The sequence below is a fragment of the Bradyrhizobium betae genome (genome assembly GCF_008932115.1).
GTDB classification, from domain to species: Bacteria; Pseudomonadota; Alphaproteobacteria; order Rhizobiales; family Xanthobacteraceae; genus Bradyrhizobium; species Bradyrhizobium betae.
In genome coordinates, this window is record NZ_CP044543.1 from 1 (window position 1) to 57,671 (window position 57,671).

Below are 57,671 nucleotides of genomic sequence, written 5' to 3' on the forward strand. Positions count from 1 at the left end.
CCTTGCGCATGACGAGATTCAGCATGTTGGCTGGCGTCTCGTCGAAGCTCTGGATCACTGAGGTCTCGGATGACAGCGTGATCCACGGACCTGCGCTGGCGTAGGTCGCATCCAACCACTCGGGCGACACATGCTGTAGTAGCGCCCGAGGCTGTCGCGGCCGTCGTTCTCACCCATCTTGTAGCTGGCATAGAAGACGCCTGACGGCTTGAGGGCGCGATAAATCCGCGCAGGATTCCCGCGAGCTCGTCGCGCGGCACGTGCAGCACAGGCGCTGGCCCAGACGCCATCATAGGCCTGCTCCGCGTCCAGCTGGTCGAACCGCATCGCTTCGACCGGATGACCGAGCCGCCGCGACGCGATCTCCGCCATTTCGGGCGAGCCATCGGTCGCACGCACCGAAAATCCTTCCGCCAGCATCACCGCCGAATGATTGCCGGCGCCGCAGCCGAGTTCGAGGATCGCGCGCCCGGCGGCAGCAGGGCGAGAAACACGCAGCCGCGTCGAGGGCGCCTTCGCCCAGTCGGCGTAGGACTGGGCGTTGCTCCGATAGAATTGCAAGGTCGCTTCGTCCACCGCAGTACCTCGTGTCATGGAAACAGCGCGATCTGCTCCAGCCCGCCGTCTCGGGCAGCCCGAACATCAGGTTCATGTTTTGGATCGCCTGCCCGGCCGAACCCTTCACCAGATTGTCGAGCGTGGAAATCACGATCGCCCGGTTCTTGATCCGGTCAGCGACGACGCCGATCTGCACGTAGTTGGAGCCGCGCACATTCTGGGTCTGCGGCAGCACGCCCTTCCTAGCGACATGCACGAAGGGCTCGTTGACATAAGCCTGCTCAAGCGCGGTTCGCAGATCGTCCGGCGTCGCGCCGTTGAGCTTGACGTAGGACGTGCACAGTTCGCCGCGCGCCATCGGAATCAGATGCGGCGTGAAGTTGATCGTCACCGCGGAACCGGCGGCGACGCCGATCTCCTGCTCGATCTCGGGCGCGTGCCGGTGGGTGCCAACCGAATAGGGCGACAGCCCTCGCCCGCCTCGCTGAACAGCGTGTTCTGTTTCAGCCGCGACCGGCGCCGGTGACGCCCGATTTCGCGTCGATGATGATGTCGTCGACGTCGATCAGTTTGGCTTTCGCAAGCGGCACCAGCGCGAGCAGCGCCGCCGTGGGATAGCAACCGGGACAGGCGACCAGCCGCGCCGAAATGATCTTCTCGCGATAGAACTCGGTCAGGCCATAGACCGCTTCGCCCTGCAGTTCGAGCGCCCGGTGCTCATGGCCGTACCATTGCGCATAGGTGTTCTTGTCCCGCAGCCTGAAATCGGCGGACATGTCGAGGACCTTGATTTTGGGATTTGCCTTGAGGACCGCGGCGATGATTTCCTGCGTGGTCCCGTGCGGGAGCCCGCAGAACACCGCATCGAGCTTGCTCCAGTCGACCTTTTCCCATTCCACGAGTTTGGGCAGGTCCAGCATGAAGAAATGCGGAAACACCTCGCCCATCGACTTGCCGGCGTGGGGTGTTGGCGGGTGGAGTGCGATGATCTCGGCATCGGATGCCGCGCCAACAGGCGCACCGCATCGGCGCCGGTGTAACCGGAGGCGCCGAGAATGCCGATCTTCTTCGAGCTCATCACGCGTACCTTTCAGGCGTCATTGATCGTCTTGCCGGGTCGATAGTTGCAGCGTCGCCTCGTCAAACGGATTGGCCACGCGAGCAACGCTTATCGGCTACTTGTCGGCAAGGCCCAGCATCAGCCGCATGTTCTGCACGGCGGCACCCGAGGCGCCCTTGCCGAGATTGTCGAGCCGGGCGACCAGCACGGCCTGATGGTGCTTGTCGTTGGCAAAGACGTAGAGCTCGAGCATGTTGGTCTCGTTGAGCGCCTCCGGCTCGATCCGGCCGCCCTTCGACGCTTCGTTCTGGAGCGGCATCGCCGAGACGTATTTCGAGCCGGCGTAGCGTTTGGCCAGCGCAGCCTGAAGATCGCACCATCAGGCTTGCCCGGCAGCGTGTCGAGCTGAAGCGGGATCGAGACCAGCATGCCCTGCCGGTAGTTGCCGACCGACGGGATGAAGATCGGCCGTCGCGTAAGGTTCGAATAGAGCTGCATCTCCGGCAGATGCTTGTGCTCGAAGCCGAGGCCGTAGAGCTCGAAGGACGGCGCGCTGCATCTTCAAGCTTGCGATCATCGACTTGCCGCCGCCGGAATAGCCGCTCACCGCGTTGACGGTGACGGGATATTCGGGGGGGCAGCAGACCCGCATCGACGATCGGCCGCAGCAATGCGATCGCGCCGGTCGGGTAGCAGCCGGGATTGGAACCTTTTTCGCAGCCTTGATCTTGCCGGCCTGGTCCGGGGCCAGTTCGGGAAAGCCGTAGGCCCAGTCGGGCGCGACCCGGTAAGCGGTCGAGGCGTCCCAGCACCTTCGGGCCAGAGGTGCCATGCTGTCGATCAGCGCGACCGTTTCCCTGCGGCGTCATCCGGCAGGCAGAGGATGACGAGATCCACCTCCTCCATCAGCGCTTTCTTGGCCGCGGGATCCTTGCGCTTGTCGTCGGGAATCGTCCTCACCGCGACGTCACCCAGCAGCTTCAGCCGCTCGTTGATGCCGAGCCCGGTGGTGCCGGAGCCGCCATCGACGAAGACGGTTGCGGGCTTTTTGGCCGCGCCGGTGCCCGGGGCTTTGGTGGTCTCAGCAACGCTCATGGCGCGCTCCTTTCGAGCTTGTTGGTTTCGTCCTCGAAGGCCTCCGGCCTCACATCCTGCATCAATTGCGCTATTTCCCTGGCGTCGGCAGCGGGCTGTGCGCCGAGCGCGTTGGCAATTGCCGTGTAGTCGGCATCCGACTTGTGCTGGTTGAGCTTGAAGCTGCCTTCGACCTCTTCAACCGTCATGAGCAGACCCACGATCCCTTCTTCAGCGTCTCGAGCCGGCCGGCCGTCATCTTGCCCGACGTCCACGGCTTCTTCGGCAGCAGCCAGTTCTCGAACTTGTCGCTGAGCGTGTCGATCTGAAGCACCAGCTCCTCGTCAGACAACAGGCGCACCGGTCCGGTCAGATGCACCGACTGATACAGCCAGGTCGGCACCTGATCCGGCGAGACGTACCAGTCCGGCGACACATAGGCATCGGGCCGTTGATCGCGAGGAGCCAGGACGTCGCTCCGTCAGCCAGCTTTAGCAGCGGATTGTGACGGGCGACATGAAAGGCGGCTTGCGGCGTGCCGTCATCGGCATAGGTCAGGTAGAACGGCAGCGGCGAGGCGATGGGCTTGTGGCCGTCAAAGGCGCACATGGTGCCGAAGCCGCGCTCCGCGGCGAATTTCAGGCTCGCGGCGCGGTCCGGCTTGAAAAAGGGTGGCGTGTACATTGTGGTCTCCTGCTGGGCTCCTTGGGGGGCCGCCGGATCAGATCGCGCTGACAGGAGAGAGAATGCCGCGGAATCGGATCCAGCGGCAAAGACGATGATCTCAAACGCGATCGACCGCCCAAACCGCTAAAGAGCGGCGGCGGCGACGGGCGAACAGGATGGTCGCGGCGTTGATCATGGCGCGCGGCTATAAGGCCAGTCTCGGTTCCCGTCAAGGTTCAAGGCGTCAGACCAACCGCCAGATCCACTCCATGACCTTCGCGATCACGTCGCCGAACAGCAGCAGCGCCGCGGACCAGATCAGGGCCGAGATGAAGTTGGCGGCCTGGAACCGCCAATAGGGCATCTCGAAAATACCCGCGGCCAGCGGCACCGAGGCACGCAACGGGCCGAAGAAGCGGCCGATGAAGATGCTGGGCACGCCCCAGTTGCGCACGAAGGCCTCGCCCTCGGCAGGATTTCCGGATAGCGCGAGAGCGGCCACATCTGCGCAACCTTCTCCTTGTAGCGATAGCCGAACCAGTAGGAGACCCAGTCGCCGAGCGCAGCGCCAAGCCCGCCGGCAATCCAGACGGGATAGAAGCTGATGCCGCTGACGCCGATCAGCGCGCCGATGGCGACCAGAGCCCCCAGGCCGGGATCAGCAGCGAGATGAACGCCAGTGACTCCCCGAACGCCAGCAGGAACACGACCGGAGCCGCCCAAGCCTGGTGTGTACGCACGAAGTCGGCCAGCGCGTGCGCAAACTGCTCCATTCCAGATCGCCTTCCCGCCCCGTCACGGTCCCGTCAGATAAAAAGACTGGTAAGCCAAGGGCTTGTGTGACATCAAGTCACAAAGTCCGGCTCTGACCGGACCAAGGTGTCAAATTGCCGGGAATTGCCGGGCCTCCGGCGTAAAATCGCCGGCATTGCTCCCCAACCAGACCCGCCCGGCCGACCTGCGGTGACCTTTCCGGGCCAGCCGTGCCATAGTCGGCCCAACCGATTCGCCGCCTGGGCGGCCCTCAAAGCACATCAGAATACATGTCCAAGCAATTGAAGCCTAAAGCAAAAGACGATTTCTTCGGCGGCGACGAGCCGAAGGCCAAGGCACCTGCCAAGAGCGCTTCACGCGCGGGCGGCGCGGAAGCCGACTACACTGCGGCCGACATCGAAGTGCTCGAAGGCCTGGAACCGGTGCGGCGCCGGCCCGGCATGTATATCGGCGGCACCGACGAGAAGGCGCTGCATCACCTCTTCGCCGAAGTCATCGACAACTCGATGGACGAGGCGCTGGCGGGGCATGCGACCTTCATCGGGGTCGATCTGAGCGCGGACGGCTTCTTGACCGTCATCGACAACGGTCGCGGCATCCCGATCGACCCGCATCCGAAGTTCCCCAAGAAGTCGGCGCTCGAAGTCATCATGTGCACGCTGCATTCGGGCGGCAAGTTCGACAGCAAGGTCTACGAGACCTCCGGCGGCCTGCACGGCGTCGGCATCTCCGTGGTGAACGCCCTCTCCTCGCTGCTCGAGGTCGAGGTCGCGCGCAGCCAGAAGCTGTACCGGATGACGTTCGAGCGCGGCCACCCCAAGGGCAAGCTCGAGGATCTCGGCAAGGTCAACAACCGCCGCGGCACGCGCGTGCGCTTCAAGCCGGACACCGAGATCTTCGGCGCCAAGGCGCGTTCAAGCCGCAGCGCCTGTTCAAGATGACGCGCTCGAAGGCGTATCTGTTCGGCGGCGTCGAGATCCGCTGGAACTGCGCGCCCGAGCTGCTCAAGGGCGTCGACGACGTGCCGGCGGAAGCGACCTTCCACTTCCCGGGCGGCCTCAAGGATTATCTCGCCGCCGCGATCCATGCCGACACGCTGGTGCATCCCGACATCTTCTCCGGCAAGTCGGGGCGCAACGGCGCACATGGCGCCTGCGAATGGGCTGTGGCCTGGACCGCGGATGCCGACGGGTTTCTGTCCTCCTACACCAACACCGTGCCGACGCCCGATGGCGGCACGCATGAATCGGGCCTGCGCAGCGCGCTGTTGCGCGGCCTGAAGGATCACGCCGAGCGCGTCGGCCAGGGCAAGCGTGCCTCGTCCATCACGTCCGAAGACGTGATGGTCGGTGCCGCCGTGATGCTCTCGGTGTTCGTGCGCGAGCCTGAATTCCAGGGCCAGACCAAGGATCGTCTCGCCACCGCCGAAGCACAGCGCATCGTCGAACAGGCGATGAAGGATCCGTTCGACCATTGGCTGTCGGGCAATCCGAACATGGCCAACAGGCTGCTCGACTTCGTGATCGACCGCGCCGAGGACCGGCTGCGCCGTCGCCAGGAAAAGGAGACCGCGCGCAAGACCGCCGGCAAGAAGCTGCGCCTGCCCGGCAAGCTCGCCGATTGCACCGATGCCGGCACCGAAGGCTCCGAGCTCTTCATCGTCGAGGGTGACTCGGCCGGCGGCAGCGCCAAGCAGGCGCGCGACCGCAAGACGCAAGCGGTGCTGCCGCTGCGCGGCAAGATCCTCAACGTCGCCTCCGCCGGCAAGGACAAGCTTACGGCGAACGCCCAGCTGTCCGACCTCGTGCAGGCCATCGGCTGCGGCCAGCTCGCGCAATATCGCGAAGAGGATTTGCGCTATCAGCGCATCATCATCATGACCGACGCCGACGTCGACGGCGCCCACATCGCCTCGCTGCTGATCACCTTCTTCTACCGGCAGATGCCGCGGCTGATCGACGAGGGCCACCTCTTCCTCGCGGTGCCGCCGCTCTACAAGCTGACCGCCGGCACGAAATCGGTTTACGCGCGGGACGACAAGCACAAGGAAGAGCTGATCAAGAGCGCGTTCAACGCCAACGCCAAGGTCGAGGTGAACCGGTTCAAAGGCCTCGGCGAGATGATGCCGGCGCAGCTCAAGGAAACCACCATGGATCCGGCCAAGCGGACCATGCTGAAGGTGGTCCTGCTCGCCGACGACCGCGATACCACCGCGGATTCAGTGGAGCGGTTGATGGGCACCAAGGCCGAGGCCCGCTTCGCCTTCATCACGGACAAGGCTGAATTCGCCAACGAGGAGCTGCTCGACGTCTGACGTCGCGCGATCCTGTCAAAAGCCCCGGTCCAAGTCCGGGGCTTTTTCATTTGTGAGACGATACTTCCCCTCGAATCACGCCACAGGCGGCGACTCGGCCAACGACTCACCGGCACCAAGGCTGAGGCAGAATTGCCTCTGTTTCGGACAAGGCCGGATTCCCTAACGAAAACCTACCGACTCCCGAACTTCCGTCACTCGCATAAAACTCTGTAATTACAGTACTTTTCAAGACTCTGGCGCCACTGGCCCTAACCCCGACCGGCCTGCGTTTCCAGCGACTGTGCCTGTCCGGCAACAGCATTTCGACGGGAAACGTCTATAGTTCAGGCATCAGATGACACGAACTTCAGTGCGCTCGCGCTGCTACAGACCAAGGTTGGGGATTTTATCATGAAGAAGATTTTGCTGGCTCTGACCGCGGTTGCGGCAATGACCGGTTCGGCCTCGGCGGCCGACCTTGCTGCTCGCCCCTACGTGAAGGCCCCGATGGTGGCTCCGGTTGCCAACTGGACCGGCTTCTACATCTTCGGTGGCGCCGGCGGCGGCCTCTCGAATGCCGACCAGTCGGTCGTGTCCACGGTCGGCGCGGTTCCGCTGACGATCTCCCAGCGCCAGGGTGGCTCGGGCTGGTTCGGCACCGTCGGTCTCGGCTACGACTGGCAGTTCAACAGCACCTGGGTCGCCGGCGTGTTCGCTGACGGTCAGTTCGGCAGCATCCGCGCCACCGTGCAGGATCCGCTCAACCAGATCACCGGCAGCCAGAAGCTGGAAGACTCCTGGGCCGCTGGTGTGCGCCTCGGCTGGCTGGTCGCTCCGAACGTTCTCTCCTACGTCAACGGCGGTTACTCGGGCGCCCACTTCGGCAGCACGAGCTTCACGAACCTCGCTGGCGTTCCGGCCGGTGTCCATCTCGACGGCTACAACCGCAACGGTTGGTTCGTCGGCGGCGGCGTCGAGAACAGCCTGAACATCTTCGGCATCCAGTCGCCCGGCTGGTTCATGAAGACCGAATATCGTTCGGCCTTCTACAATGCCAAGACCTCGACCGAACTGGCGGACGTCACTAACGTTCCGCTGGCCAACAGCATCCGCGCCAACAGCTGGAACCAGACGATCTCGACCTCGCTGGTCTACCGCTTCAACTGGACCGGTCCGGTCGTCGCCAAGTACTGAGCTGACCAAGACTGATCCGAACGCAAGTTCAGACGTCAAAGCCCCGGCATCGTCCGGGGCTTTTTCGTTGTGAGGCGTCATCTCCTGACGGACGCCCTCACCTGCTGGACGCCCGCACACTGGGCGCCGCGGCGCGATTGATGATGGCAACTCATCGCAAGTGCAGGCGCATTGTGCCGGCCGCGCCATTGTATCCCAACCGAAGCTACGGCTACTGTGCCCTCCAAGTGATCGCAGGCCCATGGCGATCGTTCATGCCGTGGGAAGCGACAGAAGCAACCGGTGGGGAGGATCGCATGCGCAGATTTCTGCTTGTAGCAGGCCTGTTTGCCCTCGCCGTCGGGCTGCTCTGGATCGGACAGGGCACGGGCACGGTTCCCTGGCCGCGATCGAGCTTCATGGTCGAACAGCTGCAATGGGCCGGCTATGGCGCAGCCATGGCGGGCTTCGGGCTGGTCCTGATCTGGCAAAGCAACCAATAGAAGAAACCAGGAAATGAAAGCATGACATCCAACCGGTTCGATCTCCGCGGCAAAGTCGCAATCGTCACAGGGGGCAATGGCGGCATCGGGCTTGGCCTGGCGCACGGGCTCGCCGACGCCGGCGCCGATATCGCCGTGGTCGGACGGAATGAAGCCAAGTCGGCTGCTGCGGTTGCCGACCTCAAGCAGCGCGGCGTGAAGGCGATCGCCGTCACCACCGACGTCACTGACAAGGCGGCTATCGCCGCGATGGTCGAGCGCGTCGTCCGGGATCTCGGCCGCATCGACATCCTCATCAACAATGCCGGCATGAGCATCCGCAAGCCGCCACACGAGCTCGAGCTCGACGAGTGGAACACGGTAATCAACACCAACCTCACCAGCGCTTTCCTGTGCTCGAAGCTGGCCTATCCGGCGCTGAAGGCGTCGGGCAACGGCAAGGTCATCAACATCGGCTCGATGATGTCGATCTTCGGTGCGAGCTTCGCCACCGCCTATGCGGCGAGCAAGGGCGGCATCGTGCAGTACACGCGCGCCTGCGCCAATGCCTGGGCGCCCGACAACATCCAGGTCAACGCCATCCTGCCGGGCTGGATCGACACCGACCTCACCCGCGGCGCGCGCAAGCAGGTCTCGGGCCTGCACGAGCGCGTGCTGGCACGCACGCCCGCCGGGCGCTGGGGCGACATCGACGACTTCGCGGGCATCGCCGTCTTCCTCGCCTCGCCCGCCTCGAACTTCGTCACGGGCACCGCGATCCCCGTCGACGGTGGCTTCTCCGTGATGGCGTGAGCTGATCTCCTACGCAGGAACCTGCCCACAAAAAAAGAAGCCCCGGGCGAAGCCGGGGCTTTTGAATTTGGGTATTGATCGTTTCTTGTCGCTTGCTTGGTCGTTTCTTGACGCACTCAGTAACGGGCGATGACCGGTCCATCGAACTTGTAGCTCGCGCGGACGACGGCCCACTGGATGTCGCGCGGCTTGGCATCGAAGGTGTAGTTCCCCGAAGTGCCACCGAGCTGATAGGTCTGACCGCCGAAGGCCGCGTAATTGTATTCGAGGCCGACGATCCAGTTGCGGGTGATGCCGTATTCCCAGCCCGCACCGACGGTCCAGCCGTTGGCCCAGTGGGTCTGACCGCCGGAGCCTGTCGCCGGTCCGACCGTGTCGGTGACGTTGAGACGGTTGTTCACGCCGGCATAGCCGCCCTTGACGTAGAACAGGTTGTTCTGAACGGCGAAGCCGGCGCGGCCGACAACGGTCGCGAGCACGTTGGCGCGCCAGGTGAAGACGTCGTCAGCGGCACCGATGGTGGTGTTCACCGCAGTGCCCTTGTTGTCGAGGCCGGAGATCGTGCCTTCCATGCCGAACACGTAGTTGTTGGCCTGCCAGTTGTAGCCGATCTGGGCACCGCCCATGATGCCCGAACTGCGCTGGCGGAAGCTGTCGCCGGGCCCGAGGTCGCCAAACGGTGCACCGATCCCGTTGTTGATGGCCTGCTCGTTGGTCCAGGCGCCACCGATGTGGCCGCCGACATAGAAACCGGTCCAGTTGAACAGCGGCTCGGCATAAGCCGGCGCCTTCGTGTAGCGCGCACCGAGATCGGCGGCGGAGGCAGCACCGGTCGAAACCAGCGCGGTCGTGAAGGCGAAGGCGGCAATCAACTTGTTACGCATGGTACACCCCGTGTCCTTTGATGGGCGCACGCTCACACGCAGATCTTACTCAAATTTGAATCAAGAAAGTTAAGACGTCCGATTGACCTCGGGCCGACCTTGAATCCGTTTGCGCTGTTGCACGCGCGCAACGCATTGCGCGCAATTTAACGCGACATTATCCCTACCGAATTCCTGCGCTATGGTGACGACATTGCCTTCGACCGCACATGCTCGGGCCGCACGCCGAGCGCAAGCAGCCGCGCCGGAATGCCCTGGAGCCATGGCAGCGCGGTGACGAGGCGCACGACCAGCGGCACCTTCAGAGGCCGCTCGCCGCCCTGCAAGGCGCCGCTGATGATGTGGTCTTGCACGACCACCTGCATGGCTTGCGTCATCTTCACCGGGAATTCGCGCCGGCGGCGCACGGCATCGAGCTCGTTCTCGGACGGGCAACCATGCTGAAGCTTGCCGGCGAGCAGGTTGGCGGTCGCGACCGCATCCTGCACGGCGAGATTGACACCGACACCGCCGACCGGCGACATCGCATGCGCGGCATCGCCGATGAGAAGCAGACCCGGCCGCGTCCAGCGCGCCAGACGGTTGATCGCGACGGTGAGCAGCTTGACGTCGTCGAAGCTCTTCACATCGGCAATGCCGCTTCCGAGCACCGGCGCCATGCGCACGATGTCGTCCAGCAGCGCCTGCAATCCCCTCGCCTTCACCGCATCGTATTGTCCCTTGGCAATGACATAGGCGCATTGCCAGTAGTCGCCGCGGTCGAAGGTGATCATCATCTTGCCGGGCTCGACGCGCGCGAACAGGTTCTCGGTCTCGTCCGCCTTGCGGCCGACGCGGAACCACAGCACATCCATCGGCGCGCCGATCTCCTCCACGCTGAGCCCCGCGCGCTCGCGCACGGTCGAATGCCGGCCGTCGCAGGCGATGGTGAGATCGGCCTCGATCTCGATCGGCCCCTCCGGCGTCTTCGCACGCACGCCGGCGATGGCGTCGCCATGGCGGATCAGGTCGACGGCTTCCGCGTTCATCATCACCTCGAGCGACGCAAAGCGGTTTCCGGCTTCGCGCATGAAATTCAGAAAATCCCATTGCGGCATGAAGGCGATGAAGGGGTATTTGGTGTGGAGCCGGCCGAGATCGGCGATGCGCACATGCGTGCCGCCGAACAGGCCGTCCATCTTCTGCAGACGCTGGTGCGGCAGCTTCAGGAAGGCGTCGATCAGGCCGAGCTCGTCCATGACCTGAAGCGTCGAGGGATGCACGGTGTCGCCGCGGAAGTCGCGGAAGAAATCCGCGTGCTTCTCCAGCACCACGACCTCGATGCCGGCGCGCCCCAGGAGATAGCCGAGCATCATGCCCGCAGGGCCGCCGCCAACGATGCAACACCGGACCTTCACGGAACGCGCCTGGGGTGGCTGTGACGCGGCTGGTTCCAAGATCGGATCCTCGTTTACGACTTTAGTCATCTTCGCAGTGCAGCAACATTGAATTGGTTTGCTGCAACGGTGAATGGCCGTTAGCGTTGCAGAGACGTCGATCGATTTCAGGAAGTTGCAGTGCGGACGATTCTCATAGTGCTCGGCATCTGGCTGCTGATCAACGTGCTATTCGTCGTGATCATGCTGCCGCCGCGCAAGCCGCGGAAGCCGGATCAGCACGGCACCGGTACGCTCGCGCAGGTGCGGATCGACCAGAACGGCTATCCGTTCGAGGAGCAGGAGAAGTTCCTGCTTCGCCACGTCGTCATCTCGATCGCCATGGGGACGTTCTTCTCGCTGGCACCGCCCTTGATGGAAGCAATTGACTCCATCAAGCGCTTCATCAGGAAGCGCCGCGGCTGACAGCGTTCCCCGCAGGAACCACCCTCCTCGCCGAGGCCTCAACAGATCCGCAAAACCATCCTCGCAGCGCTTAGTTGTTGCTGCGGTTCGCGGTGCGGAAACTCTTGATCTCCGACACGCTGCCGTCGCGATAGGTCAGCTCCACCGAGACGGACTGCGTCGCCGGGGCAAGCTTCATGTAGAGCGGCATGCCGGCGCCGATCGCGCTGGGATCGCGCATGTCGCAGTTCGGCATCTTCAGCACCTGGTTCGGCACGGCGGTGTCGATGCCGATGCGCACCTCGCGGATGGCGCAGCGATACGAGACCAGATGCGTGTAGTAGACCAGCAGCCCGTTGAACTCGCGGAATGACAGCCAGCTCGTCGCGGTCATGTCGAGGATCTTGCGCTGGTCGCGGATCAGCGCGGCCTCCGGATCGAACTTGATCGGAAACGGCCCCTGCATGTCGCCGGACTGGTCGACATAGCGAACCTCGATGGTGCCGGCCTGCGCGTCGGGCGGCAATTCGATCGACGGGTTCGGCATCCGCTTGCGCGTGCGCGGATCGAGCGTGTCGATGAAGCCGGTTTCGCGGAAATCGGCAGCGCCGGCCATGCGCCAGGAAATGCCGAGCGTCGGGTCGGCGAAAGAGAACACCACGCTCCAACCGCCATTGTGCCGCGAGAAGCTCGCGATCGGCGCATTGGTGGTTTCCTCCTTCGGCAGGCGCGGCACGGACACCGGCGGCAGCGCCGCGACCTTCTGTGGCGGAGGATCGGCCGGACGCGCGGTGGCATCCTTGGCAATGCCGCTGAGGAAGACGTCGTCGACCATCTGGTCGAAATAGACCGGCACCTGCCTGTGCTTGACGGTGCCGGCCATCTCGCTCACGAGACGGCGGGTGCGCTGTGCCACCTGCACGAGGTTCTCGCCGGGCTCGAGCAGCTCCCTGGCAAAGGTGCGCGTGAACACCGAATTGGGATTGGCGTCGTCATTGGAGAGACGATCAAGAGCGGTCTGGCGGGGACCGGCCGAGAACACCGAGAACACGCCCTCCGGCAGTTGCGTCATCGGCGCAAGCCCGCCGGCACCTGCGACTGCACGCGTCCCGCTGCGCTCGAACGGATTGTTGCGGCAGGCATCGAACACCAGGATCGAGGTCCGCGCCTTCTTGTTCTGCAGGCGCTCGATGATGCGGTCGGCGAGGATCGAGGCGTCGCGCACCAGCTCTTCCTGCCCTTCCGTCGCCGCCGGCACGTCGGTCGGCAGCAGATAGTTCTGCCCCGCGATCTCGAAGCCGTGGCCGGCGTAGAAGAAGAACGCGGTGTCGCCAGGCTCGACCGTCCGGTCGAAGGCGAGCAGTGTCTCGGAGAATTGCTGCCGGCTCTGGTTCTCGGCGACCATCACCGAGAAGCCGAGCTGCTTGAGCGTATCGCCCATGGTGCGGGCGTCGTTGACGGCCTTGAGCAGTTTCGGGACGTTCCTGTAGTCGTTGTTGCCGACGACGAGCGCGACGCGCTTCTCGGCATGGGCCGGAAGCGCGATCGCGCTCAGGCTCGCCGCAAGGCCGAGTGCTGCCAGAATTCTGAAAGGCCGACGCGTCATCGCAAAATTCCCATTGCTGGACGGCGTCCTGCCGGTTCCCTCGAACAGAGGTTCATTGGAACCGTCCGCCGTTGATGTGATAGTCGGCCCAGCCATATCGACGGTTCAACGACAATCGCCTCCGGTTCCATCATATCGCCTATGGCAGATTCCGCTGGAATCTGCTTTTTCTTGAACAACTTTTCTTAGACAATTTTTCTTGGGCAATTGCACTGGAAGCGGGGGCTGCCGTGTATCGCTGGTGTACCGACGAAGTCGAACCGCATGACCGCTTCGACTATTGGCGCGAGGTCCGCTCCAAAGGCCTGTTCGGGGTCACAGCCGAGCTCGAACGCGAACGGCGCGGCGACTTCTACGGCGAATTCTCGCTGCGCCAGCTCGGCGGCGCCGGCTTCGTCGAGCTGAAGGCCTCGCACTATACGGTCGAGCGCAGCACCTCCGACATTGCCTACGCGCCCGGCGACAGCATCTGCGTCTACCAGCAGCTCGGCACCGGCGGCTGGTTCGGCGGCATGCGCACTGGCGATTTCGCGATCGCCAATGGCAGCTTCGCCACCAGCCATACCGACCAGCCCTATCGCACTGCGCCGCTCGGTGCAGGCGGCTTCCACCTGCGGATCCTGAAAATCCCCGCGAGCGCCCTCTCGACGCAGGACAAGCGCATGCGCGAGCTTGTGCCCCGGCGGTTCGACGATCCGGGCCTGACGCCCCTGCTCGATGCTTGCTTCGCCGACCTCGGCGAGGCCGCCGCGGGCGACGACGGCGCCACCGCTACGACCTCACTCGTCCAGGACTCCCTCGTTCAGGCGCTCGGCCACCTGGCGCTGATCGGACGCGGCATCGTGCGACCCGGCAGCCGGCTCGGCCAGGCGGCGCTGCGAACCGCGCGTCACTCGCAAGCACGGCGGCTGATCGCGCGCCACCTGCAAGACCCCGATCTGGCACCGGCGATGGTGGCCGCCCTGCTCGGCGTGTCCGTGCGTCACCTGCATATGTTGTTCGAATCCGCGGCAAAGAGCTTCTCGCAGACCGTGACCGACGAGCGCCTGAAACAGAGCCGCCGCCTGATGCGCGAGGCGCCGAACCGGCTGATCGCCGACATCGCGACCTCCTGCGGATTCGAGAGCCTGGCGACCTACTATCGGGTCTTCAACGCCGCCTACGGGATGGCCCCCGGCGATTTCCGCGCCCAGGGGGCGGAACGTCATTAGCCGCCTGCCTGGGGCTTCCGGATAGTCAAAGGCCGAGGGGAAAATCCCAGTCGCGCCCGCTATTTGGGCGAAAAGCTCAGGTTTTTTAGGGTCTTCCCGCGCCCGCTCCATTGACTTTGGCCGATTCCCGCCTATGTTCCGGAGCGACGCGGCTCAGATCGAAGACCGATTCTTGAGCCTTGCGCTTGGTTCGCGTGAGTCAGCACCCCCAGCTTCTTTGAGAAGCGCGCCGTTTCGGGGTGGAACGCGACAGCCTTATTACCCTCGATTCCGAACGGCGGTTTCGACCAGAGGCTCAATGTCCTTTTCAAATCTCGGACTATCCGAAAAAGTCCTCGCCGCAGTGGCGGCCACAGGTTACACCACCCCCACCCCCATCCAGGAACAGGCGATCCCCCACGTCCTCGCACGCAAGGACGTGCTTGGCATCGCCCAGACCGGCACCGGCAAGACCGCGGCCTTCGTGCTGCCGATGCTCACCATTCTCGAAAAGGGCCGAGCCCGGGCGCGCATGCCGCGCACGCTGATCCTCGAGCCGACCCGCGAGCTCGCAGCGCAGGTGAAGGAAAACTTCGACCGCTACGGGGCCGGCCAGAAGCTCAACGTCGCCCTCCTGATCGGCGGCGTCTCGTTCGGCGACCAGGATGCCAAGCTGACGCGCGGCGTCGACGTCCTGATCGCAACCCCCGGCCGCCTGCTTGACCATACCGAGCGCGGCGGTCTGCTGCTCACCGGCGTCGAGCTGCTCGTCATCGACGAAGCCGACCGCATGCTGGACATGGGCTTCATTCCCGACATCGAGCGCGTCTGCAAGCTCGTCCCGTTCACGCGGCAGACCCTGTTCTTCACGGCGACCATGCCGCCGGAGATCCGGCGCATCACCGAGACCTTCCTGCACAATCCGCAGAAGGTCGAAGTGTCCAAGCCCGCCACCACCGCCGTGACCGTCACGCAGTGTCAGGTCCCCGCCGGGCGCGAGGCGCATGAAAAGCGCGAGCTGCTGCGACGCCTGCTGCGCGAGGCCAAGGATCTCCAGAACGCGATCATCTTCTGCAATCGCAAGCGTGAAGTCGCCGTCGTACACAAATCGCTGCAGAAGCACGGTTTCAGCGTCGGCGCCCTGCACGGCGACATGGATCAGTCGGCCCGCACGGCGGCGCTCGAACAGTTCCGCAAGGGCGAGCTGCCGCTGCTGGTGGCCTCTGACGTCGCCGCCCGCGGCCTCGACATCCCCGAGGTCAGCCACGTCTTCAATTTCGACGTTCCCCACCATCCCGACGATTACGTCCATCGCGTCGGCCGTACCGGCCGCGCCGGCCGCACCGGCACCGCGATCTCGCTCGTGACACCGCTCGACCAGAAGTCGATGGTCGCGATCGAGAAGCTGATCGGCCAGACCATTCCGCGCGCCGAGGGCGATTACGAAGTGAGCGCCGACAGCGCCGAGCAGAGCGAGCGTCCGCGCGAGCAGCGTGGCCGCGAACGTTCGCGCGGCGGACGCGGCAAGCCGCAACGCGGCCGCGGCGACCGTGAACGCAGCCACGAGCCGCGCGAGGCGCGTGGCGAGGCAAGACACGCTTCTGAGCCGAGGCCTGCGGCAGAAGCGCGGCCCGCCCCCGAGGCGAGGCCTGCACGCGAAGCAAGGCCTCCGCGTGAAGCCCGGGCGCCGTCCGAGCCGCGTCACAACTCGCGCCCGCAAGCCAATACGGCGCATGTGCCCTCGATCGGGCGTCCCGAGCCGCGCCGCCAGCGCGACGCCGACAGCGAGCCGGGCGATCATTCGCATCTTCCGGCGTTCCTGCTCCGGCCGGTGCGCTCCCCCGCCGGCGCCTGAACGACGATACACCGGGAGTCGCGGTTGAACACGATCGCCGCGACACTGTCTGATGCATTGAAGTCCGTATATTTACTGGCCGTTCACAAACACCCGTTAGCCTACGAACATAATTTAAGCATTGCAGCGACCGGCCGCGCACCGATCGCCGTGGGGAATGTTCCGTGGTCAAGGTGCTCGACGAACACGAACGCACGCTGGCGTTTGCCGAAGTGGCGCTCGGTCAGATCCGGTCGCTTCGGCAAACCGCGATCCCTCGCAATTACGAGATCTGGTACGTCTACGCCACCGGCTATAACGCTCCGCTCAACAAGATCATCAACGAGACGCTGGCGCGCCACGGCAAGCTGACCGAAGGCGATCTCGAGCAGATCTACGAGACCTATCTTTCCCACATCAAGACCACCGACCGCATCGACAAGGTGGGTGCGCGCGTCATCGGCGAGATCGACGACGTGATGAAGGTCTTGAGCGAAGCGCTCGGGATGACCGGCTCCTACGATGCCAGCCTGTCGGGCGCGACCGAAAAACTCTCATCGGCCAAGAGCCGCGAACAGATCACCTCGATCGTCGAGACGCTGCTGCGTTCGACCACGGAGATGCGCGAGACCAACAAGGCGCTCGAAGACCGGCTCACGCTGTCGAAGAACGAGATCAGCAATCTCCAGCAGAGCCTCGAAGCGATCCGCGCCGAGAGCCTGACCGATCCGCTCACGGGGCTCGGCAACCGCAAATATTTCGATCGCATGATCGGCATGGCCGTGCAGAGCGCGCTTGCCTCGGGCGAACCGCTGTCACTGCTGCTGTTCGACATCGACCACTTCAAGTCGTTCAACGATTCCTACGGCCATCTCACCGGCGACCAGGTGCTGCGGCTCGTCGGCCTGTCGCTGAAGCAGACCATCAAGGGCCAGGACATCACCGCGCGCTACGGCGGCGAGGAATTCGCGGTGGTGCTTCCCAACACCGCGTTGCGCCAGGCCCTGACGGTGGCCGATCACATCCGCCGCGCGGTGATGGCGAAGGAATTGAAGAAGAAGTCGACCGGCGAGATCCTCGGTCGCGTCACCATCTCCGTCGGCGTCTCGATGCTCAAGCAGGGCGACGACACCGACGCGCTGATCGAGCGCGCGGATGCCTGCCTCTACGCCGCCAAGCGCAACGGCCGCAACCGCGTGATCTGCGAAGCCGATCCGGAATTCGCCGTCGAGACCCACAGCCGGGTGGCGTGACGCCGACGCGGCGCGCGCTTGACATTCCAACCTCATGAACGACATCGTCCTCGCCGTCTCACCGCGAGCATCCAGAGGCCTCGTCGTCGTGCCCAACCCTCATGACTTTCACACCCCGCAACCGTCCTACACCAGGGACGAGCTGCTGAGATCGAGCGAGGGCGGCTATTTCGGCCCAGGCAATGCGCAATTGCCGGCACCGCCCATGCTGATGATGGACCGCATCACCGAGATCAGCGTGGACGGCGGCGAATTCGGCAAGGGCCACATTGTCGGCGAGCTCGATATCACGCCTTGCCACTGGTTCTTCGATTGCCACTTTCGCGGTGACCCGATCATGCCGGGAAGCCTCGGCCTCGATGCGATGTGGCAGATGATCGGCTACTGGCTCGGCTGGTCGGGCTCACCTGGCAAAGGCCGCGCCATCGGCGTCGGCGAAGTGGAGGCCACGGGATTCATCACGCCGGATACAGCATGCGTGCGCTATGAGGTCGCCATGCGCATGGTCCGGCGCGGCAAGCTGGTGCTCGGAATTGCCGATGGCCGCGTGCTTGCGGACGGCGTCTGTGTCTTCACAGCCAAGGATATGCGGGTCGGCCTGACGAAGGCCGTGGAGTGAAGTCTCGTAGGGTGATCACGCACCCTACCGCACCGCTCTCTTGGTCACTCTCTTGGCCTGACGCTTCTTGGCCGCAGGCTCCTTCGCCGCGGCCTTTTTCGCCGGCTTGCTCGCCGCTTTCTTCTTCGGCCGCTTCACCTTAGCGCGCTGGGCGGCGGCGAGCGCAGCCCTCGCCCATCTGACGAGATCCTCGGAATCGTCGAACAGGCGCGCCGGCAACTCCCAATAGGAATTGACCGTCACGGTCTTGGCCCGGGTCGAATACTGGAACGGTTTTGAGCCTTCCGCTTCAAAGTCCGGAATGGTCACCTCGTCGGCGCGGAAGAACAGGCCGGCGCGCAGGGCGAGCGCGAAGTTGATGCCGTCGGCGGAGATGCCGTAGCCGGAAAACATCTTGCGGATGGTGACGGGGCCGAAATCGGCAAACAGGTCGATCAGGAATTCACGGTCCATGGGCACCCTCGTGCCCCGGACGCAGCGCAGCGTGCCATAAGCGCGTCGACGCGCGGCTTCAACACGCTATGGCGCTGCTGAGCGGGGCCCAGCCTTTTGCACCGATGACTATAGCCTGGGTCGCGGCTCTGCGCAGCACCGCAAGGGCGCTGCAGCGCGTCCGGGGCACGAGAGTATTGAGAAGGCGCTACCCGTCGATCTTGGCCGGTCGCAGCTCGACCGACTCGCCGCAGCCGCAGGCGGAGACCTGGTTGGGGTTGTTGAAGACGAACTGGGCCTGCATCTTGTCGGCCTTGTAGTCCATCTCGGTGCCGAGCAGGAACAGCACGGCCTTTGGGTCGACCAGGATCTTGACGCCCTTGTCCTCGACGACCTCGTCGGTCGGGCGGACATCATGGGCGTATTCGACCGTGTAGGACTGGCCGGCACAGCCGCCGTTCTTGACGCCGACGCGCAGGCCCACGATCTCGGAGTCCGCGCGGCTCGTCAGCTCGCTGATGCGCTGGGCGGCGGCGTCCGTCAGCCGCATCACCTGCGGGCGCGGGCGCCGCGGCTTGGGAGTGGATGCTGGTGTCGAGCCTGACGATATCTGGGTCATGTCAATGATGTGGTCCGTTGCGGCGCGAATTCAATGCCGGGGATTCAGAGCAAGCGTTACGCGTCACCACATGTTGAGCACGAGACGGGCCTCGTCGCTCATGCGTTCCGGGGTCCAGGCCGGCTCCCAGACGACTTTGACGTCGACCACGCCGACGCCGGGAACGCTGGCAACCGCGTTCTCGACCATGGTCGGCAGTTCGCCGGCGGCCGGACAGTTCGGCGTCGTCAGCGTCATCTGAACGTCGACCGAGCGGTCGTCCTTGATCTCGACCTTGTAGATCAGGCCGAGCTCGTAGATGTCGGCCGGGATTTCCGGATCGAACACGGTCTTCAGGCCGGCGATGATCTCGGTGGTGAGACGCTCGGTTTCCTCCGGCGGCAGCGCCGAATGGGTCTCCATCGGATTGGCTTTGATGTCGGCCGTGTCACTCATGCGAACAAATCCCGCGCTTTCAGCAGCGCCTGTGCCAGATGATCGACTTCTTCCCGCGTATTATACATGCCGAACGAGGCCCGGCAGGTGGCCGTGACGTTGAACCGCTCTAAAAGCGGCATCACGCAGTGGGTGCCGGCGCGCACCGCGATGCCCTGGCGGTCGATCACGGTGGCGACGTCGTGGGCGTGGGCGCCCTTGAGCTCGAAGGAGATCACCGGGCCCTTGCCCCGCGCGGTACCGATCAGCCGCAGCGAGTTGATCTCGCGCAGCTTCTCCTGGGCGTAGGTGACCAGATCGTGCTCGTGCGCGGCGATGCTCTCCTTGCCGATCGAGTTGACATAGTCGATGGCCGCGCCAAGGCCCACCGCCTCGACGATCGCGGGCGTTCCGGCCTCGAATTTGTGTGGGGGATCGCCATAGGTGACGATGTCGCGCGAGACCTCGCGGATCATCTCGCCGCCGCCATTGAAGGGGCGCATCGCGACGAGGTGGTCGTACTTGGCCCAGAGCACGCCGATGCCGGTCGGGCCATAGACCTTGTGACCGGTGAAGACGTAGAAATCGCAGCCGATGTCCTGGACGTCGACGGGCAGATGCACCGCGGCCTGGCTGCCGTCGACCAGCACGGGGATGCCGCGGGCGTGGGCGATCTTCACGACGTCTTTGACCGGAACGATGGTGCCGAGCGCGTTCGACATCTGCGTGATCGCGACCAGCTTGGTCTTCGACGTCAGCAGCTTCTCGAACTCGTCGATGAGGAAATTGCCCTCGTCGTCGACCGGCGCCCATTTGATCACCGCACCCTGGCGTTCCCTGAGGAAATGCCATGGCACGATGTTGGAATGGTGCTCCATGATCGAGATGACGATCTCGTCGCCCTCTTTGATATTCGGCCCGCCCCAGGACGATGCGACCAGATTGATCGCCTCCGTCGCGTTGCGGGTGAAGATCACTTCCTCGGTCCGCGGTGCATTGATGAACTGCGCGACCTTGGTGCGGCCGCCCTCATAGGCTTCCGTCGCGGCATTGGCGAGGTAGTGCAGGCCGCGATGCACGTTGGCATATTCGCTGGTATAGGCCTGCGTCATGCGGTCGAGCACCGCGAGAGGCTTCTGCGCAGACGCCGCGTTGTCGAGATAAACGAGCGGCTTGCCGTAGACCTGCATGGCGAGCGCCGGAAAATCCTGGCGCACGCGCGCAACGTCATAAGCGCCGTTCTTGACTGCCGGATGCGTGCTCATTGGCGGCGCTCCAGCCAGCGCTCGGCAATGCCGATCACGTGCTCGCGCAGATCATCGTCGGCGATCTGCTCGATGGCCTCACCGACGAAGGCCTGGATCAGCAGCGCCTGGGCCTGCTTCTCGGGCAGGCCGCGCGCCTTCAGGTAGAACAGCAGGCTGTCGTCGAGCGCGCCGGCGGTGGCGCCGTGGCCGCAGGAGACGTCGTCCGCGAAGATCTCGAGCTCGGGCTTGTTGTCGGCCTCGGCTTCGTCCGAGAGCAGCAGCGCGCGAATCATCATCTTGCCGTCGGTCTTCTGCGCGTCGGGACGGACGATGATGCGGCCCTGGAACACCGAATGAGCACGATCGTCCAGCACGGCGCGGAAGACCTCGCGGCTGACGCAATTCGGCACGGCGTGGTCAACGACCAACGTGGTGTCGCCATGTTCGGTCTTCTGCAAGAGGTTCGCACCGTTGACCAGGAGCTCACTGCCCTCGCCCGCCAGCGTGATGAAGCCCTGCAGGCGGCTGACGGCTGCACCGGTCGTCATATTGAAGAAGTTCAGCTTGGTGTTCGCACCGACCGTGACGAACTGCGAGGTGATGTTCACGGCATCGGGCGCATCGTCCATCAGGCGAAGATGCGCGACGTCGGCGTTGTCTCCGATCGTCACGATGACGGCGTCGTTGACCTGGTAGGCGCTCGCACCCGCCGCGACGAAGCTCTCGATGATCGTCGCACGGGCGCCGTTCCCGACCTTCACCTGCGAACGGGTGAAAGCCGACGCGGAAGCGGCGGTCGCGATCTGCATGATCTGGATCGGCGCGGACAGCTGCGCGCCGTCCGCGATCGACAAAACGACGCCGTCGGTCGCCATCGCGGCATTCAGCGCGATCACGGCATCGGTAGTCGCGGTCTTCAGCAGGCCGGAATCCTGCTCCAGCGTCTCCCGCAACGTCTTAAAGCCCGCCTCGGCGGCGAGCGCCCTGGCGTCGGAGAGATCGGCCGCGAAGACGCCGTCGACCAGCACGAGCTTGCGGGCACCGGCAATCGCATGCGCCTTCACCGCGTCCGCGGCGCGCTTCAGCGCGGCCGCATCGGGCGCGGCTGCCAGCGGCAGCACCTCGCCGACCAGCGCGCGCAGATCGGTGTATTTCCACTCCTCGATCCGCCGATGCGGCAGGCCGAGACGCTCATAGATCTCGAACGCCTCGCGGCGGACCGCGATCACGGACGGCGAACCCGGCAGCCGGCCTTCGGCGCTGGCGAAGAGATCGCTCAGCGCGCGGTCCTGTCCGGTCTTTGCCACAGCAACGTTCATCGCAAAATTCCTTACGCGGCGTCCTCGAACTGGGCGTAGCCGGTCGCTTCCAGCTCGAGCGCCAGTTCCTTGCCGCCGCTCTTCACGACACGGCCCTTCGACATCACGTGCACGATGTCGGGGACGATGTAGTTCAGGAGCCGCTGATAGTGGGTGATGACGACCATCGCGCGCTTGGGCGAATGCAGCGCGTTGACGCCGTCGGCCGCGATGCGCAGCGCGTCGATATCGAGGCCGGAATCCATCTCGTCGAGGATGCACAGGCTCGGCTCGAACAGCGCCATCTGCAGCACCTCGTTGCGCTTCTTCTCACCGCCGGAAAAGCCGACATTGACGCCGCGCTTGAGCATGTCCTGCGGGATGTTCAGCGACTTCGAGACCTCGCGGACTTTCTTCAGGAAGTCCGGCGTCGAATATTCACTCTCGCCGCGCGCCTTGCGCTGCGCGTTCAGTGCGGTGCGCAGGAACGTCATGGTGGCAACGCCGGGAATCTCGACCGGATACTGGAACGCTAGGAACACGCCCTTGGCCGCGCGCTCTTCCGGTTTCATCTCCAGCAGGTCTTCGCCCTTGAACAGGATCTGGCCGCCGGTGACCTCATAGCCCGGCTTGCCGGCGATGACGTGGGAGAGCGTCGACTTGCCGGAGCCGTTCGGCCCCATGATGGCGTGGATTTCGCCCTCGTTCACGGTCAGCGTCAGCCCGTGGAGAATCTCGCGCTCCTCGACACGAACCTGCAGGTCTTTCACTTCAAGCAAAGCCATCTTGGTATCCAGTTTATTCAATTGATGCATGGAGCGCCGCAGCGCACCGCGAGGGTCGGAGCTAACCGACCGACCCTTCGAGCGAGATCGAGATCAGCTTCTGCGCTTCCACCGCGAATTCCATCGGCAGTTGCTGCAGCACGTCCTTGACGAAGCCGTTGACGACGAGGCCGACGGCCTCTTCCTGGCTGAGCCCGCGCTGGATGCAATAGAACAGCACGTCCTCGGAGATCTTCGAGGTCGTCGCCTCATGCTCGAACGTCGCCGAGGAGTTCTTGGCCTCGATGTAGGGCACGGTGTGCGCGCCGCATTTGTCGCCGATCAGCAGCGAGTCGCAGGCGGTGAAGTTGCGCGCGCCGGTCGCCTTGCGATGGGCAGTGACGAGGCCGCGATAGGTGTTCTGCGACTTGCCGGCGGCGATGCCCTTGGAGATGATCCGGCTCGACGTGTTCTTGCCGAGATGAATCATCTTGGTACCGGAATCGACCTGCTGATAGCCGTTCGAGATCGCGATCGAATAGAACTCGCCGCGCGAATTGTCGCCGCGCAGGATGCAGCTCGGGTACTTCCAGGTGATCGCCGACCCCGTCTCGACTTGGGTCCAGGAGATCTTGGAATTGTTGCCGCGACAGTCGCCACGCTTGGTGACGAAATTGTAGATGCCGCCCTTGCCTTCCGAATTGCCGGGATACCAGTTCTGCACCGTCGAATATTTGATCTCGGCATCGTCGTGGGCGACGAGCTCGACCACGGCGGCGTGCAGCTGGTTCTCGTCGCGCTGCGGCGCGGTGCAGCCTTCGAGATAGGAGACGTAGGAGCCCTTGTCGGCGATGATCAGAGTGCGCTCGAACTGGCCGGTGTTGCGCTCGTTGATGCGGAAATAGGTCGACAGCTCCATCGGGCAGCGCACGCCCGGCGGCACGTAGACGAACGAGCCGTCGGAAAACACCGCCGAGTTCAGCGTCGCGTAGAAATTGTCCGAGGTCGGAACAACGGAGCCCAGATACTTCTGCACCAGCTCGGGATGCTCGCGGATCGCCTCCGAGATCGGCATGAAGATCACGCCGGCCTTCTTCAGCTCGGCCTTGAAAGTGGTCGCAACCGAGACCGAATCGAACACCGCGTCGACCGCGATCTTGCGGCGGGCCGGATCTTGCTCACCGGGCTTGGGCTCGACGCCTTCGAGCATCGCGACTTCCCGCAAGGGGATGCCGAGCTTCTCGTAGGTCTTCAGGATCTCCGGATCGATCTCGTCGAGCGAGGTGATCGTCTTCTTCGGCTTCGGCGCCGAATAGTAGTAGAGGTCCTGGAAGTCGATCTTGGGATAGTCGACGCGGGCCCAGGTCGGCTCGGTCATGGTCAGCCAGCGCCGATACGCCTCGAGCCGCCACTGGAGCATCCAGGCGGGTTCGTTCTTCTTCTCGGAGATGAACTTGACGGTTTCTTCCGACAGCCCCTTGGGGGCCTTGTCGGACTCGATCAGGGTCTCAAACCCATAACGATACTGATCGACGTCGATGCGCTTCACGCGATCGACCGTCTCTTGCACGGCTGGCATTCTATCCTCCGCTCGCGGTTTCAAGGACCGCGGTGGATCAAACTCTGACGAGTATTACGATGTCTTTTGGCAGAAAGCACGTGCTTAGAACCGTTCAAGCCGTGTTTCATCGCTTAGGCTCTAAGTAGGGTATTACCGAGCTTTCGCCAAGCCTCTAACGTCCTGTTGATGTCATCGGGGTCCGTGGACCAGCCCAGACTGAGACGCACCGCTCCCTGGGCCACGGCGGCATCATACCCCATCGCCGACAGCACGCGGGACGGCTGCACCTTGCCCGAGGAACAGGCTGAACCGGAGGACACGGCCACGCCTTCGAGGTCGAAACCGATCACCGCGGTCTCGGCCTTGAGGCCCGGTGCTGTAAAGAGAACGGTATTTGGCAACCGCCCAACATCTTCTGCGAAGACCGTCGCGCCCGCAACCTCGTGCAGGCCATTCTCCAAGCGATTTCTGAGGATTGCTATCCGCTCCGCATCCTCCGGCAGAGCCTGAAGCGCGGCCTTCACGGCCGCCCCGAAGCCGGCGATGCCCGCCACATTCTCGGTTCCCGCACGGCGGTTCTGCTCCTGCCCGCCGCCCCGCAGCACCGGTTCGAGCTCGGCAACTCCCTCGGCCACGACCAGCGCGCCGACGCCCTTGGGGCCGCCGATCTTGTGCGCAGAAAAGGTCGCAAGGTCTGCTCCCACTGCATTGATATCGAACGGAATTTTCCCCAGCGCCTGGATCGCATCGACATGCAGAAGGCCACCGGCCTCGCGAACGATCTGGCTGGCCTCCCTGACCGGCTGGATCGCCCCCGTCTCGTTGTTGGCCGCCATGATCGAAACCAGTGCCGGCGGACCGTCTCCGAGCCGCGCCCTGAGATGGTCGGGGTCGATCACGCCGGAGCGTGTGACCCGGATCTGGCCGATCCTGTCGGCCGGGAACCGGCCGCCCGCCAGCACCGAGGCATGCTCGATGGCCGAGACCAGCAGCCGCTCGACGGGACCGCCGGATCGCCCCCGCAAGCCGGGCGACAGCGCCAGCGCATTAGCCTCCGTTCCGGCGGAGGTGAAGACAACGTTGCGCGGCAACGCCCCCACCGCCGCGGCAAGCGTGGCGCGGGCGTCCTCGACCAGCCGCCGCGCCTCCCGCCCCTCGGCATGGACCGAGGAGGGATTGCCGATCAGGTCGTACGCGGCGAGCATCGCAGCCCGTGCCTCGACGCGAAGCGGCGTGGTCGCATTCCAGTCGAGATAAACGCGCCTTGACATGAAAGTAATATATTACCTTAGAGGCGAGAGCTGCTTCGCCTATTTCGATGCCCGACATGGGCTGCTGCTGGCCACTTGGCAACCGTGATTCCGGTCCGCGCCGCGCCATGACATGCCGGTGACACGCTAACATCTTGACCCCATTGCGGGATGTTCAAGATGCTTGCTTTTTGACCCACGCCTCATGTTAGAACGCGCGCGTCAGTTCACCGCGCGCCGCTCGCGCATCATCCGAGGGCGCCGCTCCACCCTTCCATTCGCGGCTTGGTCGGCACAGCAGCCGATGAAGTCCGTGCAATCGGTTGGTTGTTGAGGACCGCCTTCAAGGGATCAAGAGATCATCCATGCCTGAAGTTATTTTCACTGGCCCCGCTGGCCGCCTCGAAGGCCGCTATCACCCGGCCAAGCAGAAGAACGCGCCGATCGCGATGGTCCTGCATCCGCATCCGCAATTTCACGGCACGATGAATCATCAGATCATCTACCAGTGCTACTACGCGTTCGCGCATCGCGGCTTCTCGGTGCTGCGCTTCAACTTCCGCGGCGTTGGCCGCAGCCAGGGCTCGTTCGACCACGGCACCGGCGAATTGTCGGATGCGGCGGCCGCGCTCGACTGGGCGCAGACCATCAATCCCGAAGCGCGCGCCTGCTGGGTCGCCGGCTTCTCCTTCGGCGCCTGGATCGGCATGCAGCTCCTGATGCGCCGCCCCGAGGTCGAAGGCTTCATCTCGATCGCGCCGCCGGCCAATCTCTATGACTTCTCGTTCCTTGCGCCCTGCCCGTCCTCGGGCCTGATCGTGCATGGCGAGAAGGACGCGGTGGTGCCGCCCAAGGACGTCAACACGCTGGTCGAGAAGCTGAAGACGCAGAAGGGCATCGTGATCGACCAGCAGATCATCCCCGGCGCCAACCACTTCTTCGACGCCAAGCTCGAGCCGCTGATGGAAACCATCACGGCGTATCTCGACATGCGTCTGGCGAACGTGCGCTGAGACACTTGTAGCCCGGACGGTGTCCGCTCCATCCGGGCATCTGCTCAAGCCGCGAGCTTGAGCAGATGCGCGTCGTGGCGCACGAGAAACGCGCGGAGCAACTCAGGATAATTCGAGTCGACCGCCGCGCGCACGCTTGGGCGTTTTGCTAGCTCTGCTCGCCACGCTCTAACCTTCGGCACATCATTGAAGATGCCGTGCTTGGTCAACTCATCGAACAGATCGAAATAGCGGAACACCGGCGCGAACACGGCATCGACCAGGCTGAACGCCTCGCCCGCAAAGTACGGTCCCTCGCCAAGCGCAGCTTCGACACGCGCGAATTTCGCCGCGAGCGCGTGCCGCTTGCTCTCGAATGTCGCCGGATCCGTCGTGGTCTCCAGGCCCCAGAGGTCGCCGAGGATCGCCGAACCGAACTCCATCCAGGCGCGGTGCTCGGCACGCTTCAACGCATCGACCGGATGCAGCTTCGCACAGGCTTGCGTCTCCTCGATGTACTCGCAGATCACGTTGCTCTCGAACAGCGCGACCTCGCCCTTGTCGGTCGTCACCACCAGCAGCGGCACCTTACCGAGCGGCGAAAGCTTCAGGAACCAGTCGGGCTTGTTGGCGAGATCGATGTCGATCCGCTCGAACGGGACGCCCTTCCTCTTTCAGCGCGATCACGGCGCGCTGCACATAGGGGCAAAGCTTGTGGCTGATGAGCTTCAGGGAGGCGGTCATGGCAATGATCCCGGCGGTTTGATGCAATCGCACACAGGATAGATGCATTTGCATGTACTCGTCAAGATCAATGCAGTTGCATTTAATTGCCATGCCTCACGGCCGTGCGATCACCCCGCCGGTCATCGGCATCGGCACGCCCGTGGTGGCGGGATAGGACAGCGGCAGGCCTTTCAGGCCGCGCGCGGCGAGGAAGCCGAAGGCCTGGGCCTCGATCGCGTCGGAGGCCCAGCCGAGCGTCTCGGCGGCCTCGACCGTGGCTGAGCCCACCCGCTCGCGCAGCATCCGCAGCATGGTGAGGTTGCGGGCACCGCCGCCGCAGACGATCCAGCTTCGCGGCCGGCGCGGCAGCAGCGGAATGATGCGGGCGATGGCCGCCGCGGTGAAGGCGGTCAGCGTCGCGGCGCCATCGGCCGGTGCCACGTCCCCGAGCTTCAAGGCGGCGAAGTCGTTACGGTCGAGCGATTTCGGCGGCGGGCTCGCGAAGAACGGCAGCCCCAGCGCACGCGCGATCCAGGCTTCATCGGCCTTGCCGAGCGCTGCGAACTTGCCTTCGGCGTCGAACGCCTGGTTCATGGTGCGGTACATGAAATCGTCGAGCAGCGCGTTGCCGGGCCCGGTGTCGCAGGCGATCAGCGTGTCGTTGCCGTCGATATAGGTGATGTTGGAGACGCCGCCGATATTGACCACGACGATCGGCCCTTCGCGCTCCAGCGAGTTGGCGAGTGCGCGGTGGTAGACCGGCACGAACGGCGCGCCCTGGCCGCCGGCCTCGACGTCGGCGGCGCGGAAATCGTGCATCACGGGGATATGGATCGCTCTCGCCAGAGCCGGCGCATCGCCGATCTGCACCGTCAACCGCCGCTCGGGACGGTGCAGCACGGTCTGGCCGTGGAAGCCCACGATGTCGATGTCCTCCGGCCTCATCCGGTTCTGGGCGACGAACGCCGAGACCGCCTCGGCATGTGCCTGCGTCACCGCGCGTTCGGCCTCGGCCAGAATGCCCGGCCGGGCATCGCGTTGCGGCAGGTGCACGGCCTCGCCCAGCGCCTGGCGCAACAGGTTGCGCTCCGCCGGACTATACGGCCGGTAACCGGATGGTCCGAACGCCTTTATCTGTTTTCCGTCGGTTTCGATCAGCGCGACGTCCACCCCGTCCAGCGAGGTGCCGCTCATCAAGCCGAGTGCCGTCAACATCATCTTAAGCGAGCCTCGAAGCCCCCTGCCCGGACGCCCGACTTGTATCAAACAAGCACATCTTATAATGCCACAGCGCGCATATTTGCGGCAGCCCGGCTGGTGCCGGTTCCGCAACTTGCGGCAATGATCGTAAAATAAGAATGATCAGGTCCGCCGACAGATGACTGCATTTAAATCGGATTTCCTCAATACCCTCAGGGAACGTGGATTCATCCACCAGTGCTCCGATTTCGAGGGGCTGGACGCACTCGCCGCCAAGGGCGAGGCGATCGCCTATGTCGGCTACGATTGCACCGCCCGCTCGCTGCATATCGGCAACTACCTGACCATGATGATGCTGCACTGGCTGCAGCAATCCGGCAACAAGCCGATCACGCTGATGGGCGGCGGCACCACCATGGTCGGCGATCCCTCCGGCAAGGACGAGACGCGCGCGATGCGCACCGTCGCCGAGATCGAAGCCAACAAGGCCTCGATCCGCGGCGTGTTCGCCAAGGTGCTGACCTACGGCGACGGCAAGAGCGATGCCATCATGCTCGACAATGCCGAGTGGCTGACCAAGCTGAACTGGATCGAGATGCTGCGCGACGTCGGCCGGCACTTCTCGGTCAACCGCATGCTGACCATGGACTCCGTGCGGCTGCGCCTCGAGCGCGAGCAGGAGATGAGCTTCATCGAGTTCAACTACATGGTCTGCCAGGCCTACGACTTCGTCGAGCTCGCCAAGCGCACCGGCTGCCATTTGCAGATGGGCGGCTCGGACCAGTGGGGCAACATCATCATGGGCGTCGATCTCGGCCGCCGCATGGGCACCCACCAGCTGTTCGCGCTGACGACGCCGCTGCTGACCACGGCCTCCGGCGCCAAGATGGGCAAGACCGCGCAGGGCGCGGTGTGGCTCAACGCCGACCAGTTCTCGCCGTATGATTTCTGGCAGTACTGGCGCAACACCGAGGATGCCGACGTCGGCAGGTTCCTGAAGCTGTTCACGACGCTGCCGATGAGCGAGATCAAGAAGCTCGAAGCGCTCGGCGGCTCGGAGATCAACGAGGCCAAGAAGGTGCTCGCCACCGAAGCGACCACGCTGCTGCACGGCCGGGATGCCGCCAACGAGGCAGCCGAAACGGCTCGCCGCACCTTCGAGGAAGGCGCGCTCGCCGAGAGCCTGCCGACGGTGGAAATTCCGCGCGGCGAGCTCGACGCCGGCCTCGGCGTGCTCAACGCCTTCGTCAAGGCCGGCCTCGTCGCCTCCAACGGCGAGGCACGGCGCCAGATCAAGGGCGGCGGCCTGCGCGTCAACGACGAGCCGGTCACCGACGAGAAGATGGTGCTGTCTGCGGCCAGCCTGACGCCGGAAGGCGTGATCAAGCTGTCGTTCGGCAAGAAGAAGCACGTCCTCATCCGGCCTGCATAGGCGTATGAGCTTTTGATGCTTGTCAGGGCGCGCCGAAGCGCGCTCCCTGACGGGCAATGGACCAGAACACGCCCAGGGAAACGAGCAGGGACAACGGAGCTGCGATGCAGCAAGGCGCGGTGCGCACCGCGCTCGTCGTGCTTGCGCTGTGCTTCACGCTGGCGGTGCTCGGCCGCGGCCTCAGCGAAAGTTTCACCGTCTTCCTCAAGCCGATCTCGGAAAACTTCGGCTGGGATCGTGCGCAGGTCGTCTCGATCTACTCGCTGACCTGGCTCATCAGCGGACTGACCGCGCCGCTGGTCGGACGCCTGTTCGATCATTCCGGACCACGCATCGTCTATGCACTCGGACTGTTCCTGCTCGGGTCGGCCTTTCTGATCGCGGCGCACGCGCAATCGCTCTGGCAATTCCAGCTTTCGATCGGATTGTGCGTCGGCGTCGGCGTCGCCTTCATCGGCAACGTGCCGAACTCGATCCTGCTCGGCCGCTGGTTCGGCCCCAAGCTGCCGACCGCGATGGCGGTGGTGTACTCGGCGATGGGCGGCGGCGTGCTGGCGCTGCTGCCGGCCTCGCAGCTCCTGATCGATCATCTCGGCTGGCGCGAGACCTACCAGCTATTCGGCTTCGCCTCACTCGGCCTGCTGGTGCCGCTGCTGCTGTTGCCATGGCGGTTGTTCGCATCGGGCTCGCCGCATGTCGCCAAGAAGACCGACCCCGATTTCGTCGATCACGGCTGGACGCTGGTGAGCGCCATGCGCCACCACGCCTTCTGGGCGCTGTTCTCGACCTTCTTCTTCACCGCGGTCGGCATGTATGCGATCGCGGCGCAGATCGTCGCCTATCTGATCGATGCCGGCTTCCCGCCGCTCCAGGCCGCAACCGCCTGGGGCTTTTCCGGTGTCGTGCTGGTGTTCGGCATGCTCGGGGTCTCAGCGCTCGACGGGCTGATCGGGCGCCGGCCGTCCGTGCTGCTCAGCTACGCGATCTCGATCATCGGCATCTTCCTGCTCTGGCTGCTGCAGTATTATCCTGATGTCATCCTGCTCACCGGCTTCGTCGTCTGCTTCGGCAGCATGATGGGCTCGCGCGGGCCGCTGATCACGGCAACCGCGATGAAGATCTTTCGGGGCAAGCGCGTCGGCACCATCTTTGGCACCATCTCGATCGGCAGCGGCCTCGGCTCGGCGTTCGGCTCCTGGAGCGGCGGCCTGATCCATGACGCGACCCATGGCTACAACGCGCTGCTCGCCTTCGCACTTGCGAGCGTGGTGCTCGGGATGATTCCGTTCCTCATCGTGCCGGCCTTGCGGCGCTAGGTCTCCCGGAAGTAACCTGCGCGCAGTGGCGTCACCGGACAATTACGGACAGACGCGCTGCGAACAGACGCAAAAAATGCGGACCACGCCCGGCTGAAAACGCAGCCTGCGGTGTTTTGTCCGACATGACAAAAATGTCAGCGCGAATCGAGCTTGGGCGGCTTGCGGGGTGCAACTGAATGCGGTCCAAGTCGCAACCATTGGATGGAGGGCACAAACCAATGAACTTTCCCTATCTCGTTCGCTTTCAACCGGTTCTCTTGAGCCTGTTTCGCTTCATCACCGGCCTGCTGCTGTTTCAGTACGGCGTCGCCAAGCTGTTCAAGTTTCCGGTGCTCCCCTACTTCGCGAACATCCCGCCGCTGATCTACACGGCCGGCACGATCGAGCTCGTGCTTGGCGCGCTGCTGATGATCGGCCTGTTCACCCGTCTCGCGGCTTTCATTCTCTCGGGCGAGATGGCCTTCGCCTACTTCATGGGCCACATGCTCAAGGGCGACACGCCGGTGTTCCTGCCGCTGCTCAATGGCGGCACCGCGGCGATCCTGTTCTGCTTCGCCTGCCTCTACCTCTCGGCAGCCGGCGGCGGTTCGGTCAGCGCCGATGCGGCGATGGGCAAGGACTAGCGGGTCGACCGGCGACGCATTGCGCGATGCTCACGCGCGCGCAATTAACGCACAAGCAACGGATGGCATCGGCAGCCTTGATCGGCAGCCTTGATCGGCAGCCTTAATCGGCAGCCTTGCCGGTGTCATCTAGCGCGAGCCCAGCACGGTCCAGATCAGGACGAGGGCCGCTGCGAGCAACACGGACATGACGAGGCGGTGAGCGAATCGGTTCATTGCCGCTCCTGCCAGACTCGCTCACCACCAAAGTCTGAGATCGATCGTCGCCCGCATCCGTGCTGGCGTGCGCCGATGCATGTCGGTTCGTCTGCACGATTGCGCACATGGCTGCGACCGGTCACGCGCGCGGCAGGTCGCCGCATGGCTATGTTCATGATTAGTAAGAACTTCATGCTACCGATGCGAGCAATAACAACCATTTCGTAGAGGCTGCGATGAAGTTGCTGAGCCACCTGAAGATCCGCACCAAGCTTGCCAGCATGGTCTGCCTTGCGGCTCTCACAGTCACGGCCATCATCGCGGTCTCGGGCTTCCTCAGCAAGAGCCGCATGATGGAGGACCGGGTCCAGCAGATGAAAACCGCGGTCGACATGCTCTACAGCCTGGCCCAGTCGGTTCAGGACGACGTCACCGCCGGCAAACTGACGCAGGCCGAGGCCAAGGCCCAGTTTCATATTCGCGGTCGCCAGATGAACTTCAATGCCGGCCAAGGCTACCCGGTCGTCTACAACGCCGACACATCCATCCTCGTGAACGGCGCCAACCAGAAGCTCGAGGGCAAGATCACCGGCGCGATCGACGCCAACGGCGTCCTCATCGCCGACGCGATCATCAAGGCCGGCGACCTGTCCGCGCAGGGCGGCGTGACGTCCTACCTTTATCCCCGCCCCGGTCAGACCGAAGCCGTCCGCAAGACCGTGTTCGCCCGCAAGTTCGCGCCCTGGAACGCGACCATCAGCTACGGCCTCTATGTCGACGATATCGACGCCGACGTGCGCGCGATCACGCTCGAACTCGCCGCGGTCGGCCTTGGCCTGATGCTGCTGATGGCCACGCTGTCCTGGCTGATTGCCCGTGACGTGCTGAGCGCGCTCGATCGCCAGAAGACCCGCATGCAGGAGATCGCCGAGGGCGCCATCGACAAGCCGGTCGAGGAGACCGATCGCGGCGACGAGATCGGCCGCATGGCCGAGACGCTCGAAGTGCTGCGCCAGACCGCTTTGACCGCGCGCATGCTCGAGGCCGAGCAGGTCGCCACCAAGACCCGCAGCGAGCAGGAAAAGCGCGACGCGCTGATCTCGCTCGCCGACCGCTTCGACGCTTCCGTCGGCCAGCTCGTCGGCCTGATGGCCTCGGGCTCCGGCGAGCTGGAGACCACCGCCAAGTCGATGTCATCCACGGCTGAAGGCACCAACCGCCGCGCCGCCGTGGTCGGCTCGGCCGCCACCGAAGCCAGCCAGCGCGTCCAGACGGTCGCCGCGGCCGCCGAAGAGCTGTCCTCCTCCATCACCGAGATCAGCCGCCAGGTCGCGCAATCCGCGGAAGTCACCGGCCGCGCCGTGGACAGCGCGCGCCGCACCGACACCATCGTCCGCGCGCTGTCGGACGGTGCCCAGCAGATCGAGCACGTCGCCGAGCTGATCTCCAGCATCGCGGCGCAGACCAATCTGCTCGCGCTCAACGCCACCATCGAGGCGGCCCGTGCCGGTGAAGCCGGCCGCGGCTTTGCCGTCGTCGCCTCCGAGGTGAAGTCGCTCGCGAGCCAGACCGCGGAAGCCACCCGTGAGATCGGCGACAAGATCGCCCAGATCCAGGGCGCGACCAAGGAGGCCGTGGACGCGATCGGCGGCATCACCGCCACCATCGAGGAAGTCAGCCGCATCGCCGCCTCGATCGGCGCCGCCATCGAAGAGCAAGGCGCCGCCACCGCCGAGATCGCCCGCAGCGTCTCGCAGACCGCGGAGGCGACCAAGGAGGTCACCACCAATATCGGCGGCGTCAGCACGGCGGCGAACGAGACCGGCAACGCCGCCGGCATGGTGCTCGCGGCCGCCTCGAACCTCTCCAAGCAGGCCGAGCAGCTCTCCGGCGAAGTCGGCACCTTCCTGGCCGGCGTGCGCGCGGCGTAAGCTTCGCCTGCTCTAAATCCCTCGACAGGTGTCATGGCCGGACTTGTCCCGGCCATCCACGTTCTCCGCGCTTACAGAAAGAACGTGGATGCCCGGGACAAGCCCGGGCATGACGGCATCTTCAGTCCAGCCTCTACCGCCTTGCGAGGCTGCAGCCGCTCGAGAGCTTGCTCGCCGATCCGGTCGAGCCGTCGCTCGACTGCGACGGGAATTCCTCGAACGGCGAGTTCTGCTTGCCGGTGTTGAACTCGAAGATCTTGCGGAACAGGCCGGGCGCCATCGCCGAGATCGGGTTGACGCGCATGACGGGCGCGGCGGGCGTGCCGACGACCTCGTAGGTCACGCCGATCAGTCCCTCATTGTTGCCGCCGCCGAGGAAGATTCCGAACAACGGGATCTGGCCGAAGATGTTGTTGACGCCGTACATCGGCACGAAGGTGCCGCTCATGCAGACCTGGTTGCCGGGATAGTCGATCGAGCCCTCGATCGTAGCGCCGATCATCGGCCCCTTGACCACGCCGTCGCGAACGGTCAGCGCGCCGTTCTGCCGGGTGAACTCGGCGCGCAACGCGCTGAAAGAGACGCCGCTGCCGGTCCCGTTGGGAGCGCCGGCGGCGACGCGTTCGAGCTGCGCCTCGCCCTTCACCGTGAAGTCCCGCACGTTGATGAGGCCCTCGCGCGACGTGTTCGGCTCGGATGTCGGAGGCTCCATCGCCACCACCATCTGGCCGCCGACCGCCTTGGTGTAGGTGTCGGTGAAGCGCAGCAGCGCGCCGGCGTCGTTGGTCTGGAGGTAGATCACCTCGCGGCTGCCCTGGGCGCGGCCGCCGCGCAGATCGGCTGCCACCGGCGTGTCGCGGCCGATCTTGCCGCTCAGGGTGAAGGCCTTGATGGAGCCGCTGCGTTTCGACATCTTGGCATCGACGCTGCGCATTGCCTCGCCATTGAACCCCGCGACGGCACCGAGCTTTACGTCGATGTCGAAATCGACGTTCTTCATCTTGCTCTTGGCATCGTCCTTCGAATTGCCTGAGATCGCCGACTTCAGGAAGCCGCGGCCGTCGAACACGTCGCCGCGCATGGTGCCGCGCACCACTCCGTCCTGGCCGCGCTCAACCTTCAGCGACGTCTTGTCGCCATCGGACGGCGAATAGATCGGGAAATTCGCATTCATCAAATCGCCGTTCGGATCGATCTCGACCGAGCCCTTGATCGAGGCGCCGCCGCCTTCGATGACGATGTCCTCCAGGCGCGTCGATTGCGCGGTCGGCACCACCTTGAACGTCGCCTTGCTCGATTTGCCTGGCAGCTTGACCCAGCCGGGCAGAATGTTGTCGAGCTTCACCGAAGTCAGGTCGGCTTCGATGCCGAGCTTCGTCGTCTGGTCGGGCCCGCCGGCGATCTTGCCCGACAGCTTGATCGGCACCGATCCGCTCACGGCGGGACTGAGATCGAATCCCAGGCGCGCGCGACTGGCGTCGTCCAGCGTCGCCTGCAATTTGACGTCCGCATCGCCTTCGGCTGGCTTGCGATAGTCGAGCGAGGCCGCCTGGCCGTTGATCTTGACGTCGCCCTTGACCTGATAGCCCTGGTTGCTGGCCGATATCTTGAGGTTGTTGGCCTCCAGCTTCTGGTTCATCACCAGCTTGTCGGCTGAGAAGCCGTTGAGATCGGCGGTGACGGAATAGACGGTGTCGGCCTTGGTCAGCTCGCCTTTGACCGGCATGCCGAGCTGGATGTTCGCCGTGAACGTGCCCTTGCTGGTGTTGGGATCGACGACGGTCGACGACAGGTCGCTCAGCCGGTCGTTGGCAAGCATCTCAGCCGCCGCGGGCACGGGGCCGTCGACGCGAAACCTGGTCCGTGACGGCGACGGTTTGGGCGCCATGTCCGGCACCTCGAACACGAAGTCGGAGATCGTGACCTTGCGGCCCGCCGGCGTATCGGCGATGCCCTGGGCGATATTCACGGTCGCGGTGCGCCCTGTCACGCGCGCCTTCAGATCGGCGTCGTGCACCACAGGCATGCCATCGACGGGACGGACCGCGACGCCGCTCGCGACGATGTTGACCGACAGGCCGTCGTCGGGAATCGGCGGGCCCTTGCGCGGCAGGTTCTTGGTCGGTGAATTGACGCCGATCTCGATGCGCTGGAGCGTGCCGCGCTCGATCCGCTCGATCACCCATTCCCGTAATTCGGGAACGACGAGCGTCGGCCACATCCGCTTGAGCGCGGAGGCCGACATCGGCGTTCCCGCAAAGCCCAGCGTCAGCCGCGGCTCGCCCGAATAGTCGATGGCCCCCGTGCCGGCGACGCCGATCTCGCCATTGCTGATGTCGGCCTGCGTCAGCAGCATGCGCTTGTGGTCGGTGTCGAAGCGGAAGCCGATCGCGATGCGGTTGAAGACCAGTGGCGGCTCGTTGTCGATGCCGCCGAGCAGGATCGAGCCGCCGCTGAAACCGAGCTGCCAGTCGTTGACGGTGCCGTTGGGCGGCTCGAGATGGGCCAGCAGCGTCAGACGGTTCGCACCCGACAGGATCTTGAACGGTGCAACCAGCACCCGCCGATTGGCGTCCCACTCCACGTTGATCTCGGCGGAGTCGATCGCCATCGGATAGTCGGGTGTGTCGGTGTCGATGATGTTGCCCGCGCCGATTGCGACCTTGCCGCGGAAGAAGGTCGGCACGCCGTCGCGGCCGAGCTCGCCCTTGAGCTCTCCCGTCATCGGCAGGTCGGCCGTATAGGTGAGGTCCTTCACCCGCAACGCCAGCAGGATGTTGGCGGTGGAAACCTTGTCGGCGCGGATGTCGACCGAGCGCACACCGTTCTCGGCAGGGCCGATCGTGGCACGCAGCGACCAGGGACGTGCGCCCTCCTCGCCGAAGCTGAGCGTGACACCACCACGGGTCGGCCGGCGCAGGCTGAGCGTGATGTTCTCGAACGACCATTTGCTGCCGCGCTGCTGATCGTCGACGATCAGATTGCCGTTCTTCAGACCGATCTCGTTGAGGTTCTGTCCGTCGAGGCCGGTCATGCTCAGGCTGTCGAGCCAGTCGAGGCCCTGAAGAATTCCGCTCTGGGCCGTGGCCTGCGGGGCGGCTTGAGATGGATCCTGGCCCGCAGGTGCCGTCGCGAACGGCGGCGGCGGGACACCGTTGCGCGGGAATGTCGGCGGCAGGCCCGCATCCTTCTTGGACGCCACGCCGGTTGCGAGCGGTTTTGCGGTGTCGCCGGCCGAGACCGTGACGGTGCCGTCAGGCGCGATCCGGATCGCGAGCTCGGCGTCGACGAGATTGAGGCTTTCGGCACGCAGGTGCCCCATCAGCAGACCCGCACCCGACAGCTTCACCTCTGCCTTCGGCGCACTGGCAACGATGGCGCGGTCGCGGTCGCGCACGATGATGTCGCGGATGCGCACGGCGATGCGAACCCGCCCGACCCGCTCGATCTGGGTGCCGCCGACCTCGACCGTGTTGCCGTGGCCGATATTGTCCTCGATCGCGGCAGCGAGCCAGGGCGTCGCGATGTCGAGATTGATCGGCCCCGCGCCAAGCCGCCACCACAGCGCGCCGAAACAGCCGACGAAGATGACGAGCAGGGCCCCCACCACGATGGCCATCCGCTTCAGCCAGCGGCCTCCGCCGAGCCAGCGGCGCAACGAGCCGAATCCGTCACCAAAGCGATGAAAGCCTGAATTGGAACGCGACAACAGCCGCCGCGCCCGTCGGCGCGCCGCCGCTTCCTGATCCGGATCCCAGTCGGCGTCGTCCCATTCCTGCGGCTCCTGCTGGCCGCCGCGCCGATCGAAATCCCGATTGTAATCCTGGGGCGACGTATTCCTTGCCATTGCCTCTCGATACAGGCGCCCATCGTGGGATTGAGCGCCGCCGGGACCGCAGCCGTCGACGGGGATCGATGCTCCCCGCCCCGGCGTTGCCGCCATACCTCGAATATTCCTGCTGTTCGTCATTTCGCCCCGGGAGCGCGTTCAACGAGCAGTGGGGTGGTGCGTGGAATTCCTTGTAACCATACCCCGCTGCCGTCAGACTCGCCCAGCCGAGGGCGCGATTCCGACACAGCGGACGAGAGCTGCAATACCGCTTTGGTTGACCCGCCGAAAGCGACGAAAGGAAGGCGTATGTCCAAGAAATCCCGAAAGAAATCGTCCAAAACGCCCTCCGGCAGTCCGACAACTAAAAAGAAGGCCCCGAAAGCGCGGGCAACGACTCAAACAAAGTCCGCGAAAACACAGCGGACGCCGGCGAGCAAATCAACCGGGAGCATATCAAAATCAGGGTCACATGGGGCCGCATCGAAGCAGTTAAATTCCTCCAAATCGGCGGCCATGCCCGTGAAGGCCAAAGCGATGACTAAGTCCGCCCTGGCCGAGGGCCAGAAGGCCCCCGCCTTTCGCCTGCCCCGCGACGGCGGTGACGTGGTCACCCTGGCCGATTATGCCGGCCGCAAGCTCGTCCTGTTCTTCTATCCCCGCGCCGACACGCCCGGCTGCACCAGGGAGGCGATCGACTTCACACGGCTGGCCGACGCTTTTGCTGCTGCCGGTACCGCGGTGCTCGGCATCTCGGCCGATCCGTTAAGGGCCCAGGAGAAGTTCCGCGACAAGCACAAGCTGACCATTCCTCTCATTTCGGATGAGACGCACGAGATGTTGGAAGCGTATGGCGCCTGGGGCGAAAAATCCATGTACGGCAAGAGCTTCCTCGGGATTCTTCGGACCACGCTGCTGATCGGGACCGACGGCAAGGTGGCCAAGGTCTGGCGCAATGTACGGGTCGACGGCCACGCCGATCAGGTGCTGGAAGCGGCAAGAAGCCTTTAACCAGTCCGCTAGATTTGAGCGCTCCCATTTCCGGAAAATTAACCATGACCGGCCCAGATTGCTGCGGCAATTGAGCCGTAAGGAACCATTCCGACCGGCGCCGGAGTGCCGATGTCGAAAAGTTCTGCCCACTTCTCGCAGTACCCCCAACATCACCCGCACGACCATGGACGCGCCTTCCAGCGCCGTTCGGCTGCGGTCGTGGCAGCCGCGATTCCCCCTCCCGCGACCGACGACGCCTACACCATCGTGCATCACGGCAAGCAGGTCCGGCTCGGACCTGTCGTATTCTGGATCGTGGTCGGCACGGTCGTACTGCTCGGGCTCTGGTCGGCGGCGACCGCCACGTATTTTGCTTTCCGCGACGACGTCCTGACCCGGCTGATCGCCCGCCAGGCGGAGATGCAATACGCCTATGAGGACCGCATCACCGAGCTGCGCGCCAAGGTCGACCGTACCACCAGCCGCCAATTGCTCGACCAGGAGCAGTTCGACCAGAAGCTCGACCAGATCATGAAGCGCCAGACGGCGCTGGAGTCCCGGGCGACGGCGCTTGGCGCCATGCCCGACGTGACCGGGTCGATCCCACGCGCAACCCCGCAGCGCGGCGATTCGAGCCAGGGCGCGAATCAAGGCGCGACGCAGGGCACACCGAAGCCGTCACCGATCAGCGACACCGTGATCTTCGTCGCGCCCCCTGATCGCGAGGCGAGACTCGAATCGCGTGCGCCGGCCGTCATCGCGCCGCCGACCAACCAATTCGCCAAGAACCAGGGTTTCGACAACGTCCTGGTCCGGCTGACCACCTCGCTTGACCAGGTCGAGCGTCGCCAGATCGCGGCGCTCAGCGCCGTCGAGGAAGGCATGGATTCACGCATGCGCCGGATGCGCGGCGTCGTCAGCGATCTTGGCCTCAATCTCGCCAGCCTCGAAGCCGCCGTGCCGCGCTCCGCGATGGGCGGTCCTTTCGTCCCCGTCAAGCTGACGGCCAATGCCGGCCCGTTCGAGAAGCAGCTCTCTCGCATCAACACCACGCGCGCCGAGATGGATCGTCTCAATCGCACGCTGGCGCTGGTGCCCTACCGCAAGCCCGTCATCGGCGAAGTCGAATTCACCTCCGGATTCGGCGTGCGCAGCGATCCCTTCCTCGGCCGGCCTGCGATGCATACCGGTCTCGACTTCCGTGCCGCCACCGGCGATCCCGCGCGCGTCACCGCCAACGGCAAGGTCGTCTCGGCCGGCTGGTCCGGCGGCTATGGCCGCATGGTCGAGGTCGATCACGGCAACGGGCTCTCGACCCGCTACGGCCATCTCTCAGAGATCAACGTCAAGGTCGGCGAGATCGTGAAGCTCGGCCAGGTCATCGGCCTCGTCGGATCGACCGGCCGCTCCACCGGTCCGCATTTGCATTACGAAACCCGCATCGACGGCGAAGCGGTCGATCCGCAGAAATTCCTGCGCGCCGGCGTGCGCCTCAGCGCGGGCTAGGTATAAGGCCACAAGAGGCCGCCTCCCACTAGGAACGGAACCTCCGCAGGCGGCTTGAAGGACTCCATGGGCGCCCCCGGAGATCCTCACGATGGCAAAGACGACGAAATCACCTCGCGTATCCGCGAGGACGGCAACCATCCACGACCAGAAGCTGGAACGTGGCGAAGGTGGCGAGCTTCATCAAACCGCGGCCGGCAAAGCGAGCGTCCTCACCACGGCCCAGGGCGGCCCGGTGTCCGACGACCAGAACTCGCTAAAGGTCGGGCCCCGCGGGCCCACCCTGCTCGAAGATTTCCACTTTCGCGAGAAGATCTTCCACTTCGACCACGAACGCATCCCCGAGCGGGTCGTGCATGCGCGCGGCTACGCGGCGCATGGATTCTTCGAGACTTACAAATCGCTCGCCAAATACACCAAGGCCGACCTGTTTCAGCGCGCGGGCGAAAAGACACCCGCCTTCGTCCGGTTCTCAACCGTTGCCGGAAGCAAGGGCTCGGTCGACCTCGCCCGGGACGTGCGGGGCTTTGCGGTCAAGCTCTACACGCAGGAAGGTAATTGGGACATCGTCGGCAACAACATCCCGGTCTTCTTCATTCAGGACGCCATCAAGTTTCCCGACCTGGTCCACGCCGTGAAGGAAGAACCGGACTGCGCATTTCCCCAAGCCCAATCGGCGCATGACAATTTCTGGGACTTCATAAGCCTCACCCCCGAGAGCATGCACATGATCATGTGGGTGATGTCCGACCGCGCCATCCCACGCTCGTTCCGCTTCATGGAAGGGTTCGGCGTTCATACGTTCCGGCTCGTCAATGCCAAGAACGAATCCACCTTCGTCAAATTCCACTGGAAGCCGAAACTCGGCCTGCAATCGGTCGTGTGGAACGAGGCGGTCAAGATCAACGGCGCCGATCCCGACTTCCACCGTCGCGATCTATGGACCGCCATCAAGACCGGCAATTTCCCGGAATGGGAGCTGCAGCTCCAGCTGTTCGATCAGGACTTTGCCGACGCCTTCGAGTTCGACGTGCTCGATCCGACCAAGCTCATTCCCGAAGAAATCCTGCCGCCCGTTCCGGTCGGACGGCTGGTGCTCGACCGGATGCCGGACAATTTCTTCGCGGAGACCGAGCAGGTCGCCTTCATGACCCAGAACGTTCCGCCGGGCATCGACTTCTCCAACGATCCCCTGCTGCAGGGACGCAATTTCTCGTACCTCGACACGCAGCTGAAACGGCTGGGAAGCCCCAATTTCACGCACATCCGGATCAACGCCCCCAAATGCCCGTTCGCTCACTTCCAGCAGGACGGACACATGGCGATGCGCAATCCGGTCGGTCGCGTCAATTACCAGCCGAACTCCTTCGGCGAAGGCCCGAGAGAGTCGCCGCAGCGCGGCTTCACACCGTTCGCCGAGGTGGAGCAAGGCGCCAAGCGCCGCCTGCGTGCCGAAAGCTTCGCGGACCATTACAGCCAGGCCCGTCAGTTCTTCGTCAGTCAGACCGCGGGAGAGCAGTCGCACATTGCTGCAGCCCTGACGTTCGAGCTGAGCAAGGTGAAAACTCCGGCGATCCGGGAGCGCATGGTCTCGCATCTCCTCAATATCGACGAGACACTGGCGAGCAAGGTCGCAGACAAGCTCGGCCTGCAGAAGATGCCGAAACCTGCCGATGCAGCCGTGCCCACGCGTCAGGATCTCGATCCTTCCCCCGCCCTGAGCATCGTTGAAAACGGTCCGGAGCGCTTCGAGGGGCGCAAGCTGGGTATCCTCGTCACCGACGGTTCGGACGCAAGCCTCCTCAAGGCCCTCAAGGCCGCCCTCGACAAGGCCGGAGCGACCTTCGAGATCATCGCACCGAAGGTGACGGGCGCTGAAGCCAGCGACGGCAGCTGGATCGACGCCGATCAGATGATCGACGGAGGACCGTCGGTTCTCTACGACGCGGTGGTGCTTCTGCCTGCTGCAGATGCGATGAACGATCTGTTGCTGGAATCCTCGGCACGCGATTTCCTCGCCGACGCGTTCGCGCACTGCAAGTTCATCGGCTACGTCGATGCGGCGCTGCCGCTGTTCGAAAAAGCCGGCATTGCTTCCGAAGATTTCGATGAAGGCTGCATCGCGATCGCAAGCGCGAAAGAGGCCAAGTCGTTTGTCGACAGCCTCGCCAAATTGCGGGTCTGGGAGCGCGAGCCTCACGTCAAGATGCCCTGAGCAAGGAAGGCCGAGGCGCGCTCAGCGTGCGCCTCGGTTCTGCTCAGCGCCGGCCGCCCCCCATCCCACCGCCGGGACCTCCGAAGCCACCACCACCCATGCCGCCGCCGGGCCCCATCGGTCCGCCGGGCGAGCCCATGCCGCCCGGGCCTGACGGGCCGCTCGGGCCCGTCGGTGCCGGGCCGGGGCTTGCACCCGGGCTGGATCCGGGCGCAGGCGCGCCCGGTGCACCGGGCTGACCACCGGTCGGGTTTGGCGCGGTACGATTCGGATGCAGGATGGAGCCGCCGGGCGACCGGTTGGGACTGCCACCGCCGGACGGAGGTGCTCCCGACCTCTGGCCGATGGCCTGTGCCGAATCCACCTGGAAGCCGCGCGAGCGGTCGAACACACCGTTGACCACCATACGCGCTTCGCCGGCCGCCGGTCCGAAGCGCGAGCCGTCACGGGCGACGAAGCCGGAGCCGAGCTGGAGGTTCGCCCCGGCCCGCTGCACGTAAGCCTCGATCGACAGGCGGCTTGCGCCGACCAGATCCGAGAAATCGTCGATCCGCGTGCGCGCGGCCTGCATCGCGCCCTGGCTCGCGCTGCCCTCGACCTGGACGCGCTGGCCGACCAGCAAGGGATCGACGCCGTTCAGCCTCAGCCCGCCGATGCGCAGCCCGTCGGGCCCGCGCTCGACGAGCCCGGTGACACGCTCGGTTGCCTCGCGTCGCGGCTCGACCAGGCTTGCGACGATCACGCCGTCGCTGCGGCGCAGGCCGTAGACCGCCACCTGCGTGCCGGTACGGAGCTTGCTCTCCTTGTCGCTCGCGACGATCTTCTGGCCGAGCACGGTCAGCTCGTTGCCCTTCACGGATTCGACCGGACCTGCGACCTCGCTCGCAATCGCGATGTTGCGCGTGACGAGCGTGCCGTCGGCCCGGCGGGTCGCGACCACGCGTGCGAGCTGGCCGACCCGCAGAGCTTTGGGGCTCGCCGCTTCGCCATCGATCCGGACGGGGACATCACTGGCGTAGGTGATGCGCTCGCCGTTGACGTAGATGCTGCCGAAGCGCTGGATCACGCCGACGATGCCGGTGCCGCCGATGCCGTGGTCGTCACCGCGCGTGAGCCCGGTGCCGCCGATGCCCTGGTCGGTACCGCGCCCGACCTGCGCCCGCGTCATGGCCGTGCCGGCGAGCCAGAGGCCCGTCAGCAGCAGCCGGCGGGATATGAGCGGCGACCGGCTCATGAGGAACCACCTTCTTTGCCGCCCTCCCTGGACTCGCCCTCGTCGTCGGCATCTTCGCTGTAGATGTAGATACCGAAATTCCAGCGGGCCTCACCGCCCTTGTCCTTGGCGAGCGCGCGGTTGGCCTCGCGGTTGGCCGTCTTCAGCGCGTCCATCGCGAGCTCGCGCGAGCGCGCTTCGAGGCGGCGCGCGAGCTTCGGCGAGATGTTGTTGTAATGCACCGCGCGCTCGAGGAAGCGCGGCGCTGCGCCCGAGACGTTACGTTCGGCCGCAGCGATATGGTCGTGCAGATTGCGGCCGAGATAGTGCCACTTGCCGTCGTCCTCGCCTGATGGGACGAAGGCGGCCTCGACCAGCTCGATCTCGTCGGACGCGTTGATGGTGACGAGCTTGCGGTCGACCCATTCGTCGAGCACCGCGCGCGGGCGCACGTCCTTGGTGACGGAGGCGACGAGCTGCTCGAACGACGGCGCATCGCCCTCGGCCGTGCGCGGCAGGGCCAGCGGCTCGCCCTTCGCATCGGTGAACTCGGGCGCGGCGAGCCAGCGCGCGATCACGGCGCTCGTCAGCGACACCGCCGCCGGCGTCTCGTTCACGGGCGCGCCGGCGCCGCGCAGCCGCGCCACCTCCTTGCGATGGACGCCGGTGAGCAGGCTGACGCGGCTGTCGGTCTGCTCCTTGCCTTCCAGCGCGAAATCATGCTCGGCGACGTTGACGAACAGCTCGCGAAGCAGTTGCGCCAGCGCCGGAAAGGTCATGCCGCTGCGGATGCAGAGCCGCACGAGCGGGCGCAGCAGCCGCGCCAGCGGCGCGTGCAGCTTCGCGGCGGCATCCGGCTGCGCAGCCGCTGCTTTGGACCCGGACTTGGCGTTCATGTCTGAATTGTACCTGCGCCACACGTGGGACACAATCCCACATTTTCCCATTTTGCATTTGACGTGGTAAATTTTCCCACATATACGAGACGCCACTGAGGGGCGCGACGTAAAGGGACACACACCCATGGCTGACCGCTTGGTCCGCAATTCCAGCTCGCTACGTGCCGTGCCGGCTCCCGACCGGGGGCACGGCACAATCGAGCCGATCCTGCCGGCGCTGCTGCGCGGCGTGATCTTCCTCTCGGTGCTGGCCGCACCGTTCGTCGCAGCACTTCTCGCAGGCTGACGCCGCCATGCATCACAGCCAGGAAACCTTGCAGGAAGTCTTGCCCGAAATCCCGCGCCGCCCGTCGGTGCTCCACATCTTCAAGATCTATTATCCCGACCTGTTCGGCGGCACGCTGACGGTGATCCGCGACATCTGCGCCAGCCTGAAGGACGCCTTTGCCTCAGCCGTGCTGGTCTGCTCACAATCGGCCGAGCCGCGCGCGCTCGTCGTCAACGACGTGCCGGTCGAGCGCGTCCGCTCGTTCGGCAACCTGTTGTCGCTCCCCGCCGCCCCGACCTATCCGTGGCGGCTGTGGCGCAAAATCGCCGAGCACGATCTGCTCGCGCTCCACGCGCCCTTCCCGCTCGCCGATCTCGTTTTCGCGCTGGGATTCGGCGCCAAACGGCCGCTGGTGGTGCACTGGCACGCCGACATCGTCACCCATGCCGGCCTGCGCTGGTTCGTCGAACCGTTGATGCGGCGAACCCTGCGCCGGGCCAGGGCGATCATCGTGTCGGACCACGTCCTGGTCGAGACCACGCCGCTGCTGCGCGAATTCGACGACAAATGCCATGTCGTGCCGTTCGGCATCGACACCTCCGGTTACGACTGCCCGCAGATCGAGCCGAACCATGTCAACGACCGCGGCCGGCTCGTGCTCGCCTGCGGCCGGCTGGTGCCCTACAAGGGGTTCGACATGCTGATCCGCGCCGCCGTCAACCGCAAGTTCGAAGTCTGGATCATCGGAGAAGGCTCCGAACGAGCGCGGCTGGAGCAGTTGATCGGGGAGCTCGGTGTCGGCGATCGCGTCCGCCTGCTCGGTTCGGTCAGCGACGGCGAGCGCGTCAAGCTGATGTGCCTGTCCGACGTCTTCGTGATGTCGTCGGTGACCAACGCCGAGACCTTTGGTCTGGTCCAGCTCGAGGCCATGGCCGCCGGGCGCCCGGTCGTGAACACGGCACTCGATACGGCCGTGCCGCGCGTCGCCCGCCACGGCATGGAAGCCATCACCGTGCCGCCCGGCAATCCGGACATGCTCGGGGACGCCATCGACACCCTCATCCACGACCCCGAGCGCCGCCGGCGCATGGGATTGTCGGCCCGCACCCGCGCGCTCACCCGCTATTCCACCACGGCCTTCCGGGAAGGCATGGAAACCGTCTACCGCAACGCCGTCACCGCGCCCTGCAGGGAATCGGCAGCCGCGGCCGAGCCGCCGCAGGCGACGGGCTGGCAGGACAGCGTCCGGATCGCGGCCGCCTTGGCCTGGTCCGACATGCGGCACCGTTACGTGCGCTCGCTGCTCGGACCGTTCTGGATGTCGCTGCAGATGGCGATCGTGGTCGTCGTGCTGGGCTCGGTGATCGGCCAGATCTCGAACGCCGACATCCTGTCGCGGCTCCCCATGCTGGCGCTGTCGATGACGGCCTGGACCTTCCTCAACAGCGTGGTGCTGGACGCGACCACGGCGCTGCAGAACTCCGCGAGCCTGATCCGCGACCGGGCATTGCCGCCGGTGATCTTCCTGCTGCAATGCACGTTCCGCCAGGGACTGTTCGCGCTGCATAACGCCTGCGTGCCGCTGCTGCTGTGGCTCGTCCTGTCGCCCCACGACCTCTCTCACGCGCTGGCGGCGCTGCCCGGATTGCTGCTGTTCGTGGCCTGTACCTTCGCCCTGAGCCTCGTCCTTGGCGCGATGGCAACGCGCTATCGCGACCTCAAGCCGATCATCGAATCCACGCTGATGCTCGCCTTCCTCGCCTCGCCCGTGATCTGGTCAGCCGAAATGATCAACCACCGCGCGACGGTGATGCGGCTCAATCCCCTGACGCACCTGTTCGCGGTGTGGCGCGAGCCGCTTGCGGGCGGCCATGTCGACCCCACCAGCCTCGTCTACGTCCTCGTCACCCTGGCGCTGCTGATCTTTGCGAGCGTGCTGACGCTGGTTCACCTGCGCAAAGCCGCATTCTGGATCTGACCATGGTCTCGATCAGCCTGCGCAACGTCTGTCTCGACTATCCGCTCTACGGCGCCTACGACTTCTCGCTGAAGCGGCGGCTGCTCGGCCACCTGATCCGCGAGCCGGGCGAGATGCGGACCATCCGCGCCGTCGACAATGTCACGATCGAGGCCGAGCCCGGCGCCCGCATCGGGCTTGCCGGCCCCAACGGCTCCGGCAAGTCGACGCTGCTGCGTCTCATCGCCGGCGTGTACCCGCCGAGCAGCGGCCGTCTCGCCGTCAGGGGCAACATCGTGCCCCTGCTCGGCCTGAACGCCGGCGTTAACCTGGACTTCGTGGCGGAGGACAACATCGCGCTGCTGCTGCGGATCAGCGGCCGCAAGCCGACCCGCAGCGTGATCGACGAGATCTGGGCGTTCACCGAGCTCGAGACGCGGATGCAGCGGCTGCCCTTGCGGATGTTCTCCTCGGGAATGCTCATGCGGGTGCTGTTCGCCACCGCCACCGCCTTCCCGGCCGACATCCTCCTGCTCGACGAATGGCTCAGCGTCGTCGACGAGCATTTTGCCGAGAAGGCCGAGCGGCGGCTGCAACACCTCGTCGCGCAGGCGGCGATCGTGATCATCGCCTCGCACGACCAGCCGCTGCTGCGCCGCATCTGCTCCAGCATCATCAACCTCGATCACGGCCGCATCGCCTCGACCGTGACGGTCGAGCCGCCTGCCACGCACGCCTTCGAGCTCCGCGAGAAACGCGCATGAAACAGACCATCCTCGTCGTCTCCGAGGCGCTGGGCGAGCCCAACCACAAGCGCGGCATCTTCCACTTCACGCGCGAGCTGATGCGCTCGCTCGCGGCCGAGGGCCATGAGCTGACGCTGCTGGTCGAGACCTCGCGGCGCTATCGCAAGCTGCGCCGGCGCGAGCTGCGGACAAAGCTGTTTCCGTCGGAGGCGCGCAACATCGAGCTGCTCGCACTCTATCGTTTCCTTGACGAGATCAACATGGCCGAGCCGCTGGCGCGCAACGGCCTGCGGTGCACGCTCGACTGGTTGCGCCACAAGGCGGCCATGTCGGTATCGCCGGACTACGTCCTCTGCTTCCTGCGCGCCATCGGACTGCGCGGATTGAATGCCCGGCGGATCGAGAACAAGACCGGCGCGATCGAATACGTCCCGCCCGACCTGCGCCACCTCGAGCTGTTCCGCGAGTTCCAGCTCGAGCCCGGCTTCTACAGCTATCAGGATTCCTCCGCCTTCTTCCTGCTGCCGCCGCCGCGGGTCGACGCGCGCGACTACGACGTCATCGTGGTGGACACGCCGACGCGGGTCGCGATCCGGCGCAAACCGGGCGCCAAGGTGATCTGCGTGGTCCACGATCTGCTGCCGCTCACCGACCTCAAGCTCAGCGACGTCGCGACACGGCTGTTCCTGTCGCGCTTGTTCACCAGCCTGCGGCAGGCCGACGAGCTCGCCTTCGTCTCAAACTACAGCATGATGCGGTTCAGGGACCTGTTGCCGCAATTTGCCCACCTGCCGGCGCGGGTCGTGTATCCCCGCACCCGGTTCGACGCCCCGGATGTCCTGCACCTGCCAGCCCCGTCGGGGCGTCCGGGGCGGCCGAGCTTTGTCGTCATCGTCTCGAACGAACCGCGCAAGAACGTCGCCACCGTCATCCGCGCCTTCCGCGGCGTGCCGCAGGCCGACCTCGTCGTGATCGGCTATGCCGGCGAGATCAACCGGATGCGCAATCTGCCGCCGAACGTCCGCTTTGCCGGCTATGTCGACGAGCATGAGAAGGCCGCCCTCATTGCCGAAGCCCACGGGCTGATCATGCCGAGCTTCGCCGAAGGCTTTGGCGTGCCGATCATCGAGGCGCTGGCCGCGAATACGCCGGTGCTGTGCTCTGATATCGCGGTGTTCCGCGAGGTCGCGGGCGAACTTGCGGACTATTTCGACCCGTTCTCGACCGACTCGATCGCGGCCTCCGTCACCCGCGTGCTGGCGCGGCAGGAGGAGTGCCGCGGCAGGATCAAGGCGCGGCGCAGCGAGCTCGCCGCGCGCTTCGGCTACGAGAGCCAGGCCCGCGATTTCCTCGGACATGAGGTGCACAGCGACAGCCTCGCCGCCGCACAGCTGGCATCGTAGGGATGAACGCCGAATACGGACATGGCCGCCGGCCCGCCCTCGGCAATTCGGCCGCGCTGAAGGGGACCACCGATGGGCTCGCCGTCCTGATCGCGGCCTCGCTGCCCTGGTCGACCACGGCGCCGTCGATCCTCGTCGGCCTCTGGCTGCTGGCGGTGACGCCGACGATCGATTGGCGCGCCTACGGGCGGCAGCTCGCCCGGCCCGCGTTCGCGCTGCCCTTTGCCTTCCTGCTGCTCGCCCTCGTCGGGACGCTCTGGTCCGACGGTGCGTGGGCGGACCGGCTGTATGCGATCAAGCCGGTCGCCAAGCTCGTGCTGATCCCGGCGCTGCTCTACCATTTCAGCCGGTCGGAGCGCGGCCTATGGGTCTGCCTCGCCTTTCTCGGCTCCTGCGCGCTGCTTGCGGTCTATTCCTGGATCGTGTTGCTCGATCCCGCCTGGAAGATCACCACGACGGCGTCGGCGGGCGTTCCCGTCAAGAACTACATCGACCAGAGCCAGGAATTCACCCTCTGCGCCTTTGCGCTTGCGCTGCCCGCGCTGAATTTCTGGCGCGACAGACGCATGGTCGCCACGGCCGCGTGCCTGGCGCTGATCCTGCTGTTCGTCACCAACATGGTGTTCGTCGCATCCGCCCGCACGGCGCTGCTCTGCATCGCCGTGCTGCTCGCCCTGTTTGCCTGGAAGCACCTCAGTCAGCGGGCGGCACTGCTCCTGCTCGCGGGCGCTGTCGCCGCGAGCGCGCTGGCCTGGACGACGTCGCCCTATCTGCGCCAGCGCATCACCGACATCGCGGTCGAATATCACCGTGGCCATGAGGACCTCAGCCGCGCCTCGACCGCGCAGCGGCTGACCTATTGGCGCAAGGCGCTCCACGCCTTCACCGAGGCGCCCTTGATCGGCCATGGCACCGGCTCGATCAAGCGGCAGTTCGAGCGCGCCGCTACCAGCGGCAGCAGCCTCGATGCGGAGATCGTCAGCAATCCGCACAACCAGACCCTCAACGTCGCCATGCAATGGGGCCTGCTCGGAGTAGTCCTTCTCTATGCGATGTGGATTGCCCACCTTCGCCTGTTCATGGAAGGAGATGCCCTGGGCCAAGGTCTTGCCGCCTGGATCGGCCTCGTCGCCGTCGTTCAGAACATCGCGAGCTCGCTGCTGAACTCGCATCTGTTCGATTTCCACGAGGGGTGGATGTATGTGCTCTGCGTCGGCGTCGCCGGCGGCATGGTGCTGAAGACCAGGGCCGGCGCTGAATCCTGACTACTGGCTGCGCTCGTGGCCGACCTCGCCCGTGATGACGTCGCCGAACAGCTCCCAGGCCTGCCCGTTGAAGCGCATCAACTGCATCTGCTCGATCGGGAAGTAATCATCTGCCGATGTGTTCACCATGATGCCGGGCAGCATCAGATCGGTGTGGAAATTCTTCAGGCTGGTGGCCTGCTTCATCGCGTTCTCGCGCGTGAGGTTGTCGCCGCATTGCTTCAGCACCTGCGCCATCGCCTCGGCCTGCACATAGCCATACAGGTTGTTGGCATTGGCCTTGTCGCCATCGGGGTAATATTTGTCCATGAATTCGCGCCACTTCACCACGGCCGGGTCCTTGTCCCAGGTCGGATCGGTCGGGTCCTTGAGATACGCGGTCGAGATGATGTCTTTCGCATAGTCGAGCCCGGCGGGCTTCAGTACCGATGCGATCGACGTGGCCGTGTTGGCGAGGAAGAATTTCGGCTTCCAGCCGAGCTCGCCGACCTTCCGGATCGCCTGCGCCGAACCCTTTGGCGCGGCCCACGAGAAGAAGATGTCCGCGCCGGAATCGTGCAGGGCGACGATCTGCGAGTCGATCGAGGGATCGCTGACCTCGTAGGACTTGTCGGCGATGATCATGCCGGCCTTGTCGCCGAGACCGTCCTTCAGGCCCTTGAACTGGTCCTTCCCCGCGTCGTCATTTTGCCAGAGCACAGCGATCTTGCTATTCGGAAACTTGTCACGGATGTATTTCGCGTAGATCCGCCCCTCGCTCTGGTAGTTCGGCTGAAAGCCCATGGTCCACGGGAAGTTCTTGGGATCGCCGAACTTGGTGCCGCCGGAGGCGACGAACAGCTGCGGCACCTTCTTGGCGTTCATGTATTTCATGATCGCGGAGTTCGAGGGTGTGCCGAGCGGCTGGAAGATCAGCAGGACCTCATCGCTCTCGACCAGCTTGCGCGCCTGCTCGATCGCCTTCGGCGGCGAATAGGCATCGTCATAGCTGATGAAGGTGATCTTGCGGCCGTTGATGCCGCCCTGGTCGTTGATCATCCTGAAGAAGGCTGCCTCGGTCTTACCGATCACGCCATAGGACGAGGCCGGCCCGCTATAGGGCATGATGTTGCCGATCTTCACTTCAGTGTCGGTGGCGCCGGGGTCGTATTTCTTCTGCGCCGAGGCCGGTGTCGTGACGAGCACGCCGGCAGCAAGCATGGCGAGGGCAGCAAGGTTTTTGCGACGACCCGGCATCGTTCTCTCCCCTGTGTTTTGTAGTCTTGTTTTGTGGAGAGTGTCGCAAGCAGGATAGCGGCTGGCAAGCGCTACGATTTTCCGCGCGGTGAAACGGCGATCTGGAACTTATAGCGTGCGCCGCAGCAGATGCAGAATGCGCCCGTCGATCACCAGCAGCGCGCTGCCGATGACGATTGCGCCGATGACTTCCTGCACCGAAATCGCCTCACCGAGTACAAGCCAGCCGAGAAGGATGGACGTCACCGGAACGAGCAATGTCCCCAGCATGACATTCGTCCCACCCGAGCGCTGCAGCACCCTGAAGAAGATGATGTAGCCCAATGCCGTCGACAGACCGGCGAGGCCGAGCACGGCGAGCCAGGTCGCGATCCCCGGCATCGGAAGACGCCACGGCTGCTCCGTCGCGCCGGCGACGATCGCCATCATCAGCGTCGAGGCGATCAACTGAAAAGCTGCGGCGCCAAGCGGCGGCACGTTCTTGAGCAATCGCCGCGCGGCGAGCGCCGCAAAGCCATAGCTGAACGCACCGCCAAGTCCGAGCAGAATGCCGAGCCCCTGCCCCGGTCTGGTCTCGATGCCCCATCCGCGCAGGATGATCACGCCGAGAAGGCCGAGCGCCACGCCGGCGACGGGGCGCATCTGCAAGGCTTCCTCGCCTGCGGCGGCCATCACCATGACAGTAAACAGCGGCGTGGTCGCATTCAGGATCGACGCCAGTCCACTCGGAATGAAGGTCTGGCCGATCACGATCAACGAGAATGGAATGACGTTGTTGAGCAACCCGATCGTGACGAACGGTGTCCAGCCCGTCAGCCCCCTGGGAAAAGCGATCCCCCGCATGCGCAGGAGCGGCAGCAGGATGGCCGCGCCGAGCGCGACGCGCAGGAACACCAGTGTCAGCGGCGGCAATTCCCGCAGCGCCGCGCCGTTGAAGAAGAACGATCCGCCCCAGAGCACCGAGAGCACGGCGAGCAGCGACCAGTCTCGCGCGTCGATCCGGTTGTCGTTCGGGGACATGGGTTTCACCTCGGTGGCTGAGCTAGCCCAAGCCACCAGATAGCGCCACCCGATTTCCGGTGAAACGATAACTGCTCTGGCAGGTCGGCCTGTTAGGTCTTTTCGCGCTTGCGCGCATCGCCAACAATATCGGCGACGACCGCGCCGATCACCAGAGCGGCGCCAATCAGCGCATGCACCGCAGGTACCTCCCGAAAGGCTACCCACACCCAGAACGGCATCAGCGGCGTCTCCAGCGTCGCGATCAGGGAGGCCTGTCCCGAGGGCAGCAGGCGTGAGCCGAGCATGTAGAACGTCAGACCGAGCGCGACCTGAAGGCAGCCGAACATGGCAAGGATCGCAAGGCTGTTGCCGCCGACATGAGCGATGTCGCGGGCGAATGGAAGGCTGACGAGGCTGCCCAAAAAGTTCGACAGCGCCGCTGCCGCCACCATCGATGTCTCGCGATGGCGCCGGATCACCACCGTCATGGCGGAGATCGCGAGCACCATCAGGCAGCTCAGGGCCAGGCCGCCGATATCGGCGCCGGCCTGCACGCCGCCGACCGTGATGACCACTCCGGCAAAAGCCATCAGGCTCGCAATCAGCGTGCGCCATCTCGCGGCTTCACCGAGCCACAGCCACGCCAGTGCAGCCGCGACGAAGGGCTGGGTCGCGATCAGCACCGCGACGTTCATCACCTTGGTCATCTGAAGCGCGGGGATGAACGAGACCATGCCGATGGTCGACAACGAGGCGACGAGCAAGCCGTCGCGTCCCGGGGCAATCAATTGCCGCAACGCGCCTGGTCCCTGCATCAGGACGAGAAGCGCCGAGATCATGCTGCCGGCGAACACGCCGCGCCAGAACAGGATGGTCCAGGGATCGAACGGCAGCAACCGGGTGAAAAACGGCGCCGTGCTCCAGGCAACCGCGGCGGCGATGACGAGGGCAATGCCGAGACCGCGTTCCGAACGAGGCAGCCCCATGTGGATGTACCGACTAAGACGGCTTCTTCGGCCGCGACACCAGCTCGATCATCCTGCCTTCGTCGTCATCAGGCATGGCGGCCTTCGCCTGCGCGTAGGACTCGACCGCGGCGCGCGAGACCAGCGGCTTGTCGGCCAGCAGGCTCTCCGCGAGCTTGACGGCATAGGCGGCATCCTTGTGCCGCAGCGCCGCCGTGAAGGTCGCGCCGCTGAAATCGCGGGCGACCATGCGCTTGGAGTGGCGTTGCACCTGCGGGCTGGCGGCCACACCTGCCTGGATCGATTCCAGCACCAGGTTCATGTCGAGCCCGGCCTGCTCCGCGATCGCAAGACCCTCGGCGAGGCCGGCGATCTGGATCGCGCCCATCAAATTGTTGATGAGCTTGTAGACCGTGCCGGCGCCGACTGGTCCGAAATGGCGGATGGTCGAGCCGATGGGATCGAGATAGGGCCGCGCGCGATCGAGGTCGGCCGCGTTGGCGCCGACCAGCAGCGTCAGTTTTCCGGCGGCGGCCGCATCCGGCAAACCCGTCACGGGGCAATCGAGATAGATGAGGCTGCGCGCGTTGAGTTCGCGGCCCATCTCGCAGGCGTGGTCATAGGAGACGGTGGAGCATTCGATCGCGATGGTGCCGGCCTTCGCCGTCTTGGCCGCACCCTTGGGGCCAAGCCAGACCGCGCGCGAGGCGTCGTCATCGGCGACCATGGTCACGACCGCGTCGGCATCGATCGCGGCATCCTCTGGCGAGGTCGCCCAATGTGCGCCGCGCGCGATCAGGTCGTCCGCTTTTGCCTTGCTGCGATTCCACAGCGTCACCGTGAAGCCGGCATCGAGATAGCGGCCGGCCATGCCATGGCCCATCCGCCCAAGCCCGATGAAGGCAACGCGCGGCATCAATCCACGTCCTCGATGTCAGCGCCCGGGGTGCCGAAGGCACGCTGCGCCAGCGTCGCGGCCATGAAGTCGTCGAGCTCGCCGTTGAGCACACCCGAGGTGTCGGAGGTCTGCACGCCCGTACGCAGATCCTTCACCATCTGGTAGGGCTGTAGCACGTAGGAGCGGATCTGGTGACCCCAGCCGATATCGGTCTTGGCGGCCTGGTCGGCGGCGGCCTTCTCCTCGCGCTTCTTCAGCTCGATCTCGTAAAGGCGTGCACGCAGCATGTCCCAGGCCTGCGCCTTGTTCTTGTGCTGCGAGCGGCCGGCCTGGCAGACCACCGCAACGCCGGTCGGGATGTGCGTCAGGCGCACCGCGGATTCGGTCTTGTTGACGTGCTGGCCGCCGGCGCCGCCCGAACGCATGGTGTCGACGCGGACATCGGATTCCTTGATGTCGATCTTGATGCTGTCGTCGATGACCGGAAACACCTGCACGCTCGAGAACGAGGTGTGCCGGCGCGCGTTGGAATCGAACGGCGAAATGCGCACCAGCCGGTGCACGCCGGCCTCGGTCTTCAGCCAGCCATAGGCGTTATGACCGGAGACCTGGATCGTCGCGGACTTGATGCCCGCTTCTTCGCCCTCGGACTCTTCGAGGAACTCGACCTTGAAGCCGTGCGTCTCGGCCCAGCGCGTGTACATACGCAAGAGCATCTGCGCCCAGTCCTGGCTCTCGGTGCCGCCGGCACCGGCATGAACTTCGAGATAGGAATCGAAGCGGTCGGCCTCGCCCGACAGCAGCGCCTCGAGCTCGCGCCGCGCCACTTCCTTCTTGAGGGCCTTCAGCGCAGCTTCAGCCTCGGCCACGACGCCGGTATCGCCCTCGGCCTCGCCGAGCTCGATCATGCCGATATCGTCTTCGAGCTCCTGCTCGACCTTGCCGATGCCGGACAGCGAATCCTCGAGCGAGGTACGCTCCTGCATCAGCTTCTGGGCCTTCTGGGGATCGTTCCAGAGGTTGGGATCTTCTGCGAGCTTGTTCAGCTCAGCGAGGCGCGCCGTCGATTTCTCGACGTCAAAGATGCCTCCTCAGCAGCCCGACTGACTGCTTGATCTCTTCTACCAACCGTTCGATTTCGGCGCGCATGTCGTTCTCTGATCTCGCGGAATTGTTTCCGCGTGCAATTGAGGTCGCGGTGTAGCGGCGGCGGCCGCAAAGCGCAACCGCCGCGGCCGCGATCGTCCGTCTTATACGCTAGTACAGCCCGCCGGTGCCCGGCCGCATGAAGAAGCCGGAATCCGGCTGCTGCTGTTGCGACGCCGGCATGCGGCCGTCGGCATCGGCAACGCCGATGACCGAGTAATTATCCGGCGGCGCCGTGCCCGGCTTGAACGCTTCGAGGATGGTTCCGCCAGTCTCGCCGGGACCGGCGCGCATGCCGGTCTTGGCGACGACGCGGACCAGCTTGATGCCGGCCGGCACCTTGAATGGAACCGCTGGCTTGTCGGCGAGCGCGAGCTTGAGGAAATCGCGCGCGATCGGAGCGGCCAGATGGCCGCCGGTCGCGGCGTTGCCTTTGCCGAGCGCGCGCGGCTTGTCGTAGCCCATATAGATGGCGACGGCGACGTCGGGCGAGAAGCCGACGAACCAGGCGTCCTTGGCCTCGTTGGTCGTACCGGTCTTGCCGGCGATCGGCTTGCCGACCTCCTTGACCACGGTCGCAGTACCGGCCTGCACGACGCCCTCCATCAGCTCGGTGATCTGATAGGCGGTCATGGAATCCAGCACCTGCTCGCGGCGGTCGATCAGCTGCGGCTCGGCCTGGTTCTTCCAGCCGCCCGGCGCGTCGCAGCCGCGGCATTCGCGCTGGTCGTGCTTGAAGATGGTGTGGCCGTAGCGGTCCTGGATGCGGTCGATCAGGGTCGGCTTCACCCGGCGTCCGCCATTGGCGAGCATCGAATAGGCCGTGACCATGCGCATCGCCGTGGTCTCGCCGGCGCCGAGCGCATAGGAGAGATAGTTCGGCAGTTCGTCATAGACGCCGAAGCGGCGGGCATATTCGCCGATCAGCGGCATGCCGATGTCCTGCGCGAGCCGCACCGTCACGGTGTTGAGCGACTGCCGCAGCGCGTTGCGCAGCGTCACCGGTCCCTGGAACTTGCCGGAGGAGAAGTTCTCAGGCCGCCACACGCCGGCACCCTGGCCCTGGTCAATTTCGATCGGCGCGTCGAGCACGACGGTCGAGGGCGTGTAGCCATTGTCGAGCGCGGCCGAATAGACGATCGGCTTGAACGACGAGCCCGGCTGACGGTAGGCCTGCGTGGCGCGGTTGAACTGGCTCTGGTCGAACGAGAAGCCGCCGACCATCGCGAGCACGCGGCCGGTCCAGGGATCCATTGCCACCATCGCGCCGGACACTTCGGGGATCTGGCGCAGCCGGTACTGACCTTCGACCGGCTGTCCCTCCTTGGAGTAAAGCGGATCGGCATAGATCACATCGCCGGGCTGCAACACCTGCGCGACCGACGTCGGGGTCTTGCCCTTCGCGTTGCCCTGGGCCGCCCTCGCCCAGCGCACGCCGTCGGCCGTGATGAGGCCGGTCTCACGCTGCTTGCTCACGGCACCGCCGAGCTCGCGGCTCGGCTGGAAACCGATCCGCGCCGACTGGTCGCTGGTCTCCAGCACCACTGCCATGCGCCACGGCGAGATGTCGGAGAGCGACTTGATCTCGGCGAGCTTCACACCCCAGTCGCCCGACGTATCGAGCTTGCTCATGGCACCGCGATAGCCCTGCTGCTCGTCATAGTTCACGAGGCCGGCGACCATGGCCTTGCGCGCCATGACCTGGATCTTCGGATCGAGCGTGGTGCGGACGGAGAGACCGCCCTCGTAGAGCTTCTTCTCGCCGTAACGCTCGAAGATGTCGCGGCGGACTTCCTCGGCGAAATACTCGCCGGCGAAGGTGTGAGCACCGTTGGAGCGGCTGGTGACGGCCAGCGGCTCCTTGCGGGCCTTGTCTGCGTCGGCCTGCTTGATCCAGCCGTTCTCCACCAGACGGTCGATCACGTAGTTGCGGCGCTCGATGGCGCGGTCGCGGTTGCGGACCGGATGCAGCGTCGCGGGCATCTTCGGCAGCGCGGCCAGATAGGACGCTTCCGCGACGGT

General features: G+C 64.9%; 43 protein-coding genes and 6 pseudogenes (1 of these 49 running past the window's edge). 22 read left to right on the forward strand and 27 right to left on the reverse strand.

The annotated features are described in order from the left end of the window. Positions 1 to 54: 54 nt before the first annotated feature. The 5 genes and pseudogenes from F8237_RS00005 to F8237_RS00025 all read right to left on the reverse strand — a co-directional run bounded on the left by F8237_RS00005 (position 55) and on the right by F8237_RS00025 (position 4,131). A complete protein-coding gene (locus F8237_RS00005; RefSeq protein ID WP_162005813.1) occupies positions 55 to 576 on the reverse strand; it encodes a class I SAM-dependent methyltransferase in 522 nt (173 codons plus the stop codon). A gap of 14 nt (positions 577 to 590) precedes the next feature. Further along, positions 591 to 1,636: pseudogene (argC, locus tag F8237_RS37320) on the reverse strand (N-acetyl-gamma-glutamyl-phosphate reductase). A 97-nt stretch (positions 1,637 to 1,733) separates the two neighbouring features. After that, positions 1,734 to 2,713: pseudogene (argC, locus tag F8237_RS00015) on the reverse strand (N-acetyl-gamma-glutamyl-phosphate reductase). Continuing rightward, a pseudogene (locus F8237_RS00020) lies at positions 2,710 to 3,376 on the reverse strand (FMN-binding negative transcriptional regulator). The pseudogenes argC (F8237_RS00015) and F8237_RS00020 overlap by 4 nt, the downstream one beginning before the upstream one ends. 226 nt (positions 3,377 to 3,602) lie before the next feature. Beyond that, positions 3,603 to 4,131: pseudogene (locus tag F8237_RS00025) on the reverse strand (DedA family protein). A gap of 270 nt (positions 4,132 to 4,401) precedes the next feature. Between F8237_RS00025 and parE the strand changes: the two are divergent. The 4 genes and pseudogenes from parE (at position 4,402) to F8237_RS00045 (ending at position 8,896) form a co-directional block, all read left to right on the forward strand. Continuing rightward, positions 4,402 to 6,446: pseudogene (gene parE, locus F8237_RS00030) on the forward strand (DNA topoisomerase IV subunit B). A 393-nt stretch (positions 6,447 to 6,839) separates the two neighbouring features. Beyond that, the gene (locus F8237_RS00035) at positions 6,840 to 7,622 is read left to right on the forward strand and encodes an outer membrane protein (RefSeq protein ID WP_151641820.1); all 783 of its coding nucleotides are present in this window, start codon (positions 6,840 to 6,842) and stop codon (positions 7,620 to 7,622) included. Between the two features lie 296 nt (positions 7,623 to 7,918). Further along, entirely contained in the window at positions 7,919 to 8,104 is a 186-nt protein-coding gene (locus tag F8237_RS00040) for a hypothetical protein (protein WP_151641821.1), read from the forward strand. Positions 8,105 to 8,125: 21 nt separating this feature from the next. Continuing rightward, on the forward strand, positions 8,126 to 8,896 hold the full coding sequence (locus F8237_RS00045) for an SDR family NAD(P)-dependent oxidoreductase (protein WP_143844950.1): 771 nt from the start codon (positions 8,126 to 8,128) through the stop codon (positions 8,894 to 8,896). Positions 8,897 to 9,012: 116 nt separating this feature from the next. Here the strand turns inward: F8237_RS00045 and F8237_RS00050 are convergent, their stop codons facing one another. Beyond that, on the reverse strand, positions 9,013 to 9,780 hold the full coding sequence (locus F8237_RS00050) for an outer membrane protein (protein WP_151641822.1): 768 nt from the start codon (positions 9,778 to 9,780) through the stop codon (positions 9,013 to 9,015). Between the two features lie 179 nt (positions 9,781 to 9,959). Beyond that, complete coding sequence (locus tag F8237_RS00055; protein WP_374761582.1) at positions 9,960 to 11,246, reverse strand: FAD-dependent oxidoreductase; 1,287 nt, start codon at positions 11,244 to 11,246, stop codon at positions 9,960 to 9,962. A gap of 90 nt (positions 11,247 to 11,336) precedes the next feature. On the opposite strand from F8237_RS00055, the gene F8237_RS00060 reads away from it, so the two are divergent. Further along, entirely contained in the window at positions 11,337 to 11,621 is a 285-nt protein-coding gene (locus F8237_RS00060; RefSeq protein WP_151641824.1) for a hypothetical protein, read from the forward strand. A gap of 70 nt (positions 11,622 to 11,691) precedes the next feature. Here F8237_RS00060 and F8237_RS00065 read toward each other — a convergent pair whose 3' ends face one another. Then, complete coding sequence (locus F8237_RS00065; protein ID WP_151641825.1) at positions 11,692 to 13,206, reverse strand: caspase family protein; 1,515 nt, start codon at positions 13,204 to 13,206, stop codon at positions 11,692 to 11,694. 230 nt (positions 13,207 to 13,436) lie between these two features. On the opposite strand from F8237_RS00065, the gene F8237_RS00070 reads away from it, so the two are divergent. From F8237_RS00070 to fabA, 4 genes are all read left to right on the forward strand, one after another. After that, positions 13,437 to 14,417, forward strand: coding sequence for a helix-turn-helix transcriptional regulator (locus F8237_RS00070; RefSeq protein ID WP_151641826.1), 981 nt, complete (start codon positions 13,437 to 13,439; stop codon positions 14,415 to 14,417). Between the two features lie 298 nt (positions 14,418 to 14,715). Continuing rightward, a complete protein-coding gene (locus F8237_RS00075; RefSeq protein ID WP_151641827.1) occupies positions 14,716 to 16,251 on the forward strand; it encodes a DEAD/DEAH box helicase in 1,536 nt (511 codons plus the stop codon). Between the two features lie 164 nt (positions 16,252 to 16,415). Continuing rightward, on the forward strand, positions 16,416 to 17,483 hold the full coding sequence (locus F8237_RS00080; protein ID WP_151641828.1) for a GGDEF domain-containing protein: 1,068 nt from the start codon (positions 16,416 to 16,418) through the stop codon (positions 17,481 to 17,483). Positions 17,484 to 17,571: 88 nt separating this feature from the next. Further along, complete coding sequence (gene fabA, locus F8237_RS00085; RefSeq protein ID WP_151650411.1) at positions 17,572 to 18,102, forward strand: bifunctional 3-hydroxydecanoyl-ACP dehydratase/trans-2-decenoyl-ACP isomerase; 531 nt, start codon at positions 17,572 to 17,574, stop codon at positions 18,100 to 18,102. A gap of 24 nt (positions 18,103 to 18,126) precedes the next feature. On the opposite strand, the gene F8237_RS00090 is transcribed toward fabA, so the two are convergent. The 8 genes from F8237_RS00090 to F8237_RS00125 all read right to left on the reverse strand — a co-directional run bounded on the left by F8237_RS00090 (position 18,127) and on the right by F8237_RS00125 (position 25,708). After that, on the reverse strand, positions 18,127 to 18,555 hold the full coding sequence (locus F8237_RS00090; RefSeq protein ID WP_151641829.1) for a TfoX/Sxy family protein: 429 nt from the start codon (positions 18,553 to 18,555) through the stop codon (positions 18,127 to 18,129). A gap of 187 nt (positions 18,556 to 18,742) precedes the next feature. After that, positions 18,743 to 19,153, reverse strand: a complete 411-nt coding sequence (locus tag F8237_RS00095; RefSeq protein WP_143844933.1) for a HesB/IscA family protein — start codon at positions 19,151 to 19,153, stop codon at positions 18,743 to 18,745. A gap of 63 nt (positions 19,154 to 19,216) precedes the next feature. Then, a complete protein-coding gene (locus F8237_RS00100) occupies positions 19,217 to 19,588 on the reverse strand; it encodes an SUF system Fe-S cluster assembly protein (protein WP_151641830.1) in 372 nt (123 codons plus the stop codon). Beyond that, positions 19,585 to 20,832 carry a cysteine desulfurase gene (locus tag F8237_RS00105; protein WP_151641831.1) on the reverse strand — a complete coding sequence of 416 codons (1,248 nt, stop codon included), beginning with the start codon at positions 20,830 to 20,832 and terminating at the stop codon, positions 19,585 to 19,587. Before F8237_RS00105 ends, F8237_RS00100 begins: the two co-directional genes overlap by 4 nt. Beyond that, complete coding sequence (gene sufD / locus F8237_RS00110) at positions 20,829 to 22,133, reverse strand: Fe-S cluster assembly protein SufD (RefSeq protein WP_151641832.1); 1,305 nt, start codon at positions 22,131 to 22,133, stop codon at positions 20,829 to 20,831. Before sufD ends, F8237_RS00105 begins: the two co-directional genes overlap by 4 nt. Positions 22,134 to 22,144: 11 nt before the next feature. Continuing rightward, complete coding sequence (sufC, locus tag F8237_RS00115) at positions 22,145 to 22,897, reverse strand: Fe-S cluster assembly ATPase SufC (protein ID WP_162005814.1); 753 nt, start codon at positions 22,895 to 22,897, stop codon at positions 22,145 to 22,147. Between the two features lie 61 nt (positions 22,898 to 22,958). Further along, on the reverse strand, positions 22,959 to 24,455 hold the full coding sequence (gene sufB, locus F8237_RS00120; protein WP_151641834.1) for a Fe-S cluster assembly protein SufB: 1,497 nt from the start codon (positions 24,453 to 24,455) through the stop codon (positions 22,959 to 22,961). Between the two features lie 113 nt (positions 24,456 to 24,568). Then, a complete protein-coding gene (locus F8237_RS00125) occupies positions 24,569 to 25,708 on the reverse strand; it encodes a cysteine desulfurase family protein (RefSeq protein ID WP_151641835.1) in 1,140 nt (379 codons plus the stop codon). 344 nt (positions 25,709 to 26,052) lie between these two features. Between F8237_RS00125 and F8237_RS00130 the strand changes: the two genes are divergently transcribed. Next, positions 26,053 to 26,700: an alpha/beta hydrolase gene (locus tag F8237_RS00130; RefSeq protein ID WP_015686431.1), complete on the forward strand. Its 648-nt coding sequence runs from the start codon at positions 26,053 to 26,055 to the stop codon at positions 26,698 to 26,700. 44 nt (positions 26,701 to 26,744) lie between these two features. On the opposite strand, the pseudogene F8237_RS00135 reads toward F8237_RS00130, so the two are convergent. Further along, positions 26,745 to 27,423 (reverse strand): annotated as a pseudogene (locus F8237_RS00135) (glutathione S-transferase family protein). A gap of 96 nt (positions 27,424 to 27,519) precedes the next feature. Continuing rightward, on the reverse strand, positions 27,520 to 28,623 hold the full coding sequence (locus tag F8237_RS00140) for an anhydro-N-acetylmuramic acid kinase (protein ID WP_151641836.1): 1,104 nt from the start codon (positions 28,621 to 28,623) through the stop codon (positions 27,520 to 27,522). A 160-nt stretch (positions 28,624 to 28,783) separates the two neighbouring features. Here F8237_RS00140 and tyrS point away from each other — a divergent pair, with 160 nt between their 5' ends. The 4 genes from tyrS (at position 28,784) to F8237_RS00160 (ending at position 34,108) form a co-directional block, all read left to right on the forward strand. Then, positions 28,784 to 30,037 carry a tyrosine--tRNA ligase gene (gene tyrS, locus F8237_RS00145; RefSeq protein ID WP_151641837.1) on the forward strand — a complete coding sequence of 418 codons (1,254 nt, stop codon included), beginning with the start codon at positions 28,784 to 28,786 and terminating at the stop codon, positions 30,035 to 30,037. A 56-nt stretch (positions 30,038 to 30,093) separates the two neighbouring features. After that, positions 30,094 to 31,353: an MFS transporter gene (locus F8237_RS00150; RefSeq protein WP_151641838.1), complete on the forward strand. Its 1,260-nt coding sequence runs from the start codon at positions 30,094 to 30,096 to the stop codon at positions 31,351 to 31,353. 221 nt (positions 31,354 to 31,574) lie between these two features. Further along, positions 31,575 to 31,979, forward strand: coding sequence for a DoxX family protein (locus F8237_RS00155; RefSeq protein WP_151641839.1), 405 nt, complete (start codon positions 31,575 to 31,577; stop codon positions 31,977 to 31,979). Positions 31,980 to 32,413: 434 nt separating this feature from the next. Beyond that, positions 32,414 to 34,108, forward strand: a complete 1,695-nt coding sequence (locus F8237_RS00160; protein WP_151641840.1) for a methyl-accepting chemotaxis protein — start codon at positions 32,414 to 32,416, stop codon at positions 34,106 to 34,108. Positions 34,109 to 34,241: 133 nt separating this feature from the next. Here the strand turns inward: F8237_RS00160 and F8237_RS00165 are convergent, their stop codons facing one another. Continuing rightward, on the reverse strand, positions 34,242 to 38,051 hold the full coding sequence (locus F8237_RS00165) for a DUF3971 domain-containing protein (RefSeq protein WP_162005815.1): 3,810 nt from the start codon (positions 38,049 to 38,051) through the stop codon (positions 34,242 to 34,244). Positions 38,052 to 38,246: 195 nt separating this feature from the next. Between F8237_RS00165 and F8237_RS00170 the strand changes: the two genes are divergently transcribed. The 3 genes from F8237_RS00170 (at position 38,247) to katE (ending at position 42,651) form a co-directional block, all read left to right on the forward strand. Next, positions 38,247 to 38,948 carry a peroxiredoxin gene (locus F8237_RS00170; protein ID WP_151641842.1) on the forward strand — a complete coding sequence of 234 codons (702 nt, stop codon included), beginning with the start codon at positions 38,247 to 38,249 and terminating at the stop codon, positions 38,946 to 38,948. Between the two features lie 111 nt (positions 38,949 to 39,059). Further along, the gene (locus tag F8237_RS00175) at positions 39,060 to 40,436 is read left to right on the forward strand and encodes a M23 family metallopeptidase (RefSeq protein ID WP_201280170.1); all 1,377 of its coding nucleotides are present in this window, start codon (positions 39,060 to 39,062) and stop codon (positions 40,434 to 40,436) included. Between the two features lie 91 nt (positions 40,437 to 40,527). Then, positions 40,528 to 42,651 carry a catalase gene (gene katE, locus F8237_RS00180; RefSeq protein ID WP_151641844.1) on the forward strand — a complete coding sequence of 708 codons (2,124 nt, stop codon included), beginning with the start codon at positions 40,528 to 40,530 and terminating at the stop codon, positions 42,649 to 42,651. A gap of 43 nt (positions 42,652 to 42,694) precedes the next feature. Here katE and F8237_RS00185 read toward each other — a convergent pair whose 3' ends face one another. Then, positions 42,695 to 43,885 carry a DUF5666 domain-containing protein gene (locus F8237_RS00185; protein WP_151641845.1) on the reverse strand — a complete coding sequence of 397 codons (1,191 nt, stop codon included), beginning with the start codon at positions 43,883 to 43,885 and terminating at the stop codon, positions 42,695 to 42,697. After that, positions 43,882 to 44,760, reverse strand: coding sequence for a DUF6502 family protein (locus F8237_RS00190; protein WP_162005816.1), 879 nt, complete (start codon positions 44,758 to 44,760; stop codon positions 43,882 to 43,884). The genes F8237_RS00185 and F8237_RS00190 overlap by 4 nt, the downstream gene beginning before the upstream one ends. A 127-nt stretch (positions 44,761 to 44,887) precedes the next feature. On the opposite strand from F8237_RS00190, the gene F8237_RS36180 reads away from it, so the two are divergent. From F8237_RS36180 to F8237_RS00210, 5 genes are read left to right on the forward strand one after another with little or no spacing between them, the layout of a single operon-like run. After that, complete coding sequence (locus F8237_RS36180; protein WP_167527452.1) at positions 44,888 to 45,049, forward strand: hypothetical protein; 162 nt, start codon at positions 44,888 to 44,890, stop codon at positions 45,047 to 45,049. 7 nt (positions 45,050 to 45,056) lie between these two features. Next, positions 45,057 to 47,009 carry a glycosyltransferase gene (locus F8237_RS00195; RefSeq protein ID WP_151641847.1) on the forward strand — a complete coding sequence of 651 codons (1,953 nt, stop codon included), beginning with the start codon at positions 45,057 to 45,059 and terminating at the stop codon, positions 47,007 to 47,009. 2 nt (positions 47,010 to 47,011) lie between these two features. Beyond that, positions 47,012 to 47,752: an ABC transporter ATP-binding protein gene (locus F8237_RS00200; RefSeq protein ID WP_151641848.1), complete on the forward strand. Its 741-nt coding sequence runs from the start codon at positions 47,012 to 47,014 to the stop codon at positions 47,750 to 47,752. Next, the gene (locus F8237_RS00205; RefSeq protein WP_162005817.1) at positions 47,749 to 49,137 is read left to right on the forward strand and encodes a glycosyltransferase family 4 protein; all 1,389 of its coding nucleotides are present in this window, start codon (positions 47,749 to 47,751) and stop codon (positions 49,135 to 49,137) included. Before F8237_RS00200 ends, F8237_RS00205 begins: the two co-directional genes overlap by 4 nt. Positions 49,138 to 49,139: 2 nt before the next feature. Further along, positions 49,140 to 50,402, forward strand: coding sequence for an O-antigen ligase family protein (locus F8237_RS00210; RefSeq protein ID WP_151641849.1), 1,263 nt, complete (start codon positions 49,140 to 49,142; stop codon positions 50,400 to 50,402). Here F8237_RS00210 and F8237_RS00215 read toward each other — a convergent pair whose 3' ends face one another. The 6 genes from F8237_RS00215 to F8237_RS00240 form a co-directional block, all read right to left on the reverse strand. Further along, positions 50,403 to 51,638, reverse strand: coding sequence for an ABC transporter substrate-binding protein (locus F8237_RS00215; RefSeq protein ID WP_151641850.1), 1,236 nt, complete (start codon positions 51,636 to 51,638; stop codon positions 50,403 to 50,405). Positions 51,639 to 51,746: 108 nt separating this feature from the next. After that, the gene (locus F8237_RS00220; protein WP_151641851.1) at positions 51,747 to 52,658 is read right to left on the reverse strand and encodes a DMT family transporter; all 912 of its coding nucleotides are present in this window, start codon (positions 52,656 to 52,658) and stop codon (positions 51,747 to 51,749) included. 92 nt (positions 52,659 to 52,750) lie between these two features. Next, positions 52,751 to 53,626, reverse strand: coding sequence for a DMT family transporter (locus F8237_RS00225; protein WP_151641852.1), 876 nt, complete (start codon positions 53,624 to 53,626; stop codon positions 52,751 to 52,753). Between the two features lie 13 nt (positions 53,627 to 53,639). Next, positions 53,640 to 54,521: an NAD(P)-dependent oxidoreductase gene (locus tag F8237_RS00230; protein ID WP_151641853.1), complete on the reverse strand. Its 882-nt coding sequence runs from the start codon at positions 54,519 to 54,521 to the stop codon at positions 53,640 to 53,642. Beyond that, positions 54,521 to 55,652 (reverse strand): peptide chain release factor 2 gene (gene prfB, locus F8237_RS00235; protein ID WP_151641854.1). Its coding sequence is split into 2 segments (ribosomal slippage): positions 54,521 to 55,582 and positions 55,584 to 55,652, totalling 1,131 coding nucleotides; the frame shifts between segments, so codons are not numbered across the junction. The genes F8237_RS00230 and prfB overlap by 1 nt, the downstream gene beginning before the upstream one ends. Before the next feature lie 108 nt (positions 55,653 to 55,760). Further along, positions 55,761 to 57,671, reverse strand: partial view of a penicillin-binding protein 1A gene (locus tag F8237_RS00240; RefSeq protein ID WP_151641855.1) — the 3' portion only. Its footprint extends 594 nt past the window's final position; 1,911 of the gene's 2,505 nt are visible here — the last part of the coding sequence; its start codon lies off the right edge, out of view; the stop codon is at positions 55,761 to 55,763.

Bases quoted from the DNA above. Each gene is read 5' to 3' on its own strand.
- F8237_RS00035 (WP_151641820.1), top strand. From the start codon at position 6,840: ATGAAGAAGATTTTGCTGGCTCTGACCGCGGTTGCGGCAATGACCGGT.
- F8237_RS00040 (WP_151641821.1), top strand. From the start codon at position 7,919: ATGCGCAGATTTCTGCTTGTAGCAGGCCTGTTTGCCCTCGCCGTCGGG.
- F8237_RS00045 (WP_143844950.1), top strand. From the start codon at position 8,126: ATGACATCCAACCGGTTCGATCTCCGCGGCAAAGTCGCAATCGTCACA.
- F8237_RS00050 (WP_151641822.1), bottom strand. From the start codon at position 9,780: ATGCGTAACAAGTTGATTGCCGCCTTCGCCTTCACGACCGCGCTGGTT.
- F8237_RS00055 (WP_374761582.1), bottom strand. From the start codon at position 11,246: ATGACTAAAGTCGTAAACGAGGATCCGATCTTGGAACCAGCCGCGTCA.
- F8237_RS00065 (WP_151641825.1), bottom strand. From the start codon at position 13,206: ATGACGCGTCGGCCTTTCAGAATTCTGGCAGCACTCGGCCTTGCGGCG.
- F8237_RS00075 (WP_151641827.1), top strand. From the start codon at position 14,716: ATGTCCTTTTCAAATCTCGGACTATCCGAAAAAGTCCTCGCCGCAGTG.
- F8237_RS00090 (WP_151641829.1), bottom strand. From the start codon at position 18,555: ATGGACCGTGAATTCCTGATCGACCTGTTTGCCGATTTCGGCCCCGTC.
- F8237_RS00095 (WP_143844933.1), bottom strand. From the start codon at position 19,153: ATGACCCAGATATCGTCAGGCTCGACACCAGCATCCACTCCCAAGCCG.
- F8237_RS00100 (WP_151641830.1), bottom strand. From the start codon at position 19,588: ATGAGTGACACGGCCGACATCAAAGCCAATCCGATGGAGACCCATTCG.
- F8237_RS00105 (WP_151641831.1), bottom strand. From the start codon at position 20,832: ATGAGCACGCATCCGGCAGTCAAGAACGGCGCTTATGACGTTGCGCGC.
- sufD (WP_151641832.1), bottom strand. From the start codon at position 22,133: ATGAACGTTGCTGTGGCAAAGACCGGACAGGACCGCGCGCTGAGCGAT.
- sufC (WP_162005814.1), bottom strand. From the start codon at position 22,897: ATGGCTTTGCTTGAAGTGAAAGACCTGCAGGTTCGTGTCGAGGAGCGC.
- sufB (WP_151641834.1), bottom strand. From the start codon at position 24,455: ATGCCAGCCGTGCAAGAGACGGTCGATCGCGTGAAGCGCATCGACGTC.
- F8237_RS00125 (WP_151641835.1), bottom strand. From the start codon at position 25,708: ATGTCAAGGCGCGTTTATCTCGACTGGAATGCGACCACGCCGCTTCGC.
- F8237_RS00130 (WP_015686431.1), top strand. From the start codon at position 26,053: ATGCCTGAAGTTATTTTCACTGGCCCCGCTGGCCGCCTCGAAGGCCGC.
- F8237_RS00140 (WP_151641836.1), bottom strand. From the start codon at position 28,623: ATGATGTTGACGGCACTCGGCTTGATGAGCGGCACCTCGCTGGACGGG.
- tyrS (WP_151641837.1), top strand. From the start codon at position 28,784: ATGACTGCATTTAAATCGGATTTCCTCAATACCCTCAGGGAACGTGGA.
- F8237_RS00150 (WP_151641838.1), top strand. From the start codon at position 30,094: ATGGACCAGAACACGCCCAGGGAAACGAGCAGGGACAACGGAGCTGCG.
- F8237_RS00155 (WP_151641839.1), top strand. From the start codon at position 31,575: ATGAACTTTCCCTATCTCGTTCGCTTTCAACCGGTTCTCTTGAGCCTG.
- F8237_RS00160 (WP_151641840.1), top strand. From the start codon at position 32,414: ATGAAGTTGCTGAGCCACCTGAAGATCCGCACCAAGCTTGCCAGCATG.
- F8237_RS00165 (WP_162005815.1), bottom strand. From the start codon at position 38,051: ATGGCGGCAACGCCGGGGCGGGGAGCATCGATCCCCGTCGACGGCTGC.
- F8237_RS00170 (WP_151641842.1), top strand. From the start codon at position 38,247: ATGTCCAAGAAATCCCGAAAGAAATCGTCCAAAACGCCCTCCGGCAGT.
- F8237_RS00175 (WP_201280170.1), top strand. From the start codon at position 39,060: ATGTCGAAAAGTTCTGCCCACTTCTCGCAGTACCCCCAACATCACCCG.
- katE (WP_151641844.1), top strand. From the start codon at position 40,528: ATGGCAAAGACGACGAAATCACCTCGCGTATCCGCGAGGACGGCAACC.
- F8237_RS00185 (WP_151641845.1), bottom strand. From the start codon at position 43,885: ATGAGCCGGTCGCCGCTCATATCCCGCCGGCTGCTGCTGACGGGCCTC.
- F8237_RS00190 (WP_162005816.1), bottom strand. From the start codon at position 44,760: ATGAACGCCAAGTCCGGGTCCAAAGCAGCGGCTGCGCAGCCGGATGCC.
- F8237_RS36180 (WP_167527452.1), top strand. From the start codon at position 44,888: ATGGCTGACCGCTTGGTCCGCAATTCCAGCTCGCTACGTGCCGTGCCG.
- F8237_RS00195 (WP_151641847.1), top strand. From the start codon at position 45,057: ATGCATCACAGCCAGGAAACCTTGCAGGAAGTCTTGCCCGAAATCCCG.
- F8237_RS00200 (WP_151641848.1), top strand. From the start codon at position 47,012: ATGGTCTCGATCAGCCTGCGCAACGTCTGTCTCGACTATCCGCTCTAC.
- F8237_RS00205 (WP_162005817.1), top strand. From the start codon at position 47,749: ATGAAACAGACCATCCTCGTCGTCTCCGAGGCGCTGGGCGAGCCCAAC.
- F8237_RS00210 (WP_151641849.1), top strand. From the start codon at position 49,140: ATGAACGCCGAATACGGACATGGCCGCCGGCCCGCCCTCGGCAATTCG.
- F8237_RS00215 (WP_151641850.1), bottom strand. From the start codon at position 51,638: ATGCCGGGTCGTCGCAAAAACCTTGCTGCCCTCGCCATGCTTGCTGCC.
- F8237_RS00220 (WP_151641851.1), bottom strand. From the start codon at position 52,658: ATGTCCCCGAACGACAACCGGATCGACGCGCGAGACTGGTCGCTGCTC.
- F8237_RS00225 (WP_151641852.1), bottom strand. From the start codon at position 53,626: ATGGGGCTGCCTCGTTCGGAACGCGGTCTCGGCATTGCCCTCGTCATC.
- F8237_RS00230 (WP_151641853.1), bottom strand. From the start codon at position 54,521: ATGCCGCGCGTTGCCTTCATCGGGCTTGGGCGGATGGGCCATGGCATG.